Here is a 56,091-nt window from a genome sequence, read left to right as displayed (position 1 = left end):
TGCCGACCTCAGCGGGCCATCAGCTCGTGCCGCTGGCCCGGCGGGTGCTCGACGACGTGGTCGCCGTCCAGGACGCGATGCGCGGCGCCCGCGAGGTCGGCGGGGGCGTGCTCACGGTGATGTGCACACCCGACATGTCCGGGGAGGCGGTGGCGTCCTGGGCCGGCGGGTTCACGCGCGCGTACCCGGCGGTCCGGCTCGACATCAGCGAGGTCGGCTCGCGGCACGAGCTCGTGGCGGCGGTCGCCGACGGGCGGGCAGAACTGGGCTTCACGCTCGCCCCCGACGAACTCCGCGGCGACCTCGACTTCATCGAACTGGGCGTGCAGCGGCTGCTGTTGGTACGCCCACCGGGGCACGCCCCGCAGGCACGGCGCGTGCCCCTCGCCGGGATCGGGGACCTGCCGCTCGCCCGCCGCCAGGTCACCCGCAACGAGGAGGACGCCGTGCAGGCGGCGCTGGCCGCGCACGGCGTCGACGCGGTGACCGGCGCCACCGTCCCCAGCAGGAACGCGCAGCTGGCCTTCGTGCTCCGGTCCGGGTTCCAGGCGTTCCTGCCGCTGCGGATGTGCGCGGCGGCGCTCGACGCCGGGGCCGAGGTCGTCGAGACCGATCCGCTCATCGAGTCGCCGTTCGGCGTCGTGCACCGTGCCGGTCAACTCGCCCCTGCCGCGCAGCAGTTCGTGGCCGATGTCCGGTCGGCGCTGGGTGTCTGGTTCGACGCGATCGCGGCCGGGAGGGCGTCCGGGCTCGGCCTGGTGGACGCGGTCGTCGCGGCGCGCGACGCGGCGCACTGAGTCGGCGTCAGCCCGCCCGCACCGCCGCCACCGCCTTGCGTGCCGCCACCAGCACGGGGTCCCACACCGGGGAGAACGGGGGCGCGTAACCCAGGTCCAGGGCCGTCATCTGGTCCACCGTCATACCTGCCGTCAGCGCGACCGCCGCCACGTCGACCCGTTTCGCCGCACCCTCGCGGCCCACGATCTGCACCCCGAGCAGCCGGCCCGTGCGCCGCTCGGCCATCATCTTCACCGTCATCAGCGCCGCGCCGGGGTAGTAACCCGCCCTGCTGGTCGACTCGATGGTCACCGTCACGAACTGGAGGCCCGCGCGGCGTGCGTCCTTCTCGCGCAGGCCCGTGCGGGCGATCTCCAGGTCGCACACCTTGCTGACGGCCGTCCCGACGACGCCGGGGAACGTGGCGTAGTCCCCGCCGACGTTGGCGCCGATGACCTGGCCGTGCTTGTTGGCGTGCGTGCCGAGTGCGATGTGCCGCTCGCTGCCGGACACCAGGTCCAGCACTTCGACGCAGTCGCCGCCCGACCAGATGTCCTCGTGGCCGCGCACCCGCATCGACCGGTCCGTGAGCAGCCCGCCGTGCGCCCCGATCGGCAGCCCGGCTTCCCGCGCGAGGGTCGTCTCAGGGCGCACGCCGATCCCCAGCACCACCACATCCGCCGGGTATTCGGCGTCGTCCGTGGCCACCGCGCGGGCCCGTCCTTCGTCCCCGGTGAGGATCTTCGTCACCTCGGCGTCGTCGACCATGGTGATGCCCATGCCGGTCATCGCCTCGTGCACGAGGCGGCCCATGTCCGCGTCGAGCGTCGACATCGGCTCGGCGCCGCGGTTCACCACCGTCACCTCGTACCCGCGGTGGATCAGCGCCTCCGCCATCTCCACGCCGATGTACCCGGCGCCCACCACCACGGCGTGCCGGCCCTCGGTCGCCCGCAGCGTGTCGAGCAGCGCCTGACCGTCGTCGAGCGTCTGCACGCCGTGCACGCCGGGCGCGTCGATGCCGGGGAGGTCGGGGCGGACGGGCCGGGCGCCCGTGGCGATCACGAGCTTGTCGTACGAGGTCCAGTACTCGGCCCCGCCGTCCAGCTCGCGGGCGCGTACGCGGCGGCCCGCGACGTCGATCTCCGTGACCTCCGTGCGGGTGCGGAGGTCGATGTCGCGGGCCCTGTGCTCCTCGGGGGTGCGGGCGATCAACTCGTCCCGCTCGGCGACCTGTCCGCCCACCCAATACGGGATTCCGCATGCGGAGTAGGAGGTGAAGTGGCCGCGTTCGAACGCCACGATCTCCAGTTCGTCCGGGCCCTTGAGGCGGCGGGCCTGCGACGCGGCGGACATGCCGGCGGCGTCGCCGCCGATGACCACGAGGCGCTCGCGCGCGGTTTCGGTGCTCATTTCTTCACGCTAACCCGGGGTTGCGGCCGCGGGGCGCTGCCCCGGACCCCGCGCCTCAATCGCCGGCGGGGCTTGAATTGGCGGATGAACGGTTGCGGGAGCGCAAGAATCGCGTGAGCGGGAACGCCACCAGCGCCAGCAGTGCCGCGAACGGGAGGACCGCTGCCAGGGCGATGCCGATCCATTTCAGGGTCGTGGTGAAGGCGTCCCAGCCGCCCGACAGGGCGTCGAGGAGGCCGGGGTCGTCGTCCGCCGCCGGTGTGGGCGAAGGTGTCTCGGTCAGGCGCAGGGTGATCGTCGCGAGGCTCGTGCGGTCCTTGAGGGAGTCCTGCTGGGCGAGCAGCGCCTCCAGCTCCGACTGGCGCGTGCCCAGTTCGCCCTCCAGGGTCACCACGTCGCTCAACTTCTCCGCCCGGTCCATGAGTTCCCGCACCCGCGCCACGCTCGCCCGATGCGACTTGATCCGGCTCTCGACGTCCACGACCTGGTCCGTGACGTCCTTCGCCGTCACGTTCCTCTCCAACAGCCGCCCGCTGCCCGCGAGTTGATCGAGCACGTCCTCGTACGACTCCTGCGGCACGCGCAGGGTCACGCGGGAGCGCTCGTGACCGTGGCCGTCCCGGTCGGTGGTCTCGTCGCCGACCAGGCCGCCCGCGTCCTCGGCGGCGGTGCGGGCCTCGTCGAGCGCGTCCGGGACGTCCTTGACGCGTACGGAGAGGTGCGCGGTGCGGATGATGTGCACGCCGGTCAGCTTCGGTGGCTTCTTGGCCTGTTGGCCGGCGGAGCCGGACTTGCCGCCGCCGGCGCCGAGATCGCTCTTGGATGCCCCCTTGTCGTCGGCGTCGGCGGCGCTCTTGCTGCCCGCGTCGCCGCCCGCCCCCGAGCAGCCCGTCAGCGCGAGCGCCACCGCGAACAGTGCCGCGGCGAGCAGCGCCAGCGGTCGTGGTCGGGTGCGTGTCGTCGGACTGAAGAAGTGCATGGTCGTACCCCCGAGGGACGTGACGGTCGTCGGACGTCCCTTCGACGCGCGAGTCCCCCGAACGGTGGTTGCCGACCGGTCCCGAAGCGGTCACGGTCGGGACACGGCCGCACGCGTCAATCTGGAGCTGACGTTCTGACAAAGTGGGGGGCATGCGTGAAGCGGACACTGTGACGAAGACGGGTCGGGGCAGGCGGGGCAGGAAAGTCCTGGTCATCGGCGGCGGAATTGCCGGCCTCGCGGCCGCCCACCGACTGCTCGACGGGAGCGGGCGGGGCGGGCCGGTGCACGTGACCGTCCTGGAGGCCGGCGAACGGCTCGGCGGCAAGCTGCACACCGGCGAGATCGCCGGCGCCCGCGTCGACCTCGGCGCCGAGTCGATGCTGGCCCGCCGCCCCGAAGCGGTCGGCCTCGCCCGCGAAGTGGGCCTCGGTGACCGCTTGCAGCCGCCCAGCACGGCCACCGCCTCGATCTGGACCCGCGGCGCCCTGCGGCCCATGCCCAAGGGCCACGTCATGGGCGTGCCCGGCACCGCGGAGGCACTCGAGGGCGTCCTCTCCGACGAGGGCCTGCGCCGCATCCGCCGCGACGACCACCTGCCGCCCAGCCACATCGGCGAGGACGTATCCGTCGGCAAGTACGTCGCCGCGCGCCTCGGCCGCGAGGTCGTCGACCGGCTCGTCGAACCACTCCTCGGCGGCGTCTACGCGGGCGACGCCGACCTGATCTCGATGCGCAGCGCCGTGCCGCAGCTGTTCGAGGAGGCGGCGCGCCACGTCTCGCTCACGGAGGCCGTCCGCGCCATCCAGGAGCGTGCCGCCCAGAACCAGCAGGTCGGGCCCGTGTTCATGGGGATCGAGGGCGGCATCGGTACGTTGCCGGGGGCGGTCGCCGACGCGGTGCGCGCCAAGGGCGGCGAGATCCTGCTCGGCGAGCGCGCCACCACCCTCACGACCCGCGACGGACTGTGGCAGCTCCGCACCGAGTCCGGCCGCACCTTCGAGGCGGACCAGGTGATCGTGGCGCTCCCGGCCCCCGCCGCCGCGAGCCTGCTGCGCACGGCGTCCCCGATGGCCTCCCAGGAGCTGCGCCGTATCGAGTACGCCTCCATGGCCCTGATCACGATGGCGTTCCGGAAGGCGGAGGCGGACGTCCCGGAGGGCAGCGGCTTCCTCGTCCCGCCGGTCGACGGCCACACGATCAAGGCCGCCACCTTCGCCTCCCGCAAGTGGGGCTGGATCGCCGAGCAGAACCCCGACCTGCTCGTCGTCCGCACCTCGGTGGGCCGCTACGGCGACGAGAAGGACCTCGCCCGCGACGACAACGACCTCGTCGACCTCTCCCGCCAGGACCTGCGCGAGGCCACCGGCCTCAACGCCGCCCCGGTCGACGCGCACGTCACGCGCTGGAAGGACGGCCTGCCCCAGTACCCCGTCGGGCACGCCGCCCGCGTCGACCGGATCCGCGAGCACATCGCCGCCGTGCCCGGCCTCGCCGTGTGCGGAGCCGCGTACGACGGCGTCGGCATCCCGGCGTGCATCGCCAGTGCGTACGCGGCCGTGGACATCCTCGGCGGCGACACCACGGCGCTCGACGAGCTGAAGGCCGACCCGGTGCAGAGCATGCACGGCGGAGCGGGAGAATGAGGACATGAGTGACGACGCCACCACCCCCGAGGCCGCCCGCGTTCCGAACAAGGGCAAGCTGGCCAAGGACCTCAACGAGGTCATCCGCTACACCCTCTGGTCCGTCTTCAAGCTGAAGGACGTGCTCCCCGAGGACCGTTCCGGGTACGCGGACGAGGTCCAGGAGCTGTTCGACCAGCTCGCCGCGAAGGACGTGACGATCCGCGGCACGTACGACGTGTCCGGTCTGCGCGCCGACGCCGACCTCATGATCTGGTGGCACGCGGAGACGGCCGACCAGCTCCAGGAGGCGTACAACCTCTTCCGCCGCACGAAGCTGGGCCGCGCGCTCGAGCCGGTGTGGTCGAACATGGCGCTGCACCGCCCCGCCGAGTTCAACCGCTCGCACATCCCGGCGTTCCTCGCCGACGAGACGCCGCGCGACTACATCTCGGTGTACCCGTTCGTGCGCTCCTACGACTGGTACCTGCTGCCCGACGACGAGCGCCGCAAGATGCTCGCCGACCACGGCAAGATGGCGCGCGGCTACCCGGACGTGCGGGCCAACACGGTCGCGTCCTTCTCGCTCGGCGACTACGAGTGGATCCTCGCGTTCGAGGCGGACGAGCTGTACCGGATCGTGGACCTGATGCGTCTGCTGCGCGCGTCCGAGGCGCGGCGTCACGTCCGTGAGGAAGTTCCGTTCTTCACGGGGCGGCGGAAGTCGGTTTCGGAGCTGGTGGCGGGGCTCGCGTAAGTCGATCAAGCCCCGCTCTGGGACGAGAGCCAGCGGGGTCCGGGGCAGAGCCCCGGGACCCCGACCCCGGAGGGGCTTGAACTTAGCGGCTTGAGCCCAAGGGCTTGGGCTCCTTGTGCGGCGCGCATGAGGCCGCACCATTCTCCGGCAGCTCTCCGCGGAGGAGATACGCGTTCAGGCGGCCGTTGACGCACTGGTTCGGGCCCGCCCCGATGCCGTGCGTGCCCGCCTTGCGTTCGGTCACCAGGGACGAACCCGCGAGGCGGCGATTGAGTTCCTGCGCGCCCTTGTACGGCGTCGCCGCATCCCGCTCGGCCGCGAGGATCAGCGTCGGCGGGAGCTCGCCCGGTGCCGTGCGCACATCGAGCGGCTGCTGCCTGGGAGTGGACCAGTAGGCGCACGGCAGGTTCATCCACGCGTTGTCCCACGTCTCGAACGGGGCGCGCTTCGCGAGGGCCGAGTTGTCGCGGTCCCAGGTGCGGAAGTCCGTCGGCCAGGACGCGTCATTGCACTGGACGGCCGTGTAGACGGCGTTGCTGTTCTCGTCCTCCTTGGCCGACTCCTTGATCGGCGCGGCCTGGTCGACGAGCGGCTTCGGGTCGCCCTTCACGTAGGCGGAGAGCGCGTAGGCCCGCAGCGGCCAGTAGTCGTCGTAGTACCCGGCCTGGAGGAACGCGGACTGCAATTGGGCGGGCCCGACCTTGCCCCCGGCCGGCTTGCGGGACACCTCAGCGCTCACCTTCTCGTACGCGGCCTGCACCTTCCCGGGGGTGCTGCCCAGGTGGTACGCCTTGTCGTGGCGGGCGACCCACGCCTTGAAGTCGCTCCAGCGGCGCTCGAAGGCGGCCGACTGTTCGAGGTTGTTGGCGTACCAGATCCCGTCGGGGGACGGGTCGACCGCCGAGTCGAAGACCATCCGCCGCACGTGCGAGGGGAACAGCTCCGCGTACACGGCCCCCAGGTACGTCCCGTACGAGGCGCCCAGGAACGTCAGCTTCTTCTCGCCGAGCGCGGCCCGCAGCACGTCCAGGTCACGGGCGTTGTTGAGCGTATTGAAGTGCTCGATGTCGGGGTTCCGCTCGGCGCACCCGCGCGCGTACGCCTTCGCCTGCGCGACGCGCTTCTTCTTGTACGCGGCCGAGGGGTGGGTCGGCGACTGTGTCGGGCCCTTCCGGTACGCCTCCGGGCTCTCGCAGGACAGCGGCGCCGACCGGCCGACCCCGCGCGGGGCGTAGCCGACCAGGTCGTACGCGGCGGCGATGGGCCGCCACTCGGACTGCGTTCCGGCCATCGGGAAGTACATGCCGTTGCCGCCGGGGCCGCCGGGGTTGAAGACGAGCGGGCCCTGCCGGGCGACCTTGCGGCCCTTGTCCTTGCCGCTCGTGTTCTTGCCGGTCGCCTTCGCACGGCTGACGGTCAGCTTGATCTGCTTGCCCATCGGGTGCGCGTAGTCGAGCGGGACGGTGACGGTGCCGCACCGGACCGAATCCGGCAGTTCCTCGGCCTTGGAGCAGGCGCCCCAGCGGATCCCGGCGTCCGCGGCGCGCAGCGCGGCGATCGTGGTGCCGGCCGTCTCCGCGGCGGGCGGCGGCGTCGGCGCGGCGGCGCCCGCGGGGGCGGTGACCAGGGCCGAGAGGATCAAGGATCCCGCGGTGGCGCAGAGGGCGGGGGCTGCTCGCATCGCTTGGACGTATCCCTTCGTCGGGGCCGCGAACCCGGGCGGCGAAGCGGTTCGCGAGGCCGTGCGACTCGCGCACGAAAGGGATCCTTGGGGCGGCAGTTGACGAAGTAAAGGACCAGGTCGTGGGTGTCGGAAGCATGACCCTGATGCGTGGTAACTGCCCTCATCGGCGTGCGCGGCGGCTCACTCGGTGGTATGCCGCCCCGTGTCGGTCAGCGCCGCGCGCAGCTGCGGGTCGTCGACCGCCCGCACCCCGCGCACGGCGACGGCGAACAGGCTGCCGGCGCCCAGGGGCCTGCCCGCGAGCAGCCGCTGCCCGGTCGGCGAGGCCCAGCGCGTGTACGGGTGGATCTCGATACGGGCGAGGGTCAGACAGCTCAGCGTCAGCAGCAGCGGGAGGCCGAACCACAGCGCCACCGGCCCCTCTTGCCGCGCGTTCTCGTCCGGCAGCAGGACCGCGAGCAGGCCGAGCAGCACCACGGCGGCCGTCGCCCGCCGCACCTGCCGCACCGCGCCCGCGAGCGTCGTCCGCTTCTGGTCCGGCACCGCGAGCCCGGCCGCGACCAGCCGCTCGGCGAGCACCCGCACCGCGTCCCCGGCCGCGGCAGCCGCCCGCAGCGGCGCGATCCGCGCCTGCCCCTCGGGCCCGATCGCGCGCAGCACCGAACGCTCCATCGGGTCCTCGCCGACCGGGTCGACGACGGTCGCCCAGCCCGTGTGTGCGAGCAGCAGGCGGCGGCTGCGGGCCATCGACACGAGCGTCACATCGGCGACCCGGTCGGGGCCGCCGGACAGGAAGGCGGTCTCGTACAGGGACAGCTCGCGCCCCTGGTACGCGTCGGCGCGCACGCCGATGGACGACGTATCGCGGCCCGTCGCGCGTTCGCCCTCGGCGGCGCGTACGGCCGCGAGACACAGCCGCCCACAGGAGACTCCCGCGGCGGCGCAGGCGACGAGGAGGAACAGGACCCACAACATGCGCAGTTTCTACGACAGTTGCGCGAATGCCGCTACGCCCCGCCCACGATGTGGACAGCGTGTTATGGCGCTGTGACGTTCGGCTCCGGTTTCGCCTTCTTCGGCTTCGGTTTCGGCTTTGGCTTTGGTGGCTTCTTGTCGTTGTCCTTCTTGGCGTGGTCTTCCTTGCGTGCGTCGGGGGCCGGCTTTGGCCGGGACACGGCGGGCGGCAGGGAGAACGAGGGGGTGGGCGACGGTGACACCGGGGTCGCGGAGCCCGGTGCGGAGGTCGGTCCCGGTGGGGCGGGGGAGCGGGTGGCGGGCGGCGGGCTCGCGGTGGCCCCGTCGCGGGCGAGCGCGTCGAAGTCGACGAGGCCGGTGGCCTCCAGCACCTTGATGTGGTCGAGGACGGTGGTGTTGGCGTCGTCCGCGAGTTGCCGCACGAGCGCGTTGCGCGTCGAGGCGCGTACCTGGGCGACCAGGGAGAAGACCTGTCCGTGGGCGCGGCGCAGAATATTGGCGAACTTCCGCTCGTAGTCCTCGCCTTTCGCTGCGCTCAACTCCCGTAGCCAGCCCTGTTGTTGGGCGTTCGGCTGGCTGGGGAGCTCCAGGTTCATCCGGGCCGCGACCTCGCGTACCCGGGCGTCGAGGAATGTGTGCCCCTCGACGAGGTGCTCGCCCGCCGTCTCGACCGCCTTGCTGGGCGCCCGCTCCTCGGCCTGCTGTCCGGCGGGCAGCTCCCACAGCCCGGCGAGCCGCACCTTGGTGATGAAGAGGCGGTCGGTGGCGGACAGCGGCCCGAATCTGGTGGACACGGTCTGGGCGTTGAGCTCGTCGAGGCCGGTGCCGGAGCGGTCCGCGTACGACCACAGGGGGAAGACGAGCGCGGCCAGCGTCGCTACGAGTCCGGTGACGATGAGGGTGGTGCCATTGAACCGTCGCATGGTGCCTCCTGGTGCGGCACGCACGCTAGCCTCCGGCTCGGGCGGGTGGGGTGGGCATCGGTCGGGTTTACGTCACCTGCGGTAGGTATGAGATCGCCGCGGGCCGCACCGGGGTTGCGGACGCGGGGCTCTGCCCCGGACCCCGCTGCTCAATCGCCGCAGGGGCTTAAATTGCTCAGCCGTGCCGCAGGGGCTCTAAACGCCCCGCCGCAGTGCGAAGGCTGCGGTCTTCAGGGCTCGCGCTACCGGGCGGCCGGTCAGGGGTTTGGGGCCGGAGCGGTCGAGCCACCAGTGGGTCAACTCGCGGCGGGCGCCCGCATCTTGGATGTGTTGCGCCAGCAGGAGTTGCTCAGCGAAGTCGAGGGCGTCGCGACGGTAGCCGGTCGTCATCGGCTGCCGACGGGCGTGGTCGAGGAAGAGTGACCGGTACGCGGATTCGCCCAGGATCAGGGGGAGTTCGGGTGCCACCTTCGCGACGACGTCGGCCCGCTTGGCCGCCAGCGCCCGGGCCTGCACGGCGAGCCGCGCCCGGTCGAAGCCCTCCGGGGCGGGCGTGCCGGCGACGAGTGCGGACAGCAGGGCGGCCTGGTCGAGTGCGAGCCGTTGCCGCGTGGCGTCGTCGACGGGCGGGGCGGCGGGCGAGGTCATTCGGTCGTCAGGGGCCTGCGGGCGGGGGCCGGTCCCGGCCGCGACCGTCTCCCGGATGGTCTCCACCTCGCGGCCCAACTCCCCAAGGTCTTCGGGGAAGTTGTCGTCGCGCTCGAGCAGTACGCCCGGCGGGGTCACGCGCGAGGCCAGCTCGGCGAGTACGTCGAGCACGACCGGCGGCACGGGGTGGGCGTGGCTGTCGTGCCAGACGCCGTCCCGCTCGAAGCCGCCCGCGACATGCACGTACGCGATGGCCTCGACCGGCAGCTCGGCCAGCGCCTTCGCCGGGTCCTCGCCACGGTTGACGTGATTGGTGTGCAGATTGGCCACGTCGATGAGCAGCCGTACGCCGGTCCGCTCCACCAGCTCGTACAGGAACTGCCCCTCCGTCAGCTCCTCGCCCGGCCAGCCGAACAGTGCCGCGATGTTCTCCACCGCGAGCGGCACCGGCAGCGCGTCCTGGGCGATCCGGACGTTCTCGCACAGCACGTCGAGCGCGTCGCGGGTGCGCGGAACGGGCAGCAGGTGCCCCGCCTCCAGCGGCTGCGAAGCGGTGCGCTCGCCCCCGGCACGTACGAACGCGATGTGCTCGCTGACCAGCGGCGAACCGAGGGCCTCCGCGCACGCGGCGAGGTCGGCGAGCCGCCCCTCGTCGGGCCGGTCGGCCCCGCCGAGGCCGATCGAGACGCCGTGCGGGACGACGGTGACGCCGCGCTCGCGCAGCCGTAGCAGGGAGTCCGGCAGATGCCCCGGACACAGATTCTCGGCGACGGCCTCGACCCAGTCGATGCCCTGCATGGCCTCGACCGTCTCCGCGATCTCGGGCCGCCAGCCGATCCCGGTACCCAGCTCCATGGAACTCCCCCTCCGCCACCCTGCTTCCTGCTCTCCTGACCGCGACGACACGGCCCGAACCCCTGCGGGAAGACGTTCAGAGCAACATTTGAGGTTTCTTCAGGGGCGGCGCGCGAGGATCAGGTAGCCGCCGAAGCCCAGGAAGCCGATGCCCGTCGCCCGGTCCAGGTGGCGGCGGGGCAGCCGTAGCCGGCCGTCGGCGTGGCGCAGGGAGCGGCCCGCCGCGATGTAGAGCAGGGCGGCCGCGGCCTCGACGGCGATGTACGCGGCGGAGAGGGGGACGAGTGTCGCGGGTGGGGCGGCGGTGGGGAGGAACTGCGGCAGGAAGGACGCGAACAGCAGGAGCGCCTTCGGGTTGGTGAGGGCGGTGAGGAATTCCTGGCGTGCGACGGTCAGTGGGCGCACCGGCGTGGCGCGGTCGGCCGGTCCTTCGTCGCTTCTGCCCGCGTTCCGCAGCGTCGTCACGCCCAGCCAGATCAGGTAGGCGACGCCGAGCCACCGCAGGATCTCGAACGCGACGGCAGATTTGGCCAGAACCGTGCCGAGGCCGAGGACGACCAGGGCCGCCAGCAGCGCGAAGGCGGTGAACCGTCCGGCGACCCCCACCATCGCGTGGCGGACGCCGATCAGCGCGGCGTTGCGCAGGCCGAGCAGCTGATTGGCCCCCGGGATCATCGCCATGAGGACGGCCGCCGGGAGGAAGACCTGCCAGTCGATCATGTACTCAATTGTCGCGCATCGGCCGCGAAGAGGCCCGGGGAGCCGACCCGGCCTCCCGCGGAGTGGGGTAGCCTTCCGAGTGGCCCCGGCCGTCCGTCATCCCCCGTGCGGACGGGCGGGGTCTTCTACGTGCCAGGGGCTTCGGGCCCGGGGCTCAGAGGTGGGCGAGACCGGACAGGAAGTCGCCCGTCAGGGGGCCCTCGGACACGACGGTGTCGCTGGGCGGGATCTCCGTGAACCCGGCATCCCGCACGACCGGCAGCCCGCCCGTGGTCAGCGCGGGCCAGCGCTCCGGTTCTGCGGTCCGCACCGAGAGCGGGAAGCCCGCCTCGCGCCACTCCTTGCGCTCCGCGTCGGACAGCTCCCACCAGGCGAGTTGGGCCCCGTGGCCGGCCTGCGCCATGGTCTTGCCCGCGGTCATGTCGAGGTCGGGGTTGAGCCAGAGGACCGGGGCCGAGGTGTCGGGGGCGGGCGGCGGTTCCGGGTCGTCGAGGTCCGTGCCGGAGACCTGGAGGCGGGCGAGGTCCTTGGGCCAGCCGTCGAGGGGGACCGGCGGGAAGACGCGTACCTCCGCGGAGCCGGTGGTGACCGTGATCCCGTCGAGGGCCTCCGCGCGCCGCCACTCCGCGCCGCGCGCTCGCCGCACCACCTTGCGGATCCGGGCGTCCTGCCAGTCGTGCATCACCTGCGCCCACGGTCCTTCGCCGACCGAGCGCTCGTCCGCGAGGATCACCAACACGGCGCGTGCGGCGGCCTCAAGCGCATCCGTACGCGTCGGGGGCGCGGACCGCTCGATGCGGACGACGAGCGGCAGCACGAATTCGCGTGCGCTGGGCTCGGGGTGGGAGGGGGTGTCGGTATGGGGGGCGTCGCTGGTCACGGTTCCAGTTTGCCAGGCGACCGGCCGCCCTCCACGTCACGGGGCTCTGCCCCGGACCCCGCTGGCTCTCGTCCGAAGAGCGGGCTTGATTGGCTCGGCCGCCGCCGGGGCTGAAAGATCGGGGCTCTGCCCCGGTCCCCGCTGCTCAATCGCCGCAGGGGCTTGAGTGGCTCGGCCGCCGTCGGGGTTGAAAGATCGGGGCTCTGCCCCGGTCCCCGCTGCTCAATCGCCGCAGGGGCTTGAATGCCGGGGCTGGAAGGTCTCGCTGCGTTGCCCCTGAGCGTGCTGCAAGGTCGCCGGCTTGGCCCCTGGGCGCAGGGGCCAAGGCGCGTGTAGGGGACCATGACCGCATGCACGTCACGCTGCGCGGCGCGGGGCGCCGTTATGGACTTGGTGGGCCCTGGGTGTTGCGCGGGGTCGACATGGACGTGCCCGAGGGGGCCGTGTTCCGGGTGCGGGGGCCCAACGGCACCGGGAAGTCCACGCTGTTGCGTCTGGTCGCCGGGATCGACGCGCCCACCGAGGGCCGGGTCATCGGGCGCCCGCGCACGGCCTACGTACCCGAACGGTTCCCGCCCGCCCTGCCGTTCACCGCCCGCGCCTACCTCACGCACATGGGCCGCATCCACGGCCTCGGCCGCCCGACGGCTGCCCGGCGGGCGGGGGAGTGGCTGGAGCGGTTCGGCGCCGGTGCCTACGCGGGTTCACCCCTCGCCGAACTGTCCAAGGGCAGCAGCCAGAAGGTGGCGGTGGCCGCGGCCCTGCTCGCGGAGCCGCAGCTGCTCGTCCTCGACGAGGCCTGGACCGGGCTCGACACCGCCGCCCGGGACACGCTCGACGGCGCCGTCGCCGAACGGGCAGAAGCCGGGGCCGCCGTGCTCTTCGTCGACCACGACTCGCGCCGCCTGAGCGCCACCACCGACGCGACGTACGAGGTAGGGGGATCAACTGTCCTGCGCAGCACAGGAGTCGGTGCGACCGTGGTCGTCGTCGACGCCGCCGGGCCCGCGGGCCACGAGCCCGCCCTGCCGCACCCGCACACCCACGTCCGCCTCGACCCCCGCACCGTACGGATCACCACGGACGCCGCGCACTCCGACGCCGTGCTGCGCACACTGCTCGCCGCCGACCCGCCCTGGCACATCGTCGCCGTCCGCATGCCCGAGCCCACGGAGAACACGGAGAGCAACGGATGACCACGGCCCTGCTCGCCTACCAGTCGGCCCTGCTGCTGCGCTCGCAGCGCTGGCTGGCACCGGTCGTCCTCTACGCCGCGTTCGCCGCCGTCGGCGTGCAGGCGGGGCAGCCGGTGCTCGACTCCCTCGCGTACACCGCCGCGGCCCTGCTCCCCGTGGGAGCCTGGCTGGCGCGGATCTGCGTCACCAACGAGCCGCGCGCGGCCCGCAGTTGCACCGCGGCGGCGACGGCGCCGTGGCGCGCCCACCTGGCGAGCCTGGCCGCCGCGTTCCTCGCCACGGCGGCCGTCGGCTTCGTGGCGACCGTCGTCGTCGCGTTGATCAGTGACGGGGTCAGTACGGATCGCTTGGTGTGCGTGGCGAAGTGGCCGGCCGCCGGGGCCGGGCTGCTCGCCGTGCTGGTGTGCGCGCTCGTCGGCGTCGCCGTCGGGGCCGTCACCACCTGGCCCGTGGTGCGCGGCACAGGGCTCGGTGTGGCCGCCTTGGTGCTGTGCGCGCTCGTCGCGCTGATCGCCCCCGGGTCACCGGCGAAGTCGGTGGTGAGCGCCATGGTGACCGGGTCGCAGGACGGGGCGGTGCCGGTCCTGGTGCTGCCGCTCGCGGGGGCGGTGGCCGTGGCCGGGATCTGCGCGGCGGCGGCCTGCGCGCTCGCGTCCCGCCGCTGAACCCCGGCTAGCCGGAGCAGGCCGTGCGCTGCGCCTCCTGCCACTCGCAGACCGGGCACAGCGTGCTGCCCTTCGTCGACTCCGGGTACTCCGTGGGCTTGCGGCACAGCACGCACTCGGCGAACGGCTCGTCCGCCGCGGCGGTGGCTGCCGGGCGCTCCTCGGGGCCACCGGCGCAGTAGTCGCTCATGCCTCCAGCGTACGTACACGGGCGCACGACCAAGCACGGCCGAGGACCGCCAACCATGGTCACGCCCCGCGCGCCGCCCCCACCAGCTCCGACACCCGCACGAACCGGTACCCCTTCGCCCGCAGCTTCGGCACCACCGCCCGCACCACCCGCTCCGTCGTCGGCGCCGCGCTGCGCGTGCAGTGCATGACGACGACCGAACCGGGCCGCACCCCGTCGAGCACCTGCTGAGTCACGGCACCCGCGTCCGTGGCGAACGCGTCACCGCTCACCACGTCCCACTGCACCGCCGTCACCCCGGTCGGCGTCAGCGCCCGCAGCGCCGCCCGGTCGTAGCAGCCGCCGGGGAACCGGAAGTACGGCACGACGTGCTCGACCCCCGCCTTCCGGAACGCGCCGAACGCGCGGTCGACATCGGCCCGCATGCCCCCTGCCGGCACTCTCGGCAGGCCGTAGCAGTCCCCGGTGAAGGCGTAGTGGCTGTACGAGTGGTTGGCCACCTCGAACAGCCGGTCCCGGCCGATGTCCTTGGCCTGCGCGGGGTACTCCTCGGCCCAGCGCCCGGTCATGAAGACGGTGGCCGGGACCTTCAACTTACGTAGGGTGCGCACCAGTTGAGGGTTGTCGAAACGCTCCCCGGCCCGCGCCCGCGCCCCCTGGTCGGCCGTCATGTCGGCGTCGAAGGTGAGCGCGACGGTCCGGTCCTTCGTCGCCGCGCCGCGCTTGAAGACGGGGGTGGTGCCGCCCGGTCCGGGGGCGAGGGTGGGCTTGGGGGTCTTCTTCGGTTTCGGGGAGGCCTTCGGTGAGCCTGAGCCGTCCCGTGGGCTCTCCTGGGAGCCGGCGGGGCGCGTCGCGCCCGGGACTCCCGACGAGGCGGGTTCGCCGCATGCGGCGAGGCCGAGAGCGAGTGCGCCCAGGGCGCAGGCCGCGGTGACGCGGCGTACATGTCTGATCACGAGCCGACAGTATCGTCGGATTTACCTCAAATCATGCAAATCGGACCGCCGGGGGCGTGATCTCGCGCAGTGGGGTACTCGGCCGTCATGACGACACCAATGGCTTTCCCCGACCCCTCGACCTCGGTCGTCCCGTTCGTCGCCGGCCTGGTGATCGCGCTGGCGCTGATCTGGGCGGTCTGGATGGGCATCAGGTTCCGTCGCCGGGAACCGGGTCCTCCCGACCCGGCCGACCAGCCGAAACTCCCCCGTACGGGCCCGGTCCAAGAGGTCCGTGAGATGCGGGAGCCGGACGAGATGCCGCACACGGACGACGGTGGCTCCCGGCTGACGCCGCACGAGCTGAACGGCTTCGGCAACACCAGCAGCAGGCGCAGCAAGGACCAGCGGCCGCGCCGCTGGAGCCGGGGCAGCAGCGGCGCGTTCGGCAGCGGCGGCCCGGGCCGGACCTGACGGCAGGGGGGCGTGGGGCTCTCGGCGCTACAGAGTGTGACGCTTCCGCGGACGCACGGCGGGGCGTGACGCCGTCAGCGCCTGGCCTCGGCCCGAGTTCGTCGGCGCTCGGCGCGCAGCAGCCTGGCCCGCTCGACCTCGGAGGTGCCGCCCCAGACCCCGGTCGTCTGCTCCGTGGCGACGGCCCATCGCAGGCACTCCATGATCACCGGGCAGCGTCGGCACACCTCCTTGGCGGCCTCTACGTCGTCCATGGCGGGCCCGGTGGTGCCGACGGGGAAGAAGACGTCCGGGTCCTCATCGGCACACGCCGCGCTGTCCAGCCACTCCATCTCCGTGTTCCTCACTGGCAACGGCATGCGGCGGCGGGTGCCCCCAACACCCGCGCGGAAACGCGGAGTTTGAGCGCTACGGGGCGGGGGACCCGGGTCGCGGCCGTGAGGCCAGGGGAGCGAAGGGAAGCCGGGGCCGGGCGGGGTGCACCTCCGCCCGGCCCCGGCGTCGCCCTGCGACATGGAACGGGAGGGGCTACAACGGAACGGAAGGGAGTGAGTCGCCATGCCCAGCGGGTCGAGCGCCAAGCGTGAGCGCCAGTACGAGAAGATCAAGCAGAGCGCCCGGGACCGGGGCGAGAGCACGTCGCGGGCCGAGGAGATCGCTGCCCGCACGGTCAACAAGGAACGTGCGAGGAGCGGCGAGGCGAAGCAGGCGAGCCGCACATCGACGCAGGACATCTCCTCGGGCAGGCGCGGCGGTCTCCGCTCCCACCAGGGCGCTGGGGGTCCGACGAGGGACCAGCTCTACGAAGAGGCCAAGGACCGCGGCGTCGAGGGCCGCTCGAAGATGAACAAGGCCGAACTCGCCAAGGCACTGGGGCGCTGATCACTTCATGGCAAAGCAACCGGACTCCGTCCCGAGGGACCTGCCCGACCAGCAGGCGGACCCCGAAGAGACCGAGAACGAAACCGAGACCACCGAGCCCGGCGGCGACGCCGAGCCGCGGACCGGGACCGACGACGCCCCGGAGGGCGAGACCGGACCCGACGTCACCGTCCCCGACTCGGACGTGGCGGGCACCGGCCGCACCGGCGCACCCCACGCCCCGGGCATCCACCCGGACCAACCGGTCCCGGACGAGCCCGCCGACTGACTCCCGCGGCCCGCTAGGGCCTGATCCAAACGACAGGCCCTAGCGCCGCCCCCGCAGCGCCCCCGCCACCTGGTCGAAGAGTGCCGCGTGGGCGCGGGCGCTGGCGGGGACCTCCGGGTTCCAGGGCAGCACCGGCGCCCGTTCGGCGACGGACGCCCAGTGCGGGTCGGCCGCGTACTGGGCGCGCGGCGCCGCGTTGGCGCGCGCGTCCGACAGGATGACGTCCGGGGCGAGTTCGGCGACGTCCCGCCACGTCCCGGTGTACCAGTTGGCGCCGGGCCCCTCGGGCGGCGACACCATGCCGACACCGAGCCCGCCGAGCGCGCTCAGGTCGGGCCACTTGGTGGGCCTGGCCAGGTGCACCGCGTCCGCCCCCGCGGCCGAGAGCGCCAGCACCTTCACGCCCCGCGCGGCGCGGGCGGCGACGCCCAACTGCCGCTCGGCGCGGGCGAGTTCCTCCCGGACCTCCGCTGGCTCCGAGGTCCCGAGCGAGCGTCCGAGCTCCGCGAAACGCTGCCGCACCCCGCCCAGCGTGCGGCCCTGCCCGACGTCGATGACGGCGACGGGGACGTGCTCCTCCAGATGCTTCGCCGTATCGGGATCGATCCCGTACACCTGCCCGCCGCCGTACGTGAGCGCCACGACCAGATCGGGGGCCGCCGCGAGCACGTCGTCCAGGCCGAGCCCGGCTCCCGCGCCCAGGTACGCGAGGTCGTCCAGCGGCAGCGCGCCGGACTTGGCGTGATCGGGTTCATCGCCGTCGTGGAACGAGCCGAAGATCCCCACCGGGCGTATGCCCAGATCCCACAGGCTCGCCCCGGCCTGTATATAGGCGACGACGCGCTGTGGCGTCCCGCTCGCGGACGTGAGGTGTCCGCGGTCGTCGGTGAACTCCCAGGCTGTGGTTGACCGTTCTTCCATAAGGGGGACCTTGCCCAGGGCACTCGACCGGCACGCGGTGCGCCACCCGCGAAAACCGGCCATGCGAACGGCCGTCCCCTCGAACGAGGGAACGGCCGACCATAACGCGTCAACTGCCTAGTGCCACGGGCCCGTTACGGCGAACGTCGTCCCCGGCGTATAGCAGTTCACGAACATCGTCTCGCCGTCCGGCGAGAAGGTGACCCCGGCGAACTCGCCCCACTCGGGCTTGTCGGCCGTCCCGATGTTCTGCCGGCCGCGCGCCATGGCGTACACCTCGCCCTTGCGCGTCACGCCGAACACGTGCTGGGCGCCCTCGCCGTCCTCGCACACCATCAGGCCCCCGCTGGGCGCGAGGCAGATGTTGTCGGGCTCCTCGCCCGGCAGCTGGACGTCCGTGTCGGGGCCGAACACGATGACCAGCGTCAGGCGGCGCGACGACGGGTCGTAGCGCCAGATCTGCCCGAAGTGGTCGGCGGCCGAGCCCTCGCGGCTGCGGGCGTACGACGAGACGAAGTAGACGCTCGATCCGCCCCAGTAGCAGCCCTCCAGCTTCTGCGCGTGGGTGATGCCCTTCGGGCCGAAGTCCTGGTTGCGGATGGGTGTTTGGGCGGCCAGCGGGTCCGGCACGTCGACCCACTCGATGCCGCTGAACGTCGCCCCCGTCTCCTGGACCGCCGACAGGTCCGGGACGCCCGGCACCCGCATCGCCTGCAGCTTTCCGCCCGCGCGCAGCGAACCGAGGCCGCCCTTCGCGTTCTTGGGCAGGAAGCGGTAGAAGAGGCCGAAGGGCTTGTCGAAGGCGTCCTCCGTCTCGTAGACGACGCCGCGCTTCGGGTCGACGGCGATCGCCTCGTGCTGGAAGCGGCCCATCGCGGTCAGCGGGACCGCGCCCGAGCGGTGCGGGTCGACCGGGTCGACCTCGAAGATGAAGCCGTGGTCCTTGGTGTAGCCGTTCGTACCGGCCTTGTCCTCGGTCTCCTCGCAGGTCAGCCAGGTTCCCCAAGGGGTGGGCCCGCCCGCGCAGTTGACCGCCGTACCGGCGATGCCGACCCGCTCGGACAGGACCTCGTTCTTCCGGTCCACGGAGAGCACGGTACAGCCGCCCTTGCCCATCGGGTCGTACGTCAGACCCTCGACGGTCGGCACCGCGATCTTCCCGGTGACCCGGTTCTCGTGGTTGCGCACGAGGTGCACGCGGCCCTGTCTGCCGGCGAAGGCCGCCATCCCGTCGTGGTTGGAGGGCACCTTGCCCTCGCCGGAGCGCAGTGGTTCCCCCTCCCGCGACAGGACCTTGTAGCGGAATCCCTTCGGGAGGTCGAGAAGACCGGCCGGGTCGGGCACCAACGGGCCGTATCCGGCGCGTCCTTGGGCGGCTGCCGAGCCGGCGAACAGCTCGGAGAGGTTCCCCGCGAAGGCGATGCCCACCCCCAGGGCGCCGGAGCGGGCGAGTACTTGACGTCGGGTCGCGGACTGTCGAGCGTCAGCGGTGCGTGACATGGGTGCAACCTCCTGCTGGCGGACAGGAACTGTGACCCGGCTGTGTTTATCACGTGCCTTTCGCCGCGGGAACCACGCGCGTAGCGCACACGATTCGTGCACCGACCACGTATCAGCTCACCTGCGACGCGCCCGCGCTTACTCGTGTACGAGCCCCTTCGCGTCGCGCGCGAGCGCGGTCAGCCGGGAGATCGCCCGGAAGTACTTCTTCTTGTAGCCGCCGTTCAGCATCTCCTCGCTGAACAGCTTGTCGAACGGGAGCCCCGATGTGAGCACGGGTATCTCCCGGTCGTAGAGCCGGTCCGCCAGGACGACGAGCCGCAGCGCGGTCGACTGGTCGGGCACGGCCGCCACATCGGTGAGGCACACGGCCTTCAGGTCGTCCGTCAGCGCCCCGTACCGGCTGGGGTGCACGCGCGCGAGGTGCTCCAGAAGGTGCGGGAAGTCGTCGAGCGAGGCGCCCTCGGTGGCGTACGCCGCCTTGGTGACCTGCTCGTCGGTGAACGGCGCGGGGGCCTCGGGCAGGCCGCGGTGCCGGTAGTCCTCGCCGTCGATGCGCAGCGGCCTGAAGTGGGCCGACAGGCCCTGGATCTCGCGCAGGAAGTCGGCGGCGGCGAACCGGCCCTCGCCGAGCTTGCCCGGCAGCGTGTTCGACGTCGCGGCGAGCGCGACACCGGACTCGACGAGCCGCGCGAGCAGACTCGACACGAGCACCGTGTCACCCGGGTCGTCCAGCTCGAACTCGTCGATGCAGAGCAGCCGGTGGCCGCCGAGCGTCTTGACGGTCTGCTGGAAGCCGAGCGCGCCCACCAGGTTCGTCAGCTCCACGAAGGTGCCGAACGCCTTGTACTCGGGCTCGGCGGGGGTCGCGTGCCAGAGGGAGGCCAGCAGATGGGTCTTGCCGACGCCGTAGCCGCCGTCGAGGTAGACGCCGCGCGGTCCTGTCGGGGCGGCGGGCTTCTTGCTGAACCAGCGCCGCTTGCCGGAGCCGGACGCGTGCGCCCCGCCGAGTCCGGCTGCGAAGGAGCTCAGGACCCGGACGGCCTCGGTCTGGCTGGGCTGCTTCGGGTCCGGGATGTACGTGTCGAAGCGCACGGAGTCGAAACGGGGCGGCGGCACCATCTCGGCGACCAGGCGCTCCGCGGGGACGTGCGGCTCGCGGGCGCACAGGGACAGCGGCGACGGGTCGGCTATGGGGCTGATGCCCATCTGGCTGGACTCCCGGGAGTCGGCGGCTTCGAGGGATGACGACACAGCCACCCAGCTTAGTCTCCGTGCCACACTGCACGTCATGCGACGCCTGTTCCCTGTGACGTACGAAACAGCAGATGGCAAGGGGTACGAGGGGAGGGAGGCGAGCCCAAAGGGGCGGGAGTGGAGCCTCGACGAGCTCGCCGACGCCTACGTGTACCCGCCCGAAGCCGGGCACGCGCCGTGGCTGCGGGCCAACATGGTCTCCACGCTCGACGGCGCGGCCCAGCACGACGGCCGCTCCCAGCCCATCTCCAACGCCACCGACATGCGGGTCTTCGGCACGCTGCGCGGGCTCGCCGACGTCGTCGTGGTCGGCGCGGAGACGGTCCGCCTGGAGGGCTACCGCCCCGCCCGCGCGCGCGAGGCGTTCGCGGCGCGCCGGGAGGCGGCCGGGCAGGGCCCCGCCCCGCAGATCGCCGTGATCAGCGCGAGCCTCGACCTCGACTTCGACCTGCCCCTGTTCACCGACCCGCTGGTGCCGACGCTGCTGCTCACCGGCGCGGGCGCCTCGGCCGACCGGATCGCGGCGGCGCGCAAGGCGGGCGTGGAGGTGCTGATCGCGGGCGACGGCGCGGCGGTCGAACCCGACCGCGCGGTGGCGGCGCTCGGCGAGCGGGGCCTGAGGCGCCTGCTCACCGAGGGCGGGCCGAGGATGCTCGGTCAGTTCGTGGCGGGCCGGGTACTCGACGAGCTGTGCCTGACCGTGTCCCCGATGCTGACCGCGGGGGACGCCCAGCGGATCGCGGGCGGCTCGACTCTGGCCGTGCCGGAGCGGTTCGAACTGACGTCCCTACTTGAGGAGGACGGATTCCTGTACAGCCGTTACACCCGGCCGCGGGGCGGACAGTAGCCGCTGCCGTCGACAGCACGGCGACATTCGGCGGAATGACTCGTTCCGTTTAGCTTTGGCTGGGCACACTAAATCTCGCAGTCCCCGTGCGAATGCGGGGCAGGATGGTTTCCGCAGGTCCGCTGGTCCACCCGGAGGGTCGTCGTCAGTCGGCCCACGGTAGGAGAAGAAGGGCGCCCGTCGTGTTCACGAGCGTATTGATGATCGAGAAGGCTCTGACCTCCGCCGACGTGGAGTTCGTCACCACGTTGCACGGCGAGGAGGAGGTCTCCTTCCACGTGCTGCTCCAGCCCCGCGGAGACCAGGCGGACCGCCTGCTGCGGGCCATCGACGACGTCGCGATGGGGGAGTTCGACGAGGCGGGCAAGGAGAGCGAGGTGCCCGAGGGCGACGAGGCCAAGGGCCCGGCGGAGAAGGCCCTCGCCGTCTCCCTCGCCGCGCTGCACCAGGCGGGCAGCGAGGCGGTGGGCCGGCTCATCGAGGACCATCCGCTGGACGCCCTCAAGGCGCTCGTCGGGGAGGTGAAGGCGGACGAGGTCATCGTGCTGACCGACCCGCACTACGTCGAGGAGTTCTTCCACCGGGACTGGGCCTCGCGCGCCCGCCACCAGGTCGGCGTACCGGTCCTGAAGCTGTTCTCGCACAGCAAGGCGTGACGGACACCGGGGGGTGACGGGGAGAGGTTCGGGACGGCACGGGGCGAGGCAATAGGCTGGGGCCCGTGCCGTGGTCGTCGTGACCACGGATCAGGACATCCGAGAACCCCAGGGGAGACCACGCATGGCACCCGGCCTGCCGCATTCCGCCGCCGACATGGACCGACCGCACTTCATCGGCATCGGCGGCGCCGGCATGTCGGGCATCGCCAAGATCCTCGCCCGGCGCGGCGCGCGGGTGGCGGGCAGCGACAGCCGTGAGTCCGCGACGGCGCAGGCGCTGCGCGAGCTCGGCGTGACGGTGCACATCGGCCACGACGCCGCGCACCTCGCCTCCGACGCCAGCTGCGTGGTCGTCTCCTCGGCGATCCGCGAGGACAACCCGGAGCTGGCCCGCGCCAAGGAGCTCGGCGTCCCGGTCGTGCACCGCTCGGACGCGCTGGCCTCCCTGATGGACGGCCTGCGCCCGATCGCGGTGGCCGGCACGCACGGCAAGACGACCACGACGTCGATGCTCGCGGTGTCCCTGAAGTCCCTCGGCCTTCAGCCCTCCTACGCCATCGGCGGCGACCTGGACGTGCCCGGCTCCAACGCCGAGCACGGCGACGGCGAGATCTTCGTCGCCGAGGCCGATGAATCGGACCGCAGCTTCCACAAGTACAAGCCGGAAGTCGCGATCATCCTCAACGTCGAACTCGACCACCACGCGAACTACGCGTCCATGGACGAGATCTACGAGTCCTTCGAGACGTTCACCGGGAAGATCACCCCCGGCGGCACCCTCGTCATCGCCGCGGACCAGGCAGGCGCCGCCGAGCTGACCCGCCGGGTCCGGGACACCACGTCCCTGAAGGTCGTCACGTACGGCGAGTCCGAGGGCGCGGACATCCGCATCCACAAGATCACCCCGCGCGGCCTGGCCAGCGAGGTGACCGTCCTGATGGACGGCAAGCTGCTGACCTTCACGGTCTCCGTCCCCGGCCGCCACTACGCGCAGAACGCGGTGGCGGCGCTCGCCGCGGGCGTCGCGATGGGCATCCCGGCCCGGAACCTGGCCTCGGCGCTCAAGTCGTACACGGGCGTCAAGCGCCGCCTCCAGCTCAAGGGCGAGGTGAACGGCGTGCAGGTCATCGACTCCTACGCCCACCACCCCACGGAGATGACGGCGGACCTGGAGGCGATGCGCGCGGCGGCCGCCGACTCGCGCCTCCTGGTCCTCTTCCAGCCCCACCTCTTCTCCCGCACCCAGGAGCTCGGCAAGGAGATGGGGCAGGCTCTCGCGCTCGCGGACTCCTCGGTCGTCCTCGACATCTACCCGGCCCGCGAGGACCCGATCCCCGGCATCACAAGGGCACTGATCATCGACGCCGCGCGCGAGGCGGGCGCCGACGTACAGGCCGCCGCCGACAAGGACGCCGCGGTCACGGCGGTCGCGGGAATGGCCAAGCCCGGCGATCTCGTTCTCACCATGGGCGCGGGCGACGTCACGGAGCTCGGCCCGCGGATCCTTGAACAGCTGAAGGGATGAGGCACATGTCGTACGACGTCGAGAAGCCGGACGAGCAGTGGCGCACGGAGCTGAGCCCGGCGGAGTACGCGGTGCTGCGCCAGGCCGGCACGGAGCCCGCGTTCGTCGGTGAGTACACCGACACGAAGACGAAGGGCGTCTACGCCTGCCGCGCGTGCGGTGCCGAGCTCTTCACGTCCACCGAGAAGTTCGAGTCGCACTGCGGCTGGCCGTCCTTCTACGACCCGAAGAACACCGACGCCGTGGAACTCATCGAGGACCGCTCCCACGGAATGGTCCGCACCGAGGTGCGCTGCGCACGCTGCGGCTCGCACCTCGGCCACGTCTTCGAGGGCGAGGGTTACCCGACGCCCACGGATCAGCGGTACTGCATCAACTCGATCTCACTCACGCTGAGCCCCGAGGGGGAGTGAGGACCGGCGGTTCCGGCGGCGCTCACTGCGCCGCCGTCGCCGCCGTCACCGGCCGGAACTCCGGGTTGCTCACGCAGTCCGACATGCTCTCGGTGTTGGTCTCCTTGTTGATCGGGCACGCGCCGATGACGAAGCGCGACGCGACCCCGCCGGGGAAGGCGACCTCGACCTGGTCGGCGTACTTGTGGTCGTCGCCGATCGTCTCGTTGACGTCGATGCCGTTCGGCGCGTCGATGTAGTAGTTGTACGCGCCGCCCTTCATCCACTTGGTCCACTTCTTGAAGAGGTCGTGGTCACGCGTCGTGGAGACGAACGGCGAGGGCTGGTTCTTCAGTACGTACTTCTCCAGGTCGTACTGCCCGGTCGTGACGTCCTTCGCCTCGAAGCCCTCCTTGAAGATGACCGCCGGGGCGCGGCCGTCCGCCCGGTACAGCGTCTGGCAGTCGTTCCGGTACTCCGGATCCGGCGAGATCCGCTCGAGCGGGACGCGGTCGATGGCCGCGTAGAGGCGGTCCGGGACGACGGGGCAGGAGGAGGACGCGGCCTTCGCCACGGAGGTCGCGGACTTCGCGGTGTCGGCGTCCGGGGCACTGGCCGTGGCCGAGGGCGCGGACGCGAGGGCCAGTACGGACACCGCGGCGGCGGGCAGGGCGGCGAGACGGCGGGCGGTACGGGGGAGCTTGTTGATCATCATGAGCAGAACTTTCGGGGGCCGCGACCAAGATCCCTGCCAATCACCGGATCGTGGGCGTGTGCGGGAGTCAGCGTGGTTCGACCCGTAGTTCCTTGATCCCGTTGATGAAGTTCGACACGAGGCGCTTCGGTGGCGCCGCGAGTGTCAGGGACGGGAGGGATCGGCCCACTTCCTCGTACAGCGCCTGTAGTTGAAGGCGGGCGAAGTGGGCGCCCAGGCAGACGTGCGGACCGTCCCCGAAGGAGACGTGGGGGTTCGGGGTGCGGGCCAGGTCCAGGGTGAACGGGTCGGGGAAGACGCGTTCGTCATGGTTGGCGGAGGCGTGCAGGACGACCACCTTGTCGCCGCGCTTGATGAGGGTGCCCGCCAGGGTCGTGTCCTCGGTCGCCGTGCGGCGGAAGGTGAGGACCGGTGGGTGGCGGCGTAGGAGTTCGTCGAGTGCGGGGGCCAAGTCTGTCTTTCCCGCGCGGAGTTGTTCGTACGCGGGTGGGGTCTCGGCCAGGAGCGCAAGGCCGCCCGGCGCCGCGCTGCGGACCGTGTCGTTGCCCGCGATCGTCAGCAGGAAGAAGAACATCTGGCGTTCGGGCGCCGTGAGTTCGGGGTCCGTCGCGAGCGTCGTCATGATGTCGTCGGCCGGGTGGGCGCGCTTGTGGGCCGTCAGGTCGTCGGCGTACGCGAACATGTCGGCCAGCGCGGAGGGGGAGCGGGGGTTCACCGGTGCGCCGCTCGTCTCCGTCGCCTCGTCCGGGTCCTGGTAGCCGATGACGCGGCGGGTCCAGTGCAGGAGCAGCGCGCGGTCGGACTCCGGGACGCCCAGGAGGTCGGCGAGGTTCAGGAGGGCGTAGTCGTCGGTGACCGTGGAGACCAGGTCCATCGTGTCCTCATCGCCGGCGTCCTGAAGTGCCTTGTGCAGCAGGGATCTTGCCCGTTGCCGTGCCGATTCCTCGAACGCCGCCACTCGGCGCGGCGTGAACGCCCGGCTCACCAGGCGGCGCAGTCTGCCGTGGGCCGGCGGGTCCTGGTTGAGCATCATGCCGCGGATGAACGGGAGGTCCGTCGGGTCCGGATCGCGGATCTGGGTCGCGCCCAGGTACGAGGAGTACGTCGACGCGTCCTTGAGGACCCGGACCACGTCCGCGTGCCGCGTGACCGCCCAGAAACCGGGGCCCTCCGGCCAGCCGAGAACCGCGGGCTCCGGCTGCCAGGCCACCGGGTGGTGGTCGCGCAGCGCCCGGTAGCGGTCGTGCGGGACACCACGCGCGTACAGGCGCGGGTCGAAGACGTCGGGGACGGCAGGCGTCACGAGCCGTCCGCCCGCAGGAAGTCCTCCATGACGCGGATCAGCGCGAGCGGCGCCTCGTCCATCGCATAGTGGCCGCACACGGGGAGGTCGACGAGCTCGCCGCGGGTGAACCAGGCCAGCCACGTCGAGCGCATCAGCTTCGCGGACAGGGCCGGGTCGAGCTGTCCCGTGATCGCGAGCGCGGGGACCGTACAGGGCTCCAGGTCGGCGTGGAAGTCGTCGCCGGTCCACGAGTCGAGCCAGGCCCGGAACGCCTTCCCGTCGCTGCACGCGAACGAGCGCTCCACCATGCGGTCCAGCCACGCGGCGGGCCGTACGCCGCCCGTCGTGACGTCGATGATCGCGCGGCGGTTCGCGGGGGAGGTGTCGGCCGTCACGAACAGCTCCCGCTGCTCGGGTGTCATGGGCAGACCGGACGCCGGGACCGGGGACACGCCCACGATGCGGCGCACCCGGCGCTGCGCGGTCGCCACGACGCGCTGCGCCACGGTGCCGCCCATGGAGTGCCCGATCAGCGAGAACCGCTCCCAGCCGAGCCGGTCCGCGAGGTCGAGCACGTCCGCGGCGCCCTCGGTCGTCGTGTACGCGCCCGGCGTCTGCTTCGCCTCCCCGTAGCCGCGCAGGTCCACGAGGGCGTACTGGAAGGAGGCGCGGTCGAGGTCGGCCACGATCGGCGCGTAGGCGGCGCGGTCGGCGAACCAGCCGTGCACCGCGATCACCTTGTGCGGGCCGTCACCGTGCAGCTCGTACGGCAGGACGAAGGAGGAGGCCACGTCGACTCCCAAGGGTGTGGGACTTCGGGCGGTGCGGGACGTCTCCAAGGTGGCGCGGGGCCGGGCCCGGCCACAAGAGGGCGCACGCGCGCGTGGCGGCGTGCGCCGTGGCCGATCGGCGACAATGTGGGGGTGACCTCCCCCGACGCCCCATCCGACCGCCCCGACCTGCGCGCCGATTGCGCCGACTGCTTCGGCCTGTGCTGCGTGGCCCTCCCCTTCGCCAAGTCGCACGACTTCGCGCACGACAAGAACGCGGGCACGCCCTGCCGCAACCTTCAGGACGACTTCAGCTGCGGCATCCACGCGAAGCTGCGCGACGAGGGCTACCCCGGCTGCACCGTCTTCGACTGCTTCGGCGCGGGCCAGAAGGTCTCCCAGGTCACCTTCGAGGGCGTCGGCTGGCGGGAGCGGCCCGAGAGCGCCAGGGCCATGTACGAGGTCTTCCCGGTCATGCGGCAACTGCACGAGCTGCTCTGGTACTTGAGCGACGTACTGGAGCTGCGCGCGGCCGGTGCCGTGCACGACGACGCCCGGCGGGCCCGCGAGGACATCGAGCGGCTGACCCGCGCGCGCAGCGACGAACTCGTCGCCGCCGACGTGCCGGCCGTCCGGGGCGACGTGAACGCTCTTCTGCTGAAGGCCAGCGAACTGGTGCGCGCCGACGTGCCCGGTGCGCTCGGCCGCAAGAAGAACCACCGGGGAGCCGACCTGGTAGGCGCGCGTTTCAAGAAGGCCGACCTACGGGGCGCCAATTTCCGCGGCGCCCTCCTTGTGGCCGCGGATCTGACGGGCGCCGACCTCCGCTCGGCCGACCTGATCGGCGCGGACCTGCGCGACGCCCGGCTCGCGGGCGCCGATCTCACCGGGGCGCTGTTCCTCACCCAGGCGCAGGTGAACGCGGCCCGCGGGGACGCCGCGACCCGTATCCCGGCGGGGCTGCGGCGCCCGGCGCACTGGGCGTAGATCGCATGAAGCTGCCTACGTAGATCTCAGGAAGCGCACACCGAAGGCAGCGCCCGAGCAAGGCCCTTGAGGTGCAGGACGTCGAACCCGCGCGCGTGCGCGTCGCGCAGAGCCGCCGCCGTGAGCAGCGGCTCGCAGGCCGGAGAGGTGCGCGTGGGGGCCACCTCCCGCAGCCCGTCCAGGAGCCGCGTCGTGATCCGGTCGAGCTGCGGCCGCACCTCCGTCGCCAGGTCGGGGCGCTCGGTCGGGCGCTGCTCGGGGTGGGCGTCCCAGCGGGCGTAAAGACCGCGCTGCACCACCTTGTTGGCCTCGATCTGGTCCCGGAAGACGGACTGCGCGAACGCCGGGTCGATGCCGAGGTCCGCCGAGCGCTTCGCCACGTCGTCGAGGATCTGCCGCTCGCGCGCCGGGTCGTCGATCGGCGCGTCCGTGCCGTACTTGGCCGCCGCGACCTTGTCCGCGAGAGCGAGCCGCTCCGTGGCGAGCGAGGTGATCGCGGCGAGGGCACGCGGATCCGCGTGGGTGGCGGTCGCGGCGGTGGTGGCGGGCGTCGCCGGTGCCGCGGACGCCGGGAGGGCCGCCCCGCCGAGGGCGAGCGCGGCTGTGGCGCCGAGAGTGACCAGACAGCGGGCTGCGGTCGACGTGGTCCTGATGCGCAACGTGGGTCCTTCGGTTCGTACGGGCAACGGGTGCGTGCAGTGCGTGCAGTGCAAGCAGTGCGTGCACTACACAGTGCAAGAGGTGCCCCTGTTGTGTATCAGGCGGCACGCCGTTCCCTGAACGGGCGCCGTTCAGTCATCGGTTCACGCGATGGTGCGATCATGTTCCGCCCCGTGGATGCCGGTTGACGGCCACGGGTAGGGCGGCGCTCATGACACACGAGTCCACACAGCCCTTCCATCTGCCGCGCTTCTACATGCCGTACCAGGCCCGGCTCAATCCGCACCTGGACGAGGCGCGGGCCCATTCCACGGTGTGGGCCCGTGAGATGGGGATGCTGGAGGGCAGCGGTGTCTGGGACCAGAGCGACCTCGACGCGCACGACTACGGCCTGTTGTGCGCGTACACGCACCCCGACTGCGACGGCCCGGCGCTCTCCCTGATCACCGACTGGTACGTGTGGGTCTTCTTCTTCGACGACCACTTCCTGGACATGTTCAAGCGCACGAACGACCGCGCGGCCGGCAAGGCGCACCTGGACCGGCTGCCGCTGTTCATGCCGATGGAGCTCGACACCCCCGTGCCCGAGCCGGAGAACCCGGTCGAGGCGGGCCTCATCGACCTGTGGCGGCGCACCGTGCCCGCCATGTCGATGGACTGGCGGCGCCGCTTCGCGGAGTCCACCGAGCACCTCCTGAACGAGTCGATGTGGGAGCTGTCCAACATCAACGAGGGGCGGATCTCCAACCCCGTCGAGTACATCGAGATGCGCCGCAAGGTGGGCGGCGCCCCCTGGTCGGCGGGCCTGGTGGAGTACGCGACCGCCGAAGTCCCGGCATCCGTCGCGCAGTCGCGGCCGCTGCGCGTCCTCATGGAGACGTTCTCCGACGGCGTGCACCTGCGCAACGACCTGTTCTCCTACGAGCGGGAGGTCATGGACGAGGGCGAACTCTCCAACGGCGTCCTGGTGTTGGAGACCTTCTTCGGCTGTACGACACAGGAGGCGGCGGAAGCCGTCAACGACGTGCTGACCTCGCGGCTGCACCAGTTCGAGCACACCGCGCTGACCGAGGTGCCCGCCCTCTCCGCGGAGAAGGGGCTCACACCGGACCAGGTCGCCGCGATCGCCGCGTACGCGCGCGGCCTTCAGGACTGGCAGTCCGGCGGCCACGAGTGGCACATGCGCTCGAGCCGCTACATGAACAAGGAGGCCGCCGCGCAGGCCGCCCCCTCCCTGGGCGCGCCGAGCGGGATCGGGGCCGGCACCGTCGACGTACGGGCGCTGCTCGCCGACGTGGGAGCCGAGCGCCTGCGCGCGTACACGCACGTGCCGTTCCAGAAGGTCGGCCCCTCCGTGATCCCCGACATCCACATGCCGTTCGCCCTGACCCTCAACCCGGAGCTCGACGGCGCCCGCGCGCGGCTGCTCCCCTGGACGCACCGGATGGGCATCCTGGGGGAGGGCGTCTGGGACGAGGACAAACTCCGTGCCTACGACCTGCCGTTGTGCGCGGCGGGCCTCGACCCGGACGGCTCACCGGAGGCGCTCGACCTCAGCTCCCAGTGGCTCGCCTGGGGCACCTACGGGGACGACTACTACCCGCTGATCTTCGGGCACCGCCGCGACCTGGCCGCCGCCAAGCTGTCCACCGCGCGGCTCTCCGACTGCATGCCCGTGGACGGCCAGGAGATCCCGCCGCCGGCCAACGCCATGGAGCGCGGCCTCGCCGACCTGTGGCGCCGCACCACGGCCGCCATGACCCCGGAGCAGCGGCGCACCCTGAAGGACTCCGTCGAGGTCATGACGGAGAGCTGGGTGTGGGAGGTCGCCAACCAGCTCCAGAACCGCATCCCCGATCCGGTCGACTACCTGGAGATGCGCCGCGCCACCTTCGGCTCCGACCTCACCATGAGCCTGTGCCGGATGGGTCACGGGCCCGCCGTGCCGCCCGAGGTCTACCGCGCGGGCCCGGTGCGCGCCCTGGAGAACTCGGCGATCGACTACGCGATGCTGCTCAACGACGTGTTCTCGTACCAGAAGGAGATCGAGTTCGAGGGCGAGATCCACAACGCGATCCTGGTCGTGCAGAACTTCTTCGGCGCCGACTACCCGACGGCGCTCGGCATCGTGAACGACCTCATGACGCAGCGCATGCGGCAGTTCGAGCACATCGTCGAGCACGAACTGCCCGTCCTCTATGAGGACTTCGGGCTCGGCCGCGAGGCGCGCACGGTTCTCGACGGCTATGTCGACGACCTGCGGAACTGGATGGCCGGCATCCTCAACTGGCACCGGGAGGTGGACCGCTACCGCGACGCGTGGCTCTCGGGCCGCGCCCACGGCTTCGTAGCAGGCCGCGTTCCGGCGCCTCCGGTTCCGATTGGTTTCAACAACCACACGTCCGGATCGGGCGGTTCAGGCAACTTCGCTGGGACACCTGCCGTCTTGTGAGGTGAGACGGCCGCGGCAAGCGGTCGTGCAACGGGGACTGCGAGAACACACGGGGGTGTTCTTTACTGTGACCGAAATCTTCGAGCGCATCACGGACAAGCTGACCGGAGTCGAGGAGGCCGCGAGCGAGATCGCCGCGGCCGCCGTCGGGGAACTGGCGCCGTACGTGGCGCCGTTGACGGTGCCGCCGGTGCTGCGGCCCGACTCCGGTGACGTCCTGCAAGAGACAGAGATCGCGCTGCGGCCCACGTGGCAGCGGCTGCACCCGCAGCTCCCGCCGACACTGATGTGGGGCTACGAGGGGTCCGTGCCGGGCCCGACCATCGAGGTGCGGCGCGGGCAGCGCGTCCGCATCGCCTGGACGAACCGCATTCCCAAGGGCGGCGAGTACCCGGTGAGCGCGGTGGAGGTGCCCAATCCGCCGACCGAGCCGGGCCAGGACCCGCCGCCCCCGCCGACCACGCTGCCGGGCCGCGCGGGCGTCGCGGTGAACGCGGATGTGGCGGCGCTGCCCGCCTGGACCGTCACGCACCTGCACGGCGCGCAGACCGGCGGCGGCAACGACGGCTGGGCGGACAACGCGGTGGGCTTCGGCGACGCCCAGCTCTCCGAGTATCCGAACGACCACCAGGCGGTGCAGTGGTGGTACCACGACCACGCCATGAACATCACCAGGTGGAACGTCTACGCGGGCCTCTACGGGACGTACCTGGTCCGGGACGACGAGGAGGACGCCCTCGGGCTCCCCTCCGGGGAGCGGGAGATCCCGCTGCTGCTCGCCGACCGGAACCTGGACACGGACGAGGACGGCCGGCTCAACGGCCGGCTGCTGCACAAGACCGTGATCGTCGACCCGGCGAACGAGGAGACGGGCAAGCCCGTCACCATCCCGTTCAGCGGCCCGTACACGACGGTCAACGGGCGGATCTGGCCCTACGCGCAGGTGGACGCGGGCTGGTACCGCTTCCGCCTGGTGAACGCGTCGAACGCGCGGATCTACAACCTGGTGCTCCTCGACGAGGACGGCGACCCGCTGCCCGGCGTCATGCACCAGATCGGCAGCGACGGCGGACTGCTGCCGCGGCCCGTACCGATCGACTTCGACGACGCGCTGCCGACGCTGCCCGTCGCGCCCGCCGAGCGGATGGACCTGCTCATCGACTTCGCGTCCCTCGCGGGCAAGCGGGTTCGTCTGGTCGACAAGGGGCGCAACCAGGCGCCGGGAGTGCCGGACGTGCCGGGCGATGTGCGCTACCCGCACGTCATGGAGTTCCGCGTCGGTGAGGGCGGCGAGCCCGACTCGTTCGTGCTGCCCGAGGTGCTGTCCGGGTCCTTCCGGAAGCTGACGCACGACATCGAGCACGGGCACCGGCTGATCGTGCTGACGCCGCCCGCGACCAAGGGCGGCGGCGGACACCCGGAGATCTGGGAGATGGAGGAGGTCACCGACGACGCCGAGACCGCGGCGGGCGCCGATGACGTCCAGGTGCCCACGGACGGCGTCATCCAGCTCGTCGACGACAAGGGTGAGTTGAAGACGTACCGGCGCATCGCCCGGACGTTCAACGACGGGCTCGGCTTCACCATCGGCGAGGGCACCCACGAGCAGTGGAGCTTCCTGAACCTCGCGGTGAACCCGCCGGTCGTGCACCCGATGCACATCCACCTCGCCGACTTCCAGATCCTCGGCCGCGACGTGTACGACGCCTCCGGGTTCGACACCGAGGTGGGCGGCACGGTCAAGCCGGTCGCGTTCGACCCGAACTCGGTGATCCCGCTGCCGCCCAACGAGCAGGGGCACAAGGACGTGTTCCGCGCCCTGCCCGGCCAGATGCTGCGCGTCATGGGCAAATTCGACGGGGCGTACGGCCGGTTCATGTACCACTGCCACCTCCTGGAGCACGAGGACATGGGCATGATGCGGCCCTTCGTGGTGATGCCGCCGGAGGCCCTGAAGTTCGACCACGGGGCCGGGCACGGCGGTGGCCACGGGGGCCACACCGGCTGATTCCTGTGGTGCACGGGGTGCCGGGCGCCGGCGTTCGAGCCGGCCCCGGCACTCTCACTCGTTCGTGGATCGTCGCGGGCGTGCGCGGAGGGTAGGGCTCTGGCCGTGGCCGAGTGAGCCAGGGACCGGAGGCGGGCGATCCATGGAACAGACTGCGTTGCGGCCCAAGGCGATGCCGGGATCCGGGGGCAGGTCATCGACCACGACGTCGAAGCAGGAGCCGTCGTCCGGCCCGCTGACGAGGTCCGGACCGGCGCCGAAGCCCGGCAGGCCGCACGCCGCCCGGCGGCGCGGCAGGCGCCTGTGCAGCGTGCTGTGCGGGCTGCTGTGCGCGGTCGTGCTCGTCCTCGCGGGCATCGGCCTCGGCACCGTGGGGGCCACCGTCATCGGCATGAGCAAGCTCGCCGAACTGAAGCGGCAGGCCCCGCCCGCGGCAAGCCCCGCGACCCCGCCGCCGAGCAGCCCCGCCGCCACGCCGGGACCCACCACGGCGCCCGCACCGCCCACCCCGCCCCTGCCGAGGGGCGGGCTCGGCGTGGAGGTCGTCGACGCCCCCAAGGCGTCGGGCGCGCTCGTCGTGGCCGTGCACATTCCGGGCCCCGGCTATACCGGCGGCCTGGTCCGCGGCGACGTCCTGGTGGGCCTCGGCGACCGGCGCGTCGGCTCCGCGCTCGACCTGGCCGCGCACGTGGCCGACGTGGCGGACACCCGACCGGGCCGGCAGGTCGTGGTCACGGTCCGGCACGCGAACGGGGAGCTGCAGAAGCTGGCGGTCACACCGGGCCTGGTCACGTGACGGCCGTATTCGGCGCGCGCCCCGCCCACGGCGCCTGAAATCATGGGCAGAGGTCGGTCTCGCGCCGCCCCGCGCCGCCGGGCAGGATGGCTGCCCGTACGACGCCCGCACTCCCACAGGCGCCCACCCGTACGAAAGGCCAGGACATGACGACCGGTACCCCCGCGCCCTTCACCGCCGCCGACTACAAGGCCCGCATGGACCGTGCCGCGCAGTCCGCCGCCGACGCGGGGCTCGCAGGGGTGCTGGTCGCGCCGGGCCCCGACCTCGTATGGCTCACCGGCTACCACGTACCGGCCGACACCGAGCGGCTCACCCTCCTCGTGCTCGCGGCCGGCCAGGAGCCCACGCTCGTCGTGCCGACCCTGGAGGCGCCCGACGCCGCCAAGGCCGCGGGCGCCGACGCGATGACGCTGCGCGACTGGACCGACGGCAAGGACCCGTACGACGTCACGGCCCCGCTGCTCAGGTCGGTCGGGGGTCCGGGCCGCTTCGGGGTGAGCGACAACGCCTGGGCGATGCATCTGCTCGGCCTGCAGAAGACCCTGCCCGATACCTCGTACGTCTCGCTCACCGAGGCCCTGCCGATGCTGCGCGGCGTGAAGGACGCCGCCGAACTGGAGCGCCTCGCCGCCGCGGGCGCCGCCGCGGACGCCACGTACGAGGAGATCAAGAAGGTCGCCTTCGCGGGCCGCCGGGAGAACGACATCGCCGGTGAACTGTCCGAGCTGCTGAAGAGGTTCGGGCACTCGCAGGTCGACTTCACCGTCGTCGGCTCGGGCCCGAACGGCGCCAACCCGCACCACGAGGCGAGCGACCGCGTCATCCAGGACGGCGACATGGTGGTGCTCGACTTCGGCGGCCTCAAGCACGGCTACGGCTCCGACACCACCCGTACCGTGCACGTCGGCGAGCCGACGGACGAGGAGCGCGAGGTCCACGACATCGTCCGCGAGGCGCAGACCGCGGCCTGTGACGCGGTACGCCCCGGGATCGCCTGCCAGGACGTCGACCGGGTCGCCCGCAAGGTCATCACGGACGCCGGGTACGGCGAGTACTTCATCCACCGCACCGGGCACGGCATCGGCGTCACCACCCACGAACCGCCCTACATGATCGAGGGCGAGGAGCAGGAGCTGGTGCCGGGCATGTGCTTCTCCGTCGAACCCGGCATCTATCTCCCGGGCCGGTTCGGCGTCCGCGTCGAGGACATCGTGACCGTCACCGAGGACGGCGGCAGGCGCCTCAACGCGACGGCGCGCGAGATGGCGATCGTGGGCTGAGCGGCCATGCCGTCGACGCCGCGGCAGCCCACTGCCGACGCCGTGCGCCGCGTCCTGGAGGCGATGCTTCCGGACGGCGGCGCCCCAGAGGTGCGTCCCGTCGCCGAGGGCGGCGAGCACTCCACGTGGTGGGTGGGGAAGACGCACGTGCTGCGCCTCGCCACCGACGGTGCGATGTCCGCGCGACTGCGGCGCGAGGTGCGCCTGCGTGACCTCGTACGCCCCCACGTCCCGGTCGCCGTGCCCGCCTCCGTCGCGACGGGGGAGTGGGCGCCCGGCCTCGCCTGCACGCTCGACAAGCGGCTGCCCGGGGAGTCCGCCGAGGTCAGGGACGTCACCGCGGCCGGCGAGGAGGATCTCGCCGGGCTGCTCGCGGGGCTGCGCGAGGTGCCGCTCGCGCGGACCGTTCCCGTCGGTGTGCCGAAGGTGCCGCCGCGCTCGCTGGAGAGCCTGCGCCGCGAGGCCGGAGCCGCGGCCCTGAAGCTCGACGCGGACGGCGAGTTCGAGGCCGAGCGGCTCGAACAGCTCGCCGCGCGGGCCGTCGCGCAGCTCGTCCCGCAGCCCGACACCGTGCTCGTCCACAACGACCTCAAGGGCGAGCATCTGACCGTGTCGACGGACGGCCGGGTGCGCGGCGTCCTCGACTGGGCCGACGCGGTCGTCGGCGACGCCGCGGAGGACATCGCCGGACTCACGATCGCCGTGGGCGCGCGTGCCGCGGTCCGCTCCGCGACGCTGGCGGGGTACGGACCGCGGTCGTGCCTGCGGGGGCTGTGGCTGGCCCGGTGCGATGTCCTGGTGCGGCTCGTGGACCGGCTGTACGGCGCCGACGACAGCCCCGAGAGCCTGCTGCGGGTGCAGATGGAGCGGGCGTGGGAGGCGATTCTGCTGGAGCTGGTGTCGGAGGGGTGAGCCGGAGGGCGGCGGGACAAAGGGCCGGGCCCGCCCTCCGCCCCGCCTTGTGCGCCTCTACGGTTGCGCCTCTATGGTCGCGCTTCTACGGCGCCACAGCGACCACGCAGGACTCCGCCGGGACCGTCAGCACGCCGTCCCTGCCCGGCAGTTCCACCGGCTCCCACGCGGCGAGCAGCCGCGCCACGGGCCGCCCCAGTGGAATCGACACCGGCACGTCCGACAGGTTCACCGCCACCCGCAGATCGCCGCGCCGGTAGGCGATCCACCGCGCCTGCTCGTCGTACGCGACCTTGACCGCGGCCAGATCCGGGTCCTGGAGGTCGGGGCGGGCGCGGCGCAGGGCGATGAGTTCGCGGTACCAGGTGAGCACGCGCGCGTGGTGGCCCGTTTCCCGCTCCTCCCAGTTCAGACAGGAGCGCTCGCGGGTGGCCGGGTCCTGCGGGTCCGGGACCTCCTCGGCCCAGCCGTGCGCCGCGAACTCCCGCCGCCTGCCCTTGCGTACCGCTTCGGCGAGAGCGGCGTCGGTGTGGTCGGTGAAGTACTGCCAGGGCGTGCTCGCGGCCCACTCCTCGCCCATGAACAGCATCGGCGTGAAGGGCCCGGTGAGGACGAGCGTCGCCGCGCACGCGAGCAGCCCGGGGCTCACGAGCGAGGCGAGGCGGTCGCCCTGCGCCCGGTTGCCGATCTGGTCGTGGGTCTGCGTGTAGGCGAGCAGCCGGTGCGCGGGCACGGTGGTGCGGTCCAGCGGGCGGCCGTGGCGGCGGCCGCGGAACGTCGAGTACGTGCCGTCGTGGAAGAAGCCGTGGTTGAGCGTCTTGGCGAGCGCGGCCATCGGCTGCCGCGCGAAGTCCCCGTAATAGCCCCGACGTTCACCGGTGACGGCCGCGTGCACGGCGTGGTGCACGTCGTCGTTCCACTGCGCGTGCAGTCCGAGCCCGCCCTCGGAGCGCGCGGTGATGACGCGCGGGTCGCCGAGGTCGGACTCGCCGACCAGGAACAGCGGCCGGCCGAGGTCCTCCGCGAGCGCGTCCACGGCCGCCGAGAGCTCCTCCAGGAACGGCAGGGCGCGCCGGTCGTGGAGTTCGTGGATCGCGTCGAGCCGCAGCCCGTCGATCCGGTAGTCGCGCAGCCAGGCGAGCGCGCTGCCGATCAGATACGCGCGCACCTCGTCGGAGCCGGGCGCGTCCAGGTTCACCGCGCTGCCCCACGGAGTGTGGTGCGTGTCCGTGAAGTACGGGCCGAACGCGGGCAGATGGTTGCCGGAAGGGCCCAGGTGGTTGTGCACGACGTCGAGCACGACACCGAGGCCCTGTTCGTGGGCACTGTCGACAAAACGCTTCAGCGCCTCGGGCCCGCCGTACGGCTCGTGCACGGCCCACAGGTCGACCCCGTCGTAGCCCCAGCCGTGCTGTCCCGGCATGGGGCACAGCGGCATCAACTCCACGTGCGTGACGCCCAGGTCGGCGAGGTGGCCGAGCCGCCCCGCGGCGGCGTCGAGCGTGCCCTCCTTCGTGTACGTGCCCACATGGAGCTCGTACAGGACCGCTCCCGTCAGTCCGCGGCCGGGCCAGTGGCCGCGCCACGCGTACCGCCTGTGGTCGACGACGGCGCTCAGCCCGTCCGGGCCGTCGGGCTGCCGCCGCGAGCGCGGGTCGGGCAGCACGGGGCCGCCGTCGACCGCGAAGCCGTACCGCGTGCCGTCCTCGGCCTCGGCCTGCCCGGACCACCATCCGTCCGCGCGGTACGGGTCACGCGCCAACGCGCGCGTGGTGCCCTGTTCGTCTTCGGCGCCCCCAATGTGGAGCGTTACCTGCTCGGCCTGTGGTGCCCACACCTCGAACTGCACGGACCGTTCCCCCTCGTGACCGGATGCCTGCCGACAGTGACGGCTGAGTCCCATGGTGCGTCAGTTGTGATCGACGCGGGGCCGTTTTGCCTCGCTGGGGCATGCGTCACACGAAGTCGAGGCTCTGCCGCACACGAAGCCGAGGCCCTGTCACACGAAGTTGATGCGCTTCTGTGCCACCGGGTACCCGGCCTTCGCGAAATTCGCCGCCATCGGGAAGTTGCCCTCGTCCGTGGCCGCCGCGATGAACTCGGCGCCCCGCTCGGCCAGGAAGTGCGTCGTCTCCACCAGGAGGTCGTACGCGTAGCCGTGCCCGCGCTGTTCGGGCACCACGCCGATGAACCCGACACAGGGGCCCGAGGGGTTGTGCGCGGGCACATGGAGGCCGACGAGCTCGCCGTCCTTCGTGTGGGCCAACTGCAGCCACTCGCGCCCTGCCGGGAACCAGTGGAAGAAGTCCAGCTCCTGGCGCGCGGCCCGCTCGGAGCCACCCTCCTCGATGGCCGCCCGCGCATGTGCGTCCAGCGTCCCCGAGTGCACGCGCCGCAGCACGTCCAGGACGGCCTCGTCGTCGGGCTCGGAGCGGAACTCCAGGCGGCCGGTCCGCTCGGGCAGGCCGTCCTCCGGAGTCCACCGGTAGCGGAAACGCTCCACCAGGACGCGCATTCCCGCGTCCTCGATCGCCGCCCTGCGCGGCTCGACCGCGGCCACGACCTCCGGCCGCTCGCGCCAGTCGGGCGGCAGCAGCAGGTCGTACTCGGTGCGGAACGGCGCCCGCCGCAACAGCTCGGCGCCCGCCGCGGCCTCGCCCTCGGCCACGTCGAACCAGTCCAGGGCCAGGGGCCGCTCGTCGTCGGGCCCGCCCCACCACGCCGCGCGGGCCACCACGCGGTCGCCGCGCAGCGCCACCCAGGTCCACTCGGGCCGGTACTCGCCGCCCTCGCCGACGGTGCGGTACACGGATCCGACGAGGGCGCGGCCGACCAGGCCGGGATCGTCGAGGGAATGGAAGAGGCGGGCGTCGGCCTCGGTGAGGGCACGCACGACAAGGGGCTGAACCGCTGAGGTCAAGAAGTCTCCTTGGGGAGCGGCCCGTTGGTGGCCGCGGCGCGCCGAACGTAACAGCGCGGGGCGGCCCACGCTCCCGGTTTTCTGGACACTGCGGCCTCCGCTGCCCGACAATTCCCTTTGTGACGTCCTCTTTTGAACACCACACGTACCCGGCTCGGCTCTCCGACGCCGAGCGGGACCGTGCGCTGAAGGTGCTCAGGGACGGCGTCGCCCTCGGTCGGCTCTCGCACGACACGTTCGTGCGCCGCATGGAGCTGGTGTTCACCGCCCGGCGGACCGAGGACCTCGACCGGCTCACCGCGGATCTGCAACAGGAGAGCCGCTTGTCGCGGGCGCTGTTCGGCACCGTGGGAGCGGTCTCCGGGTTCACCGTGCGGCTGCGCAGGGCGTGGACGGTGGAGCGGCTGCCGAAGCTGCTCCTGCCGCCGGCCGCGTCCCCGTACCCGCTGCGCATCGGCCGCGACCCGGCCAACGGGCTGCGGCTGAGCCACGACACGGTCTCGCGGGTGCACGCCGAGCTGAGCCGGCAGGCCGGAGTGTGGGTGCTGCGCGACCTCGGCTCGACCAACGGCACGTCGGTGAACGGGCGCAGGGTGATCGGCGCGGCGGTCGTGCGGGACGGCGATCAGGTCGCCTTCGGACGCATGGCGTTCCGGCTGTCCGCGGACTGACCCGGGAGCGCCTGCCATCCCCGCGCGCGTGCCGCACCCGCGCGTGCTCGGCTGCGCATGTGCTCACCCGCGCGCGTGCCGCACCGCCGCCACCGTCGTCCGCGCCTGATGCTCTATCTGGTGGGCCACCGGCACCCACCGCGCCCCGAACCGCTCGGCGTACGCCTCGCACCACCGGGTGACGAGGGCGTCGAGACGGGGCGCCGCCAGGTCGTCGGCCTCCTCCAGGACCCGCAGGAGCATCGCCGCGGCCCGCAGCGGCAGCCGCCGGGCGAACGCGTCGATGCTGCCGACGTACGCCATCGTGGCGCCCGGCGGCGGCGGTTGGACCCAGTCGTCCGCGAGCCCCGGCACCAGGCCCAGCGCCCAGCAGGCCGCGCCGAGGAGCGGACCGCCGGTGTCCGGGAGCCGCGGCATGGCCTCCGTGAGGATCTCCTCCACGAGCCGGGTGTCGCGGCTGAGCCGGGCCGACAGGCGCCGCAGCGCCCGCTCCGGCGCGGGATGCGGGGCCGGGTCGTCCACCAGGTCGCTGGCCCACATCGGGACCTCCACGATCGCCGTGGAGCCGCCGTAGCGGTGCGCGTGGTGCCACGTCGACAGGCGGGCGTCGTCGGGCAGGCTCGGGAACGCGGCCTGCGCGTCCAGGTCCGGCATCACGTGGACGCCGCGCCCCGACGTCGGCCATCCCGCCGCGTCCGACGCCCCGGTCTCCACCGGTATGTGCAGCTCGGCGGCCGACTTGGCGAAGGGCTCGGCGAGCCCCGGTATGTCCCGGGTCAACTGCACCCAGCTCCCGCCCAGTTCGGTGCCGTGCAGGGACACCTGGAGGTAGGGCCGCACCTCGTCGATCACGCCGACCAGGGTCTTCGTCTCCGGCGGGAGCCGGTCGGGCGGCAGTACCGACGGCGACCACTCCGGCTGCTCCGCGCCCGTGGGCCTGAAGAAGCCCCGGTGGTAGTCGAGCAGCGAGTGCGGCTCCGGAGCGTTGTGCAGCGCCGCGCCGTCCGGGTCCGCGCACAGCAGGAAGTGCCAGGACCGGTCGGTCCGCAACTCCCGGTCGAAGAGTGCCTTTTCGGCCAGGTGCAGCGCCGTGGAGCCCCCTGTGGGTTCATTGGCGTGCGCCCCGGCCACGATGAGGACGGCGCGCCTGTCGTGCCCTATGGACAGCAGGTGCAGGGGGCGCCCCCCACGCGACGTCCCGACCTGGCGTAGGCGACACAGGTCAGGTCGGTGAGACGTCAGCTCCCGCGCTGACTGGACCAACTCGGCCGAGGTGGGGTACCGCTGCTCCGACAGGTGACTCACCCCCGTTGGTGCTCCCGGCGTCAGCAATCCGCAGTACCCCATGCTCCGCTCCATGTGTCAAGAAGGCCTATACAGCGGCCCCGGGCCGCTCGGCAGGGGAGAGTTCACGCCACCGCGGCCCCCGCGCAGGTCAGACCCGTACGTCACCCTGAGTCACCGCTGTCACTCGGACAGTGGAACGGAGGCTGCGTGACGAAGGCCTCGGTGGTGCGCTGGGCAGAGCGGCGCGCAGCGACCGGTGCGCGCCCCGGTACAGAGTGGAGTCCCGCGGTGCTGTGCCCTTCCGGACCGGTCTCGTATCCCGACGCATCGGGGTCCTACCCGCGCGCGGGGTCCGCGACGCAGCCCCCGAGCCTCGCCGCGCCGCGGACCGCCCACGATCCGTGGCCGCTGTACCGCACCCTGCGGGCCACGCACCCGCTGCACCTCGACGAGCCCTTCGGCGCGTGGCTCCTCAGCCGCTACGTGGACGTGCGCACGGCGCTCGCCGACCCCCGGCTGGTCGCACCGCCGCCCGGCCGCACCTTCGCCCACCTGGAAGCGGACACGCACGCCGACCAGCGCGCGCTCCTCGCCCCGGCCCTCCAGGGGCGCGCGTTGGCCACCCTGAAGGCGAGCGTCGAACGCACCGCCTACGTACTCGCGCGCCGCCTCGCCCGACGCCACGAGGCCGACCTGGTCGAGGAGTTCTGCCACTGGCTGCCCGCCGTGGCCGTCGTCCGCGCGCTGGGCCTGCCCTACGAGGGCACCACCCACGTCGCCGCCCTGTGCCGCGCGGGGCTCACGCACCTGGGCGGCGCCCCGGACGCCCTGGACGCCTTCCTGCGCCCGCAGATCGCCCGCCGCCGCGCCCACCCCACGAACGACCTCCTGGGTGCCCTGTGCGCCGCACGGGCCGACGGACGGCCGCTGTCCGACGACACGGTCTGCGGGCTCGCCGCGACGCTCCTCGGCGCGGGCGGGGACGCCACGAACCGGGCCCTGGCCGTGCTCCTCGCCAACCTCCTCGATCACCCCGAGCAGTTGGCGCTGGTGCGGGCCCGGCCCGAACTCGGCGACGCCGCCTGGGCCGAGTCGCTGCGCCGCGACCCCGCCACTCACGTCGTCCTGCGCCGGGCCCTCGCGCCGGTCCCGGTGAGCGGCGGCACGATACCGGCGGGCGCCACGGTCGCGTGCCTCGTGGGAGCGGCGGGCAGGGACGCGGCCCGGTTCGCCGACCCCGACCGCTACGACCTGTTCCGCGCGGCTCCCGGGCAGCTGGCCCACGGCACCGGGCGGCACCGCTGCCCAGGCGTCCAACTCGCCCGCCTCACCGCCGACGCCGGCCTGCGCGCCCTGCTGACGGAGCTGCCGTCGATGTCGTGGGCGCCAGGCTTCAGGCCCGCCTACGAGGGCCTGCTCACCCGCTCTCCCGCGGCTCTCCACGTACGTCTTCGATGAGGGCTCGCAGGCCCTCGCCCTGGTCACTGTTCTCGTCGGCGCCGAACGAGGAGTGCCACAGGGAGATGCTCGAAGAGTTCCGCCACGCGCGCGTGCCCGCTGAACCGCCTTTCTGGTCCGAGGAGTTCGATCCACTCACCCTCGGGGAGCGGGAGGTGTGTGGTGCGCCAGCCGCCGGTGTCGGTGAGCCGCAAGGAGAGGCGGGTCGTCGCCACGATCACGCGGCCCGCGCGTGCGTAGGCGACGCAGTGGGCCTGGCCGGGGCCTTCGGCGTGCAGCGGTTCGTAGGTGGCTGTGTCGCCGAACCAGTCGGGGTGCGTCCGGCGCAGGCGCAGGGCGCAGCGGGTGAGTTCGGCCTTGGTGCTGTGCTTCTTGGGGGTGAGGTGGGCGGGCGCCCGGTTGTCGGGGTCCACCAGGGCGCGGTATTCGTGCTCGGTGTCCTGGTAGAGGTCGGGTACGCCCGGCATGGTGAGGTGGATGAGGGCCGCGCCCAGGATGTTCGCGTGCACATGGGGTTCGAGGTCGTCCATGAAGCGCAGCACCTCGTTGCCGGGCGGACCGCAGGGCCCTGACGCCACGAAGGCCTCCACCGCGTTTTCGTAGTCCGCTTCCTGCTCCGTCCACGTCGTGAACAGGCCCGCCTCGCGCGCGTGCTTGAGCATGGCGGTGTGCAGCCGGTCCGGTGCGGCGGGGCCGAGTCCGGCGAGGGTCTGCCATGCGGCCCAGGCCAGCTGCGGGTCGGGGGCGCTGGTGCCGCCGCCCTGCGCGGTCCGCGCGGTGACGTCCGCGAGCAGTTCCTCCCACCGCTGGGGGCACTGGGTGAGGACGGAGATGGCGGCCCGTACGTCGGCGCTGCGTTTCGTGTCGTGCGTCGACAGGGCCGTCGAGGTGCAGGGCCAGTCGCGCTGCACGCGCGCGCAGTACGCGTGGAACGCCTCCACGGACACGGCAGGTTCCCCGGGCGAGCCGCCCACCTCCAGGGCCGACAGCAGCGGCGTGTACCGGTAGAACGCGGTGTCCTCCACCGCCTTGGCGTGCAGTGCGGAGGCGGTCTGCGCGAACCGGGCGGCGAACGCCGTGTGCGCGGGGCCCGTGCCGCGCCGCCCCAGCGCCAACTCCCGTACGGCGTCGACCGCTCGGGCCTCCTCGGGCACCGCGAACGCCGCCTTCGCCTCGCCCGCCGCGGACGCCGTCAGCACCGTCTCAGGGGCTACGCCCCCGCTCGCGTAGGGCCGGTAGACCGGGATGCGCACCAGAAGCTCGCACAGCGCCGTGCGCAGCGCCCAGGGGGCGTGGTCGCGCAGCTCCGGCTCCCCGGCGCACAGCGCCACGGCCTCGCGGGTCAGCCGATCCACCTCGGCGGCCAGTTCGTGGGTGACGACGCGGTACGCGGCGCGCCGCACGGTCGCCGCCCATTCCCCGCCCCGATCCGCCGGGGCCCCGGTGAACCGGCGGAACAGGCCCAGGAGTTGATCGGATCCGGCCGGATCGGTGAACAGCCCGTCGATGTGGCGCAGCGCGTCGTAGCCGGTGGTGCCGGCCACCGGCCACGCCGCGGGCAGCCGCTCGCCGTCCTGGAGGATCTTCTCGACGACGGTCCACCGGCCGCCGGTCGCCTCGCCAAGCCGTTGCAAGTAGCCGCCGGGATCCGCGAGCCCGTCGGGGTGGTCGATACGCAGCCCGTCGACGACGCCCTCGCGCAGCAACTGAAGAATCTTTGCGTGGGTCGCCGCGAAGACCTCCGGCTCCTCCACCCGTACGGCGATCAGATCCGAAATGGTGAAGAAACGCCGGTAGTTGAGCTCCGTGCGGGCCAGCCGCCACCACGCCGGGCGATACCACTGCGCGTCGAGCAGCCGGGCAAGCGGCAGGGAGGCAGTGCCCTCGCGCAGCGGGAACGCGTGCTCGTAGTAGCGCAGGACCGCGCCGTCCACCCTCAGGTGCGGCAATTCCTCGCCTACAGGGCCGCCCAGGACCGGCAGCAGCACCCGCCCGCCCTGCGCCTCCCAGTCGATGTCGAACCAGCCCGCATACCCAGACGTAGGGCCCTCGCGCAGTACCTCGCGCAGCGGCCGGTTGTGGGACACGGCCGCCGCCATGTGGTTGGGCACCAGGTCCACGACCAGGCCCAGACCGTGCCCGCGCGCCGTCCGGGCGAGGTCCCGCAGGCCGTCCTCGCCACCCAGCTCGGCGCGCACGCGCGCGTGGTCCACCACGTCGTAGCCGTGCGTCGAACCCGGCACCGCCTCCAGGACCGGCGACAGGTGCAGATGGGAGATTCCCAGGGAGGCCAGATACGGGACCGCAGCCGCCGCGGCGGCGAACCCGAAGTCCGGTTGCAGCTGGAGCCGATACGTCGCCGTGGGAGTCGTCGGAGGCGGCGTCGTGGGCGGCATCGGGGCTTGAGGCGTCATGCGAACCTACGTACCCGCGCCGCCGCCTTTCGTGTCATCACTGCATGCATGCGGGTGCGCGTGCCTCGTTAACGTCGGACGATGCCTGGTACATCCAACAAGGCCGGTGGAACGCTCGACGCGTACCGCAGGGTGCTCGCTGCTACGGGGCGCCCGCTGCCCGTCGTGTCCTTCCTCGGGCGGCTGCCGGTCGCGGTGATCCAGTTCGGCAGCGTCCTGCTGGTGACCCGCACCAGTGGCTCCCTCGCCACCGGAGGCGTGGTCGCCTGCGCCCTCGCGCTCGGCCAGGTGGCCATGGGGCCCTTCGTAGGGAGGCTCGCCGACCGGCGCGGCCAGCGTCCCGTCGTCCTCGTCTTCGCGCTGCTCAACGGCCTCGCGATCGCCGTCTACACGCTCGCCGCGCTCGCGGGCCTGCCGACTTCCGCCCTGATCGCGCTCGGCGTCCTCGTGGGCGCCACCGTCCCCGGCATCGGGCCGCTCGCGCGCGCCCGCGGGGTCGCGCTCGTGCGCCGGGAGGGCGGCGACGAGCGGGTGGTGAACGCCGTGCTCTCCCTGGAGTCCACCATGGACGAGCTCAGCTTCGTCCTCGGCCCCGCGCTCATCGGGATCGCCTCCGTAGTGGCGCACCCCGCCTACGCGTTCGGCGCGGCCGCGCTCCTCGTCGCGGTCTGCGGCACCGCGTTCGCGCTGCACCCGACCGCCACGGCGGTGCCGCCCGCCGCGGCGGGGACGCGGCCACGCGCGCGTGCGGAGCGGCCACGGCTGCCGCGCCAGGTCCATGTGGTGCGTGTCGGGCTCGTCCTTCTCGGCATCCTGCTCGGCGGCTGCGGCGCCGGAATCACCGCGCTCACCGAGGAGTTGGGGCACGGCGACCAGGCGGGGCTCGTCTACGCCGCCATGGGCGTCATGAGCGCCGTCGTCGGCCTGTCCATGGCGGCGGTGCCCGCCCGGTTCACGCTGCGGGCCCGCTGGCGCGTCGCCACCGCGGCCGCCGCCGTCCTGTCGCTCCCGCTCCTCGTCACGCACTCCATGGCGCTCCTGTACGTCGCGGTGACCGTCTTCGGCGCCCTGTTCGCCCCGAACCTGATCACCGGGTTCGGGCTCACCGAGCAGGCCGTGCCGCGCGAACGGCTCGGCGAGGGCATGACGGCCGCCGTGAGCGCGTTCGTCGGCGGACAGGCCGTCACGCTCGCCGTGGCGGGCCGTCTCGCGCAGGCCCACGGGGCCGCTGCCGCCTTCGCGGTGGGCAGCGTGGCCGCCGGGCTCGCCTTCCTCGTCGCGCTGCGCGTACGGCCCCTCCAGGCGGCCGGCGAGACCGCTACGCCGGCCGCTGCAGCACCGTGAGGCTGCGCCCCTGCAAGGTGACCCGGTCGCCGGCCTGTACCTTCGGGCCCTCGCCCGACGAAAGGCCCTCGGCCAGCGCCGTGTCGACGACGGCCTGCCACTGGCGCCCGTGGTCGACCGGAACGACGAAATCCATCGGCTCCGGCGAGGCGTTGAACAGCAGCAGGAACGAGTCGTCCTGGATGCGCTCACCGCGCGCGCCCGGCTCCGAGATCGCGTTGCCGTTGAGGAACACGGACAGGGCGCGCGCCTGCGCCGCCCCCCAGTCCTGCTGCGTCATCTCCTCGCCCTCCGGGGTGAACCAGGCGATGTCCGACAGGTCGTCGTGCGTGCCCTCGACCGGACGGCCGTGGAAGAAGCGCCGCCTGCGGAACACGGGGTGGTCGCTGCGCAGCCGCACCATCGCGCGCGTGAACTCCAGGAACGGGTCCGGTGCGTCGTCGGGGTCGGCCCAGCGCACCCACGCCACCTCGTTGTCCTGGCAGTAGGCGTTGTTGTTGCCGCTCTGGGTGCGCCCGAACTCGTCGCCGTGGCTGAGCATCGGGACGCCCTGCGACAGCATCAACGTAGCGATGAAATTGCGCATTTGGCGGTCCCGCAGGTCGAGCACCGCCTGGTCGTCGGTGTCGCCCTCGGCGCCGCAGTTCCACGACCGGTTGTGGCTCTCGCCGTCGCGATTGCCCTCCCCGTTGGCGTCGTTGTGCTTGTCGTTGTACGACACCAGGTCGCGCAGAGTGAAACCGTCGTGGCAGGTCACGAAGTTTATGGAGGCGAGCGGGCGGCGTCCGTCGTCCTGGTAGAGGTCCGAGGAGCCGGTCAGCCGGCCCGCGAACTCGGCGAGCGTGCGCGGCTCACCCCGCCACAAGTCCCGCACGGTGTCGCGGTACTTGCCGTTCCACTCGGTCCACAAGGGCGGGAAATTTCCCACCTGGTAGCCGCCCTCACCGACGTCCCAGGGCTCCGCGATCAGCTTCACGCGGGAGACCACCGGGTCCTGCTGCACGAGGTCGAAGAACGACGACAGGCGGTCCACTTCGTGGAACTGCCGGGCCAGGGTGGCGGCCAGGTCGAAGCGGAACCCGTCGACGTGCATCTCCTCGACCCAGTAGCGCAGCGAATCCATGATCATCTGGAGTACGTGCGGGGACCGCATCAGGAGCGAGTTTCCCGTCCCCGTGGTGTCCATGTAGTAACGCGGATCGTCGGTCAGCCTGTAGTAGGACGGGTTGTCGAGCCCCTTGAAGGACAGCGTCGGACCCAGGTGGTTCCCCTCGGCCGTGTGGTTGTAGACGACGTCCAGAATGACTTCGATTCCGGCCTGGTGCAGCGCCCGCACCGCGGACTTGAACTCCAGGACCTGCTCGCCGCGGTCGCCCCACGACGCATACATGTTGTGCGGAGCGAAGAAGCCGATCGTGTTGTAGCCCCAGTAGTTGTTGAGCCCCATCTCGACCAGCCGGTGGTCGTTGACGAACTGGTGCACCGGCATCAACTCAAGGGCGGTGACGCCCAGTTCCGTGAGGTGGTCGATGACCGCCGGATGCGCGAGCGCCGCATACGTACCGCGCAACTCCTCCGGCAGCGCCGGGTGTTGCATCGTCAGGCCCTTCACATGCGCCTCGTAGAGCACCGTCTCGTGGTACTCCGTGCGCGGCAGCCGGTCGTCGCCCCAGTCGAAGTACGGATTGACCACCACCGACGCCATCGTGTGCGGCGCCGAGTCCAGGTCGTTGCGCTCGTCCGGTGCGTCGAACGGATAGCCGTACACCGACTCGTTCCAGTCGATCCGCCCGCTGATGGCGCGCGCGTACGGGTCGAGGAGCAGCTTCGCCGAGTTGCAGCGCAGGCCGCGCGCGGGCTCGTACGGGCCGTGCGCCCGGTACCCGTAGCGCTGCCCCGGCATGATCCCCGGCAGATAGGCGTGCCGCACGAAGGCGTCGGCCTCCCGCAGCTCCACCGCGGTCTCCGAGCCGTCGTCGTGCAACAGGCACAGCTCGATACGGTCGGCGGCCTCCGAGAAGACCGCGAAGTTCGTCCCGGCGCCGTCGTACGCGGCACCCAGTGGATACGCCTGTCCTGGCCAGACCTGCATGCTGACGCTCTTCCTTCCCGAGCTCCCGACTATCCAAGACCAGGGGATACCCCATTGGCCCGGCGGTCCGGGCGGCATCGGACAGTCTCTGCCCGAAAGTGAGGCAACCACACGGGAGTTGGCGCCCTCTTACACGGCGACCATGTCGGTCCGGCATGCCCCAGGCCGGGGCTGCCGGGGAAGTTGGGGGAAGATGTGCGCACAGCTGTAAGACGCCATCTGGGGAAGCTGATGGCGGTGGTGGCGCTCGCGATCGCGGGCGGCGCCGTCGCGGTCGGCGTGACACTGCCTGATGAGGGCGGGAGCGACATGACCAGGGCGGGGGCCGCGGCGCGGGACGCGGTGGCCCCGGAGGGCACCGTGGAGCCCGCGCCCGAACAGGGCGCGAAGGGGGTGGGGCGCGATCCGCTCACGGACGCCGAGACGGAGCGTGCCGAGAAGCTGGCGACGGCGGGCAACGCCCTGCGGATGGACGCGCGGGACGTGGAGGGCGACCGGGGCCCTCAGCATCTGTCGACGAACCTGACGGAGGTCGACCCCGGCCTCAGCGACGCCGCCGCCGGCGAACGCCGTGCCGACGTCGTGTACTACGACTACAAGAGCGACGCCGTCGTCACGAAGACGGTGAACCTCGACACGGGGAAGGTCGAGGACAGCAGGACCGACCAGGGCGTGCAGCCGCCGCCCAGCCAGGGTGAACTGGCAGAGGCCGCGCAGCTGTTGATCGCGGACCCGCTGGGCGCCGACCTGAAGGGCGACTACAAGGACGCCACCGGTAAGCAGCTCACCAAGCCGGACCAACTGCAGCTGAGCGGCATGGTGTTCCGCAAGAAGACCGTCGCCGATGTCCCGGCCGGTCTCAAGGAGTGCGGCGAGCACCGCTGCCTGCGCGTCATCACCAAGGTCGTCAACGGGCCGTGGATCGACACCCGCGCCCTGATCGTCGACCTGAGCGCCCGCACCGTCTCCCGCCTCGGCTGAGGACCTCACCGACTTCTCCTCCATGAAGGAGCGCTTCCGTATGCACGTCACAAGACTCTTGCGCGCCCGCATCCGGCCCGCCGCAGTCGCCACGGGCCTCGCGGTCACCGCGCTGCTCGCCGGCACCCTCGCCACCGCACCCGCCGCCACGGCCGCCCCGCCACAGGCGCCCGCTGCCGCCGCGCCCGCCTGCTCGGACGCGTACCGCATCGAGCAGACCCTCGACGGCGGCACCACCTGGCGCATGTGCTGGCACTACAACACGCTGGCAGGGCTCGTCCTGGACGACGTCAGCTACCAGCCCAAGGGCGAGGCGCAGCCGATCCGCGTCCTCACCAGCGCACGGCTCGCGCAGGTCCATGTCCCCTACGACGACGGGGAAGCCGAGTACGACGACGTCACCGGCACCGACTTCGGGCAGGCCCTGCAGAACCTGAAGGCCGCCGAATGCCCCGGCGGCACCATCAAGACCGTCAAGGTCCCCGACATGGGCAACGTGAAGGGGCTCTGCACGACCACGCGTGCGCGCGGTCACGCGTACCGGCTCAGCGACGACTACTCGACCGGCGGCAGCGGCAAGGTCTACCAGTCCCAGGGCAAGGACCTGCTCGTCTACACGGTCAACAAGGCCTCCTGGTACGAGTACATCACCGAGTGGCGCTTCGCCTCCGACGGCACCATCACGTCCAATATCGGCGCCACCGGCAGCCTCTCCCCGTACGACTACGACGGCACCGACGGCAAGGGCTGGCCGATCGGCAAGGGCGCGAGCGCCTACGCGGAGAGCCACAGCCACAACGTCTTCTGGCGGCTCAACTTCGGCCTGGACGGCTCGCCCAAGGCCAAGGTCGAGCAGTACGACTCCAAGGTGACCCCGCCGAACGGCGACGGATCGCCCACCACGAAGACGACCCGCACCCCCGTCACCAAGGAACTCGCGGGCGACGTGAAGGACATGCGGTGGTGGCGCGTGGTCTCCACCGCGGGCAAGAACAAGGACAACCACCCCAGGTCGTACGAGTTCGTGCCCGGCCGCTCGAACCGCTTCCCCGGACGTGCCTTCACCAAGCACGACGTCTACTTCACCGAGTACAAGAAGTGCGAGCAGTACGCGAGCGACAATCCGGCGGCGAACTGCGGGGGCACGAGCGTCAACAAGTGGGTGAACGGTCAGACGCTCAAGCACCCGATCACCTGGGTCAACATCGGGTTCCACCACATCGCCCGTGACGAGGACCAGCAGCCCATGCCGGTGCACTGGCAGGGCTTTTCGCTGGCCCCCAGGGACGTGACCGCTATGAATCCGCTCACTCCGGCCGACCTCGCGGGGCAGAACGGGGTTCCCCGAAACGGCAGTTGAGAAACCGGCGGCCTCATCCGGCTGCATCGCCACCCGCTCCCGGAGTACCCTTCCTTGATCGTTGCTGGGGGATGTGCTCCACAGTTCGGGTTCGACAAGCTCGGGGGAGCGGAAGGCGGTGCGGAGCGGGTGAGCTCGGGAGGGCTGGAGCTGCCCCCTGGTGACGACGGTCACGAGGGCCAGGACAGCCAGGAGGCAGCCTCCACGGAGATCCCGCCCGGAGCGGTGTCGCTGGCCAGGCCCATGGACGTCGCGTCCCAGATCGGACCGGAACTGGACTGGGGCGCCGACGCCTGGAGCGAGGTCCGTACGCGCGCGCAACGCGCGGGGCGGGCCTATATCTGGCTGAACCTGGTGGAGCAGCGGCTGCGCGCCGTCGTCGCCGCCGTGCTCCGCCCCGTCTACGCGCCCGTGCACGGCGAGGACTGGGTGGTCGCGGCGGCGGGGCCCGCCGGGCAGGAGTGGGTGCAGCGGGCCGTCGCCGTGCGCGAGGTCAGCCGCCGCAAGGGCTATCTCCTCGACCCGGCCGACGACAACGTGCTGTCGTTCCTCACCCTGCCGCAGCTGCGCGAGCTGATGGTGCAGCACTGGCCGTGCTTCGAGCCGTACTTCGACGACCGCCGCGACGTCGAGCTCGCCCTGGACGAGCTGGAGGTCACGCGCAACGTGGTCTCCCGCAACCGCGCCCTCTCGGAGACCGTCCTCGCCCAGGCCGAGCGCGCCTCCTCCCGCCTCCTGGACATACTCGGCGCCGGCTCCGACGTGCCCTCGGCCCGCCGGCTGCCCCTCGACGCCGTCGAGGAACTGGTCGGCGACCGGTACGCGGACGTGGTGGGGGTGCACTCCGACCGGGTCAGGCTGCTGCGCCAGTTCCCCGCCGAGGACCTCTTCGGCGGGGCGCGGCGCCTGGACGCCATCGGCATAGGCCTCAACCTGCTCGCGCAGAACTTCTCGGGCCGCCGCCTGGTCCGCCTCGCCGAGTCGGGCTGCCGGATACGGCTCCTCTTCCTCAATCCGGCGTCCAGCGCGGTCAAGCGGCGCGAACGGGAACTGGGTATCAAGCGGGGCGAGTTGAGCCGTTCCGTCGAGATGAACATCCTGCACATGCGCCGGGTGCGGGCCCGCCTCAAGGACCCGGGCGCCTTCGAGATCCGCGTCTTCGACGAGACGCCCCGCTTCAACGCCTACCTCGTCGACGGCGACGGCTCGGACGGCATCGCGGTCGTCCAGTCCTATCTGCGCAGGACGCGGGGGATGGAGGCGCCGGTCCTCGTGCTGCGCGGCGGGGGACGCATCGTCAAGGCGAGCGCGTCGTCGGACACCGGGGAGAACGGCCTTTTCGTGACGTACCGCGACGAATTCGAGCAGGCCTGGGCGGACGCGCGGCCGGTGTCGTAGGGCCTGTCGTTCGGATCGGGCCGGGCTCCGACGGGGGTCCGGCCCGATTGTCAGTGGGGCGTGCGAAGGTGTTGGTCATCGGGGGAACGCACCACGAAGAAGGGGGCTGCCATGGGCTGGCACCGCGAGCTGATGATCGGCTTCGACCTGGAGACGACCGGGACCGATCCGCGCGAGGCGCGCATCGTCACCGCCGCCGTCATAGAGGTGAAGGACGGCGCGGTCCTCGGTCACCGGCAATGGCTGGCCGACCCCGGAGTGCGGATCCCGGACGAGGCGATCGCGGTGCACGGCGTCACCAACGAGCGGGCGGCCGCCGAGGGCGAGCCGGCCGCCCGGGTCGCCGACGCCCTCGCCGAGATCCTGGTGGGCTACTGGCGCACGGGCGTCCCCGTGGTCGCGTACAACGCGACGTTCGACCTCACCCTGCTCTCCGCCGAGCTCGCAAGGCACGGGCTGCCGTCCCTGCGTGAGCGCCTCGCGGGGGTCGAGCCGGCACCGGTTGTCGACCCCTACACGATCGACCGCACCGTCGACCGCTACCGGCGGGGCAAGCGCAACCTCGAAGCGGTCTGCACCGAGTACGGCGTCCCGCTCGACGCCGCGCACGACGCCTCGGCGGACGCCCTGGCCGCGGCGCTCCTCGCCCGCGCGATAGGCGAGCGGCACGCGAAGGTCGCGCAGCTCGGGGTGGCCGAGCTGCATCGCAGACAGGTGGAGTGGTTCGCGGAGTCGGCGGCCGACTTCCAGAACTTCCTCCGCAGAAAGGGCAACCCGGACGCGGTGGTGGACACGGTGTGGCCGATGCGCGAGATACCGATATCGAGCCCGTCCGCCACACCGAGCCCCTCAGGGGGCACCTCCCAGCGTTAGCTGGGGGAGATTGAGGAGTAGGGGTCCGGGGGCGAAGCCCCCGAGCCTGCCGCAGGCACGACGACCTCAGAACGGATACCACCGCACCGCAGGGTCCCCGTCCCGCAGCGAAGCGACCCGCCGCCGAAACTCCGCCAACGCCTTCGGGTTGGACGGCGCGTGCTGCGAAACCCACGCACAGGACGCCGTCTCCCGCGCCCCGCGCAGCACCGCACACCCCTCCCACTCCCGCACATCCCACCCATACGCGGACACGAACCCGTCATACGCCGCCGCAGGCAACCCGTACCGGTCCCGCGACAGGGCCATGACGACCAGATCGTGCTCCCGCAGATCGGAGGAGAACGTCTCGAGATCGACGAGGACGGGTCCCTCGGGCCCGATGTGCACATTGCGCGGCAGCGCGTCGCCGTGGATCGGCCCCGGCGGCAGGTGCGGGGTCAGCGCCGCGGCGGCCGCCGCGAACCCGTCCCGCCGCTCGCGCAGATAGTCCGCGTCGGCCGGGTCGATCGCGTCGCCCGCGAGCCGCAGCCAGCGCTCGACCCCGCCGAGCAGCTCCCGCCGCGGCAGCTCGAAACCGGTCGGCGCGGGCAGCGCGTGCACCAGCTTGAGCAGCTCCGCCAGATCACGCGGCTCGGCCGGGCGGACGGCCGCCGGGATCCGGTGCCACACGGTCACCGGGTGCCCGTCCACGACGAGCGCCTCGTCCTTCGCGGCGCGCACCGCGGGGACGTCGTGCCCGGCGAGGTAGGAGGCGATGGCCAGTTCGCGGCGGGCGCGGTCGAGGAGTTCGGTGCCGCCGTGCTCGATGCTGCGGCCGATCTTGACGACGAGGTCGCCGACGCCGAACACCGCGTTCTCACCGAGCGCGATCAGCTCCGCCGTGGCGGCGGCGCCGTCGACGACATCCGCCTGTGCCAGCACGTCCCGTGCCCGTGCCTCGTCCATCCTGTGCCTCCTGCGTCTCACCTGGTACGGGGGTCAGTCTCGCACCCCGCGTTAATTCGGTGGACGGGCCGCGGGGCGTTCCACCAGCATGTGGGGCATGTGCAGCGCAGCCATGATGGCCGTTTCGGTGACCCGCCAGGTTCAGGGCTGCGCGCACGCCACTCGGCTGCGCGTCGGCCCGGCGCTCTGACCGGTCCCGCCTCCGCGAACTCCGCGAACTCCGCGAACTCCGCGAACTCCGCGAACCCCGCGCACATGAGCGTGCGCGGCTGATCGCGGTGCCGGTCGGCGCCTTCATCCGCCCTCTTTCCGTACGGATGACAAGGACCGCAGGCCATGGCCGCCCGTTCCACCGGCACGTCGCGTTCGCGTGCCCGCACTTCGCGTGCCCTCTCGCAGAATTTTCTCGCCGACCGCGCCGCCGCGCACCGTTTCGCACGGTTGGCGACACCCGACCCCACCCCGCTGCTGCTCGAAGTGGGCGCAGGGGACGGCGCGTTGACCGCGCCGCTCGCCCGTCGCGCCCCGGACCTCGTCGCGTACGAGATCGACGGGCGGCTCGCCGCGCGGCTGCGCGAGCGGTTCGCCGGGCAGGACCACGTCCGCGTACGGCACGCGGACTTTCTCGCGGTGCGGCCGCCCCGGTCGCCGTTCGCCGTCGCGGGAAACGTGCCGTTCTCCCGGACGTCCGACGTCGTCGACTGGTGCCTGCGCGCCGACGCGCTGACCCGCGCCGTGCTGCTCACCCAGCTCGAGTACGCCCGCAAACGCACGGGTGACTACGGGAGTTGGACCCGCCGCACCGTCCTCACCTGGCCGCACTTCGAGTGGCGGCTGCTCGGCCGGGTGCCGCGCACCGCGTTCCGCCCGGCCCCACGGGTCGACGCGGGCGTGCTCCGTATCGAGCGCAGGGCGACGCCGCTGCTGGCCCCGGCCGAGTACCCGGGGTACGAACGGCTCGTCACGCTCGGGTTCTCCGGGGTCGGCGGCAGCCTGCGCGCCTCCCTGACCCGCGCCCACCCGCGCCGCCGGGTCGACGCGGCGCTGCGGGAGGCCGGAATCCCGCCCGGCGCCCTCGTCGGTCGGGCCGCACCGGATCAGTGGCTGCGGCTCTGGGGCGCACTGCACCACTAACCAGTTGCACGAGACGTCTCGTCTCGCTTACGGTGGGCCCATGACGAACCCGAACCACGGCAAACGTGCCCACATCGCGATGTTCTCCAACGCCCTCGACGGGCACGTGAACCCGAGTCTCGAAGTGATCCGGGAGCTCGTCGCCCGTGGGCACCGCGTCACGTACGCGATCCCGCACCTGTTCGAGGAGAGGATCGCCGAGACCGGCGCCGAGCCGGTCCTCTTCCGCACCACGCTCCCCGGCCCCGACGACGACCCGTCGGCGTGGGGGACGACGCTGCTCGACAACGTCGAGCCGTTCCTGAACGACGCGATCGAGGTGCTGCCCCAACTCATCGCCGCATACGAGGGCGACGGCGCGGGCGAGGGCGGCGTCGGCGTCCCCGACCTCGTCATCCACGACATCACCTCGTACCCGGCGGGCGTCCTCGCCCACCGCTGGGGCGTGCCCGCCGTGACGCTCTCGCCGAACCTCGTCGCCTGGGAGGGATACGAGGAGGAGGTCGCGAAGCCGATGTGGGAGGAGCCCCGCAAGACTGCGCGCGGCAAGGCCTACTACGAGAAGTTCGACGCGTGGCTCAAGGAGTCCGGCGTACCGAAGACGGCCGATGAATTCTGGGGCCGTTACGACCGCACCCTCGTCCTCATTCCGAAGGCCCTCCAGCCGAATGCCGACCGGGTCGACGAGAAGAAGAACACCTTCGTCGGCGCCTGCCAGGGCGACCGGTCCGCGCAGGGTGACTGGGAGCGCCCCGCCGACGCCGAGCGCGTACTGCTCGTGTCGCTCGGCTCGTCGTTCACCAAGCAGCCCGAGTTCTACCGGGAGTGCGTGAAGGCGTTCGGTGATCTGCCGGGCTGGCATGTCGTGCTCCAGGTCGGCAAGCATGTCACCGCCGAGGACCTCGGGGCGGTCCCCGGCAACGTGGAGGTGCGACAGTGGGTGCCGCAGCTGGCGATCCTCAAGAAGGCCGACGCCTTCATCACGCACGCCGGTGCCGGTGGCAGCCAGGAAGGCCTGGCCACGGCGACGCCCATGGTCGCCGTGCCGCAGGCCGTCGATCAGTTCGGCAACGCCGACATCCTCCAGGGGCTCGGCGTCGCCCGGCACGTACCCATGGAGGAGGCGACCGCGGAGACGCTCCGGGAGGCAGTCCTCGCGCTGGTCGACGACCCGGAAGTGGCGCGCCGACTCGCCGCCGTTCAGCAGGACATGGCCGGCGAGGGCGGGACGCGGCAGGCGGCCGACCTCATCGAGGCCGAACTGCGCCCCTGACGCCGGCCCCTGATGTCAGCTTTGGCATCGGGGTTGGGTAGACGCGATTTTTCACGGAACGGTTCCACCGTTCCGTGAAAAGCGTGTGCGTAACAGATAACGAAATTGACTCGCCTGTCACGT

Annotated in this window: 51 protein-coding genes (1 of these 51 only partly in view); 27 read left to right on the top strand and 24 right to left on the bottom strand. The window is 72.1% G+C overall.

Features of this window, described 5'->3' with window-relative positions:
* Nucleotides 1–797, top strand: partial view of a LysR family transcriptional regulator gene (locus ACOKM3_RS12125; RefSeq protein WP_426899783.1) — the 3' portion only. 166 nt of this gene lie to the left of the window's left edge; 797 of the gene's 963 nt are visible here — the last part of the coding sequence; its start codon lies off the left edge, out of view; the stop codon is at nt 795–797.
* Nucleotides 798–804: 7 nt separating this feature from the next.
* Here ACOKM3_RS12125 and ACOKM3_RS12120 read toward each other — a convergent pair whose 3' ends face one another.
* Both ACOKM3_RS12120 and ACOKM3_RS12115 read right to left on the bottom strand, forming a co-directional pair.
* Entirely contained in the window at nt 805–2,190 is a 1,386-nt protein-coding gene (locus ACOKM3_RS12120) for an FAD-dependent oxidoreductase (RefSeq protein ID WP_426899781.1), read from the bottom strand.
* 55 nt (nt 2,191–2,245) lie between these two features.
* On the bottom strand, nt 2,246–3,169 hold the full coding sequence (locus ACOKM3_RS12115; protein WP_426899779.1) for a DUF4349 domain-containing protein: 924 nt from the start codon (nt 3,167–3,169) through the stop codon (nt 2,246–2,248).
* Nucleotides 3,170–3,321: 152 nt separating this feature from the next.
* On the opposite strand from ACOKM3_RS12115, the gene hemG reads away from it, so the two are divergent.
* Both hemG and hemQ read left to right on the top strand, forming a co-directional pair.
* The gene (gene hemG, locus ACOKM3_RS12110; protein ID WP_426899777.1) at nt 3,322–4,815 is read left to right on the top strand and encodes a protoporphyrinogen oxidase; all 1,494 of its coding nucleotides are present in this window, start codon (nt 3,322–3,324) and stop codon (nt 4,813–4,815) included.
* 4 nt (nt 4,816–4,819) lie between these two features.
* The gene (hemQ, locus tag ACOKM3_RS12105) at nt 4,820–5,551 is read left to right on the top strand and encodes a hydrogen peroxide-dependent heme synthase (RefSeq protein ID WP_426899775.1); all 732 of its coding nucleotides are present in this window, start codon (nt 4,820–4,822) and stop codon (nt 5,549–5,551) included.
* A gap of 82 nt (nt 5,552–5,633) precedes the next feature.
* On the opposite strand, the gene ACOKM3_RS12100 is transcribed toward hemQ, so the two are convergent.
* From ACOKM3_RS12100 to ACOKM3_RS12075, 6 genes are all read right to left on the bottom strand, one after another.
* Nucleotides 5,634–7,232, bottom strand: a complete 1,599-nt coding sequence (locus ACOKM3_RS12100) for an alpha/beta hydrolase (RefSeq protein WP_426899773.1) — start codon at nt 7,230–7,232, stop codon at nt 5,634–5,636.
* A 183-nt stretch (nt 7,233–7,415) separates the two neighbouring features.
* The gene (locus tag ACOKM3_RS12095) at nt 7,416–8,210 is read right to left on the bottom strand and encodes a TIGR04222 domain-containing membrane protein (RefSeq protein ID WP_426899771.1); all 795 of its coding nucleotides are present in this window, start codon (nt 8,208–8,210) and stop codon (nt 7,416–7,418) included.
* A gap of 62 nt (nt 8,211–8,272) precedes the next feature.
* Nucleotides 8,273–9,133: a DUF4142 domain-containing protein gene (locus tag ACOKM3_RS12090; protein WP_426899769.1), complete on the bottom strand. Its 861-nt coding sequence runs from the start codon at nt 9,131–9,133 to the stop codon at nt 8,273–8,275.
* A 195-nt stretch (nt 9,134–9,328) separates the two neighbouring features.
* On the bottom strand, nt 9,329–10,636 hold the full coding sequence (locus tag ACOKM3_RS12085) for a multinuclear nonheme iron-dependent oxidase (RefSeq protein WP_426899767.1): 1,308 nt from the start codon (nt 10,634–10,636) through the stop codon (nt 9,329–9,331).
* Between the two features lie 99 nt (nt 10,637–10,735).
* Entirely contained in the window at nt 10,736–11,356 is a 621-nt protein-coding gene (locus ACOKM3_RS12080) for a LysE family translocator (protein ID WP_426899765.1), read from the bottom strand.
* Nucleotides 11,357–11,510: 154 nt separating this feature from the next.
* Nucleotides 11,511–12,236, bottom strand: a complete 726-nt coding sequence (locus ACOKM3_RS12075; protein ID WP_426899764.1) for a peptidyl-tRNA hydrolase — start codon at nt 12,234–12,236, stop codon at nt 11,511–11,513.
* A gap of 350 nt (nt 12,237–12,586) precedes the next feature.
* Here ACOKM3_RS12075 and ACOKM3_RS12070 point away from each other — a divergent pair, with 350 nt between their 5' ends.
* A complete protein-coding gene (locus ACOKM3_RS12070; RefSeq protein ID WP_426899762.1) occupies nt 12,587–13,432 on the top strand; it encodes an ATP-binding cassette domain-containing protein in 846 nt (281 codons plus the stop codon).
* Nucleotides 13,429–14,097 carry an ABC transporter gene (locus tag ACOKM3_RS12065; protein ID WP_426899760.1) on the top strand — a complete coding sequence of 223 codons (669 nt, stop codon included), beginning with the start codon at nt 13,429–13,431 and terminating at the stop codon, nt 14,095–14,097. The genes ACOKM3_RS12070 and ACOKM3_RS12065 overlap by 4 nt, the downstream gene beginning before the upstream one ends.
* 7 nt (nt 14,098–14,104) lie before the next feature.
* On the opposite strand, the gene ACOKM3_RS12060 is transcribed toward ACOKM3_RS12065, so the two are convergent.
* A complete protein-coding gene (locus tag ACOKM3_RS12060; protein WP_426899758.1) occupies nt 14,105–14,287 on the bottom strand; it encodes a hypothetical protein in 183 nt (60 codons plus the stop codon).
* 59 nt (nt 14,288–14,346) lie between these two features.
* Nucleotides 14,347–15,243, bottom strand: coding sequence for a polysaccharide deacetylase family protein (locus ACOKM3_RS12055; protein ID WP_426899756.1), 897 nt, complete (start codon nt 15,241–15,243; stop codon nt 14,347–14,349).
* A gap of 87 nt (nt 15,244–15,330) precedes the next feature.
* Here ACOKM3_RS12055 and ACOKM3_RS12050 point away from each other — a divergent pair, with 87 nt between their 5' ends.
* Complete coding sequence (locus tag ACOKM3_RS12050; RefSeq protein ID WP_426899754.1) at nt 15,331–15,696, top strand: DUF6479 family protein; 366 nt, start codon at nt 15,331–15,333, stop codon at nt 15,694–15,696.
* A gap of 74 nt (nt 15,697–15,770) precedes the next feature.
* Here the strand turns inward: ACOKM3_RS12050 and ACOKM3_RS12045 are convergent, their stop codons facing one another.
* Entirely contained in the window at nt 15,771–16,028 is a 258-nt protein-coding gene (locus ACOKM3_RS12045; RefSeq protein WP_426899752.1) for a WhiB family transcriptional regulator, read from the bottom strand.
* Nucleotides 16,029–16,254: 226 nt separating this feature from the next.
* Between ACOKM3_RS12045 and ACOKM3_RS12040 the strand changes: the two genes are divergently transcribed.
* Nucleotides 16,255–16,578, top strand: a complete 324-nt coding sequence (locus tag ACOKM3_RS12040) for a plasmid stabilization protein (RefSeq protein ID WP_426899750.1) — start codon at nt 16,255–16,257, stop codon at nt 16,576–16,578.
* A 7-nt stretch (nt 16,579–16,585) separates the two neighbouring features.
* Nucleotides 16,586–16,846 carry a hypothetical protein gene (locus ACOKM3_RS12035; RefSeq protein WP_426899749.1) on the top strand — a complete coding sequence of 87 codons (261 nt, stop codon included), beginning with the start codon at nt 16,586–16,588 and terminating at the stop codon, nt 16,844–16,846.
* A gap of 39 nt (nt 16,847–16,885) precedes the next feature.
* Here the strand turns inward: ACOKM3_RS12035 and ACOKM3_RS12030 are convergent, their stop codons facing one another.
* The 3 genes from ACOKM3_RS12030 to zapE form a co-directional block, all read right to left on the bottom strand.
* Nucleotides 16,886–17,767 (bottom strand): substrate-binding domain-containing protein, encoded by an 882-nt coding sequence (locus ACOKM3_RS12030; RefSeq protein ID WP_426899747.1) that lies wholly within the window; start codon nt 17,765–17,767, stop codon nt 16,886–16,888.
* Between the two features lie 117 nt (nt 17,768–17,884).
* Nucleotides 17,885–19,267, bottom strand: coding sequence for a PhoX family protein (locus ACOKM3_RS12025; RefSeq protein ID WP_426899745.1), 1,383 nt, complete (start codon nt 19,265–19,267; stop codon nt 17,885–17,887).
* 138 nt (nt 19,268–19,405) lie between these two features.
* On the bottom strand, nt 19,406–20,476 hold the full coding sequence (gene zapE, locus ACOKM3_RS12020) for a cell division protein ZapE (protein WP_426906772.1): 1,071 nt from the start codon (nt 20,474–20,476) through the stop codon (nt 19,406–19,408).
* An 82-nt stretch (nt 20,477–20,558) separates the two neighbouring features.
* Between zapE and ACOKM3_RS12015 the strand changes: the two genes are divergently transcribed.
* From ACOKM3_RS12015 to msrB, 4 genes are all read left to right on the top strand, one after another.
* Entirely contained in the window at nt 20,559–21,371 is an 813-nt protein-coding gene (locus ACOKM3_RS12015) for a pyrimidine reductase family protein (RefSeq protein ID WP_426899743.1), read from the top strand.
* Between the two features lie 200 nt (nt 21,372–21,571).
* Nucleotides 21,572–22,027 (top strand): indole-3-glycerol phosphate synthase, encoded by a 456-nt coding sequence (locus ACOKM3_RS12010; RefSeq protein ID WP_422434539.1) that lies wholly within the window; start codon nt 21,572–21,574, stop codon nt 22,025–22,027.
* 124 nt (nt 22,028–22,151) lie between these two features.
* Nucleotides 22,152–23,555, top strand: coding sequence for a UDP-N-acetylmuramate--L-alanine ligase (gene murC, locus ACOKM3_RS12005; protein ID WP_426899741.1), 1,404 nt, complete (start codon nt 22,152–22,154; stop codon nt 23,553–23,555).
* Nucleotides 23,556–23,560: 5 nt separating this feature from the next.
* Nucleotides 23,561–23,968, top strand: a complete 408-nt coding sequence (msrB, locus tag ACOKM3_RS12000) for a peptide-methionine (R)-S-oxide reductase MsrB (protein WP_426899739.1) — start codon at nt 23,561–23,563, stop codon at nt 23,966–23,968.
* 22 nt (nt 23,969–23,990) lie between these two features.
* Here the strand turns inward: msrB and ACOKM3_RS11995 are convergent, their stop codons facing one another.
* The 3 genes from ACOKM3_RS11995 to ACOKM3_RS11985 all read right to left on the bottom strand — a co-directional run bounded on the left by ACOKM3_RS11995 (nt 23,991) and on the right by ACOKM3_RS11985 (nt 26,738).
* On the bottom strand, nt 23,991–24,659 hold the full coding sequence (locus ACOKM3_RS11995) for an ADP-ribosyltransferase (RefSeq protein WP_426906771.1): 669 nt from the start codon (nt 24,657–24,659) through the stop codon (nt 23,991–23,993).
* A gap of 70 nt (nt 24,660–24,729) precedes the next feature.
* Entirely contained in the window at nt 24,730–25,965 is a 1,236-nt protein-coding gene (locus ACOKM3_RS11990) for a cytochrome P450 (protein WP_426899737.1), read from the bottom strand.
* Nucleotides 25,962–26,738 (bottom strand): alpha/beta fold hydrolase, encoded by a 777-nt coding sequence (locus ACOKM3_RS11985; RefSeq protein ID WP_426899735.1) that lies wholly within the window; start codon nt 26,736–26,738, stop codon nt 25,962–25,964. The genes ACOKM3_RS11990 and ACOKM3_RS11985 overlap by 4 nt, the downstream gene beginning before the upstream one ends.
* A gap of 132 nt (nt 26,739–26,870) precedes the next feature.
* Here ACOKM3_RS11985 and ACOKM3_RS11980 point away from each other — a divergent pair, with 132 nt between their 5' ends.
* A complete protein-coding gene (locus tag ACOKM3_RS11980; protein WP_426899734.1) occupies nt 26,871–27,704 on the top strand; it encodes a pentapeptide repeat-containing protein in 834 nt (277 codons plus the stop codon).
* Between the two features lie 26 nt (nt 27,705–27,730).
* On the opposite strand, the gene ACOKM3_RS11975 is transcribed toward ACOKM3_RS11980, so the two are convergent.
* Nucleotides 27,731–28,363: a chorismate mutase gene (locus ACOKM3_RS11975; protein ID WP_426899732.1), complete on the bottom strand. Its 633-nt coding sequence runs from the start codon at nt 28,361–28,363 to the stop codon at nt 27,731–27,733.
* A gap of 212 nt (nt 28,364–28,575) precedes the next feature.
* On the opposite strand from ACOKM3_RS11975, the gene cyc2 reads away from it, so the two are divergent.
* The 5 genes from cyc2 to ACOKM3_RS11950 all read left to right on the top strand — a co-directional run bounded on the left by cyc2 (nt 28,576) and on the right by ACOKM3_RS11950 (nt 35,815).
* On the top strand, nt 28,576–30,816 hold the full coding sequence (gene cyc2, locus ACOKM3_RS11970) for a germacradienol/geosmin synthase Cyc2 (RefSeq protein WP_426899730.1): 2,241 nt from the start codon (nt 28,576–28,578) through the stop codon (nt 30,814–30,816).
* 67 nt (nt 30,817–30,883) lie between these two features.
* Nucleotides 30,884–32,824, top strand: coding sequence for an O-aminophenol oxidase PhsA (gene phsA / locus ACOKM3_RS11965; RefSeq protein WP_426899728.1), 1,941 nt, complete (start codon nt 30,884–30,886; stop codon nt 32,822–32,824).
* A 142-nt stretch (nt 32,825–32,966) separates the two neighbouring features.
* The gene (locus ACOKM3_RS11960) at nt 32,967–33,620 is read left to right on the top strand and encodes a PDZ domain-containing protein (protein WP_426899726.1); all 654 of its coding nucleotides are present in this window, start codon (nt 32,967–32,969) and stop codon (nt 33,618–33,620) included.
* Nucleotides 33,621–33,766: 146 nt separating this feature from the next.
* The gene (locus ACOKM3_RS11955) at nt 33,767–34,903 is read left to right on the top strand and encodes an aminopeptidase P family protein (protein ID WP_426899725.1); all 1,137 of its coding nucleotides are present in this window, start codon (nt 33,767–33,769) and stop codon (nt 34,901–34,903) included.
* A gap of 6 nt (nt 34,904–34,909) precedes the next feature.
* A complete protein-coding gene (locus tag ACOKM3_RS11950; protein WP_426899723.1) occupies nt 34,910–35,815 on the top strand; it encodes an aminoglycoside phosphotransferase family protein in 906 nt (301 codons plus the stop codon).
* Between the two features lie 85 nt (nt 35,816–35,900).
* On the opposite strand, the gene treZ is transcribed toward ACOKM3_RS11950, so the two are convergent.
* On the bottom strand, nt 35,901–37,664 hold the full coding sequence (gene treZ / locus ACOKM3_RS11945; protein WP_426899721.1) for a malto-oligosyltrehalose trehalohydrolase: 1,764 nt from the start codon (nt 37,662–37,664) through the stop codon (nt 35,901–35,903).
* A gap of 150 nt (nt 37,665–37,814) precedes the next feature.
* The gene (locus tag ACOKM3_RS11940) at nt 37,815–38,735 is read right to left on the bottom strand and encodes a GNAT family N-acetyltransferase (RefSeq protein ID WP_426899719.1); all 921 of its coding nucleotides are present in this window, start codon (nt 38,733–38,735) and stop codon (nt 37,815–37,817) included.
* Between the two features lie 119 nt (nt 38,736–38,854).
* On the opposite strand from ACOKM3_RS11940, the gene ACOKM3_RS11935 reads away from it, so the two are divergent.
* Entirely contained in the window at nt 38,855–39,406 is a 552-nt protein-coding gene (locus ACOKM3_RS11935) for an FHA domain-containing protein (protein WP_426899717.1), read from the top strand.
* Nucleotides 39,407–39,469: 63 nt separating this feature from the next.
* On the opposite strand, the gene ACOKM3_RS11930 is transcribed toward ACOKM3_RS11935, so the two are convergent.
* A complete protein-coding gene (locus ACOKM3_RS11930) occupies nt 39,470–40,711 on the bottom strand; it encodes a M14 family zinc carboxypeptidase (protein ID WP_426899715.1) in 1,242 nt (413 codons plus the stop codon).
* 270 nt (nt 40,712–40,981) lie between these two features.
* On the opposite strand from ACOKM3_RS11930, the gene ACOKM3_RS11925 reads away from it, so the two are divergent.
* Nucleotides 40,982–42,151 (top strand): cytochrome P450, encoded by a 1,170-nt coding sequence (locus tag ACOKM3_RS11925; protein ID WP_426899713.1) that lies wholly within the window; start codon nt 40,982–40,984, stop codon nt 42,149–42,151.
* Nucleotides 42,152–42,174: 23 nt separating this feature from the next.
* On the opposite strand, the gene treY is transcribed toward ACOKM3_RS11925, so the two are convergent.
* Nucleotides 42,175–44,565 carry a malto-oligosyltrehalose synthase gene (gene treY / locus ACOKM3_RS11920; RefSeq protein ID WP_426899711.1) on the bottom strand — a complete coding sequence of 797 codons (2,391 nt, stop codon included), beginning with the start codon at nt 44,563–44,565 and terminating at the stop codon, nt 42,175–42,177.
* Nucleotides 44,566–44,646: 81 nt separating this feature from the next.
* Here treY and ACOKM3_RS11915 point away from each other — a divergent pair, with 81 nt between their 5' ends.
* Nucleotides 44,647–45,909: an MFS transporter gene (locus ACOKM3_RS11915; RefSeq protein WP_426899709.1), complete on the top strand. Its 1,263-nt coding sequence runs from the start codon at nt 44,647–44,649 to the stop codon at nt 45,907–45,909.
* Here the strand turns inward: ACOKM3_RS11915 and glgX are convergent.
* On the bottom strand, nt 45,884–48,001 hold the full coding sequence (glgX, locus tag ACOKM3_RS11910; protein ID WP_426899708.1) for a glycogen debranching protein GlgX: 2,118 nt from the start codon (nt 47,999–48,001) through the stop codon (nt 45,884–45,886). The two genes, ACOKM3_RS11915 and glgX, sit on opposite strands and share 26 nt — an antisense overlap.
* 195 nt (nt 48,002–48,196) lie before the next feature.
* Here glgX and ACOKM3_RS11905 point away from each other — a divergent pair, with 195 nt between their 5' ends.
* The 4 genes from ACOKM3_RS11905 (at nt 48,197) to ACOKM3_RS11890 (ending at nt 52,613) form a co-directional block, all read left to right on the top strand.
* Entirely contained in the window at nt 48,197–48,982 is a 786-nt protein-coding gene (locus ACOKM3_RS11905) for a Tat pathway signal sequence domain protein (protein ID WP_426899706.1), read from the top strand.
* A 40-nt stretch (nt 48,983–49,022) separates the two neighbouring features.
* Entirely contained in the window at nt 49,023–50,342 is a 1,320-nt protein-coding gene (locus ACOKM3_RS11900; RefSeq protein WP_426899704.1) for a copper amine oxidase, read from the top strand.
* A gap of 129 nt (nt 50,343–50,471) precedes the next feature.
* A complete protein-coding gene (locus tag ACOKM3_RS11895; protein WP_426899703.1) occupies nt 50,472–51,740 on the top strand; it encodes an SAV2148 family HEPN domain-containing protein in 1,269 nt (422 codons plus the stop codon).
* Nucleotides 51,741–51,851: 111 nt separating this feature from the next.
* The gene (locus tag ACOKM3_RS11890) at nt 51,852–52,613 is read left to right on the top strand and encodes a 3'-5' exonuclease (protein WP_426899701.1); all 762 of its coding nucleotides are present in this window, start codon (nt 51,852–51,854) and stop codon (nt 52,611–52,613) included.
* 66 nt (nt 52,614–52,679) lie between these two features.
* Here the strand turns inward: ACOKM3_RS11890 and ACOKM3_RS11885 are convergent, their stop codons facing one another.
* Nucleotides 52,680–53,561: a phosphotransferase enzyme family protein gene (locus ACOKM3_RS11885; protein WP_426899700.1), complete on the bottom strand. Its 882-nt coding sequence runs from the start codon at nt 53,559–53,561 to the stop codon at nt 52,680–52,682.
* Between the two features lie 336 nt (nt 53,562–53,897).
* Between ACOKM3_RS11885 and erm the strand changes: the two genes are divergently transcribed.
* A complete protein-coding gene (gene erm, locus ACOKM3_RS11880) occupies nt 53,898–54,695 on the top strand; it encodes an ErmE/ErmH/ErmO/ErmR family 23S rRNA (adenine(2058)-N(6))-methyltransferase (protein ID WP_426899699.1) in 798 nt (265 codons plus the stop codon).
* Between the two features lie 40 nt (nt 54,696–54,735).
* Nucleotides 54,736–55,968, top strand: coding sequence for a macrolide-inactivating glycosyltransferase (gene mgt / locus ACOKM3_RS11875; RefSeq protein WP_426899697.1), 1,233 nt, complete (start codon nt 54,736–54,738; stop codon nt 55,966–55,968).
* Nucleotides 55,969–56,091 lie beyond the last annotated feature (123 nt).

The sequence above is a fragment of the Streptomyces nidicola genome (genome assembly GCF_050106155.1).
Classification (GTDB): Bacteria; Actinomycetota; Actinomycetes; order Streptomycetales; family Streptomycetaceae; genus Streptomyces.
This window is presented reverse-complemented; position numbering and strand designations above follow the sequence as displayed.

Bases quoted from the DNA above. Each gene is read 5' to 3' on its own strand.
- ACOKM3_RS12120 (WP_426899781.1), bottom strand. From the start codon at position 2,190: ATGAGCACCGAAACCGCGCGCGAGCGCCTCGTGGTCATCGGCGGCGAC.
- ACOKM3_RS12115 (WP_426899779.1), bottom strand. From the start codon at position 3,169: ATGCACTTCTTCAGTCCGACGACACGCACCCGACCACGACCGCTGGCG.
- hemG (WP_426899777.1), top strand. From the start codon at position 3,322: ATGCGTGAAGCGGACACTGTGACGAAGACGGGTCGGGGCAGGCGGGGC.
- hemQ (WP_426899775.1), top strand. From the start codon at position 4,820: ATGAGTGACGACGCCACCACCCCCGAGGCCGCCCGCGTTCCGAACAAG.
- ACOKM3_RS12100 (WP_426899773.1), bottom strand. From the start codon at position 7,232: ATGCGAGCAGCCCCCGCCCTCTGCGCCACCGCGGGATCCTTGATCCTC.
- ACOKM3_RS12095 (WP_426899771.1), bottom strand. From the start codon at position 8,210: ATGTTGTGGGTCCTGTTCCTCCTCGTCGCCTGCGCCGCCGCGGGAGTC.
- ACOKM3_RS12090 (WP_426899769.1), bottom strand. From the start codon at position 9,133: ATGCGACGGTTCAATGGCACCACCCTCATCGTCACCGGACTCGTAGCG.
- ACOKM3_RS12085 (WP_426899767.1), bottom strand. From the start codon at position 10,636: ATGGAGCTGGGTACCGGGATCGGCTGGCGGCCCGAGATCGCGGAGACG.
- ACOKM3_RS12080 (WP_426899765.1), bottom strand. From the start codon at position 11,356: ATGATCGACTGGCAGGTCTTCCTCCCGGCGGCCGTCCTCATGGCGATG.
- ACOKM3_RS12070 (WP_426899762.1), top strand. From the start codon at position 12,587: ATGCACGTCACGCTGCGCGGCGCGGGGCGCCGTTATGGACTTGGTGGG.
- ACOKM3_RS12065 (WP_426899760.1), top strand. From the start codon at position 13,429: ATGACCACGGCCCTGCTCGCCTACCAGTCGGCCCTGCTGCTGCGCTCG.
- ACOKM3_RS12060 (WP_426899758.1), bottom strand. From the start codon at position 14,287: ATGAGCGACTACTGCGCCGGTGGCCCCGAGGAGCGCCCGGCAGCCACC.
- ACOKM3_RS12050 (WP_426899754.1), top strand. From the start codon at position 15,331: ATGACGACACCAATGGCTTTCCCCGACCCCTCGACCTCGGTCGTCCCG.
- ACOKM3_RS12045 (WP_426899752.1), bottom strand. From the start codon at position 16,028: ATGGAGTGGCTGGACAGCGCGGCGTGTGCCGATGAGGACCCGGACGTC.
- ACOKM3_RS12040 (WP_426899750.1), top strand. From the start codon at position 16,255: ATGCCCAGCGGGTCGAGCGCCAAGCGTGAGCGCCAGTACGAGAAGATC.
- ACOKM3_RS12035 (WP_426899749.1), top strand. From the start codon at position 16,586: ATGGCAAAGCAACCGGACTCCGTCCCGAGGGACCTGCCCGACCAGCAG.
- ACOKM3_RS12030 (WP_426899747.1), bottom strand. From the start codon at position 17,767: ATGGAAGAACGGTCAACCACAGCCTGGGAGTTCACCGACGACCGCGGA.
- ACOKM3_RS12025 (WP_426899745.1), bottom strand. From the start codon at position 19,267: ATGTCACGCACCGCTGACGCTCGACAGTCCGCGACCCGACGTCAAGTA.
- zapE (WP_426906772.1), bottom strand. From the start codon at position 20,476: ATGGGCATCAGCCCCATAGCCGACCCGTCGCCGCTGTCCCTGTGCGCC.
- ACOKM3_RS12015 (WP_426899743.1), top strand. From the start codon at position 20,559: ATGCGACGCCTGTTCCCTGTGACGTACGAAACAGCAGATGGCAAGGGG.
- ACOKM3_RS12010 (WP_422434539.1), top strand. From the start codon at position 21,572: ATGATCGAGAAGGCTCTGACCTCCGCCGACGTGGAGTTCGTCACCACG.
- murC (WP_426899741.1), top strand. From the start codon at position 22,152: ATGGCACCCGGCCTGCCGCATTCCGCCGCCGACATGGACCGACCGCAC.
- msrB (WP_426899739.1), top strand. From the start codon at position 23,561: ATGTCGTACGACGTCGAGAAGCCGGACGAGCAGTGGCGCACGGAGCTG.
- ACOKM3_RS11995 (WP_426906771.1), bottom strand. From the start codon at position 24,659: ATGATCAACAAGCTCCCCCGTACCGCCCGCCGTCTCGCCGCCCTGCCC.
- cyc2 (WP_426899730.1), top strand. From the start codon at position 28,576: ATGACACACGAGTCCACACAGCCCTTCCATCTGCCGCGCTTCTACATG.
- ACOKM3_RS11960 (WP_426899726.1), top strand. From the start codon at position 32,967: ATGGAACAGACTGCGTTGCGGCCCAAGGCGATGCCGGGATCCGGGGGC.
- ACOKM3_RS11955 (WP_426899725.1), top strand. From the start codon at position 33,767: ATGACGACCGGTACCCCCGCGCCCTTCACCGCCGCCGACTACAAGGCC.
- ACOKM3_RS11950 (WP_426899723.1), top strand. From the start codon at position 34,910: ATGCCGTCGACGCCGCGGCAGCCCACTGCCGACGCCGTGCGCCGCGTC.
- treY (WP_426899711.1), bottom strand. From the start codon at position 44,565: ATGACGCCTCAAGCCCCGATGCCGCCCACGACGCCGCCTCCGACGACT.
- ACOKM3_RS11915 (WP_426899709.1), top strand. From the start codon at position 44,647: ATGCCTGGTACATCCAACAAGGCCGGTGGAACGCTCGACGCGTACCGC.
- glgX (WP_426899708.1), bottom strand. From the start codon at position 48,001: ATGCAGGTCTGGCCAGGACAGGCGTATCCACTGGGTGCCGCGTACGAC.
- ACOKM3_RS11900 (WP_426899704.1), top strand. From the start codon at position 49,023: ATGCACGTCACAAGACTCTTGCGCGCCCGCATCCGGCCCGCCGCAGTC.
- ACOKM3_RS11890 (WP_426899701.1), top strand. From the start codon at position 51,852: ATGGGCTGGCACCGCGAGCTGATGATCGGCTTCGACCTGGAGACGACC.
- ACOKM3_RS11885 (WP_426899700.1), bottom strand. From the start codon at position 53,561: ATGGACGAGGCACGGGCACGGGACGTGCTGGCACAGGCGGATGTCGTC.
- erm (WP_426899699.1), top strand. From the start codon at position 53,898: ATGGCCGCCCGTTCCACCGGCACGTCGCGTTCGCGTGCCCGCACTTCG.
- mgt (WP_426899697.1), top strand. From the start codon at position 54,736: ATGACGAACCCGAACCACGGCAAACGTGCCCACATCGCGATGTTCTCC.